This window comes from Lutibacter sp. HS1-25, assembly GCF_004121075.1.
Lineage (GTDB): Bacteria > Bacteroidota > Bacteroidia > Flavobacteriales > Flavobacteriaceae > Lutibacter.
Genome location: NZ_RHLN01000005.1, coordinates 1 through 57,671, shown reverse-complemented (window position 1 = coordinate 57,671; position 57,671 = coordinate 1). Strand labels below are relative to the sequence as shown.

General features: G+C 28.3%; 53 protein-coding genes (1 of these 53 running past the window's edge). 16 read left to right on the top strand and 37 right to left on the bottom strand.

Annotation, left to right across the window (positions count from 1 at the left end):
* On the top strand, positions 1-763 hold the final stretch of the coding sequence (locus tag EC396_RS03535; protein ID WP_129365327.1) for a SulP family inorganic anion transporter. Its footprint begins 830 nt before the window's first position; the window shows 763 of its 1,593 coding nt (coding positions 831-1,593); its start codon lies off the left edge, out of view; it ends in the stop codon at positions 761-763.
* Between the two features lie 12 nt (positions 764-775).
* Positions 776-1,411: a carbonic anhydrase family protein gene (locus tag EC396_RS03530; RefSeq protein ID WP_129365326.1), complete on the top strand. Its 636-nt coding sequence runs from the start codon at positions 776-778 to the stop codon at positions 1,409-1,411.
* A gap of 453 nt (positions 1,412-1,864) precedes the next feature.
* Here EC396_RS03530 and EC396_RS03525 read toward each other — a convergent pair whose 3' ends face one another.
* Together EC396_RS03525 and EC396_RS03520 are read right to left on the bottom strand one after the other, a co-directional pair.
* The gene (locus tag EC396_RS03525; protein ID WP_129365325.1) at positions 1,865-2,194 is read right to left on the bottom strand and encodes a Dabb family protein; all 330 of its coding nucleotides are present in this window, start codon (positions 2,192-2,194) and stop codon (positions 1,865-1,867) included.
* A gap of 12 nt (positions 2,195-2,206) precedes the next feature.
* The gene (locus EC396_RS03520) at positions 2,207-2,809 is read right to left on the bottom strand and encodes a bifunctional 2-polyprenyl-6-hydroxyphenol methylase/3-demethylubiquinol 3-O-methyltransferase UbiG (protein ID WP_129365324.1); all 603 of its coding nucleotides are present in this window, start codon (positions 2,807-2,809) and stop codon (positions 2,207-2,209) included.
* 191 nt (positions 2,810-3,000) lie between these two features.
* Between EC396_RS03520 and trxA the strand changes: the two genes are divergently transcribed.
* Together trxA and EC396_RS03510 are read left to right on the top strand one after the other, a co-directional pair.
* Positions 3,001-3,294 (top strand): thioredoxin, encoded by a 294-nt coding sequence (gene trxA / locus EC396_RS03515; RefSeq protein WP_129365323.1) that lies wholly within the window; start codon positions 3,001-3,003, stop codon positions 3,292-3,294.
* Positions 3,295-3,406: 112 nt separating this feature from the next.
* Positions 3,407-3,673, top strand: coding sequence for a hypothetical protein (locus tag EC396_RS03510; protein WP_129365322.1), 267 nt, complete (start codon positions 3,407-3,409; stop codon positions 3,671-3,673).
* 142 nt (positions 3,674-3,815) lie between these two features.
* On the opposite strand, the gene EC396_RS03505 is transcribed toward EC396_RS03510, so the two are convergent.
* The 4 genes from EC396_RS03505 to EC396_RS03490 form a co-directional block, all read right to left on the bottom strand.
* Entirely contained in the window at positions 3,816-3,995 is a 180-nt protein-coding gene (locus EC396_RS03505; RefSeq protein WP_129365321.1) for a CPXCG motif-containing cysteine-rich protein, read from the bottom strand.
* A 7-nt stretch (positions 3,996-4,002) separates the two neighbouring features.
* Positions 4,003-4,770, bottom strand: a complete 768-nt coding sequence (locus tag EC396_RS03500) for a sulfite exporter TauE/SafE family protein (RefSeq protein ID WP_240665625.1) — start codon at positions 4,768-4,770, stop codon at positions 4,003-4,005.
* Positions 4,771-4,856: 86 nt separating this feature from the next.
* The gene (locus EC396_RS03495; protein WP_129365319.1) at positions 4,857-5,567 is read right to left on the bottom strand and encodes an OmpA family protein; all 711 of its coding nucleotides are present in this window, start codon (positions 5,565-5,567) and stop codon (positions 4,857-4,859) included.
* A gap of 3 nt (positions 5,568-5,570) precedes the next feature.
* Positions 5,571-6,047: a lipocalin family protein gene (locus EC396_RS03490; RefSeq protein WP_129365318.1), complete on the bottom strand. Its 477-nt coding sequence runs from the start codon at positions 6,045-6,047 to the stop codon at positions 5,571-5,573.
* Between the two features lie 216 nt (positions 6,048-6,263).
* Here EC396_RS03490 and EC396_RS03485 point away from each other — a divergent pair, with 216 nt between their 5' ends.
* Entirely contained in the window at positions 6,264-6,956 is a 693-nt protein-coding gene (locus EC396_RS03485; RefSeq protein WP_129365317.1) for a pseudouridine synthase, read from the top strand.
* Positions 6,957-7,184: 228 nt separating this feature from the next.
* Here EC396_RS03485 and EC396_RS03480 read toward each other — a convergent pair whose 3' ends face one another.
* From EC396_RS03480 to EC396_RS03455, 6 genes are all read right to left on the bottom strand, one after another.
* Complete coding sequence (locus EC396_RS03480; RefSeq protein WP_129365316.1) at positions 7,185-7,631, bottom strand: hypothetical protein; 447 nt, start codon at positions 7,629-7,631, stop codon at positions 7,185-7,187.
* A gap of 250 nt (positions 7,632-7,881) precedes the next feature.
* On the bottom strand, positions 7,882-8,919 hold the full coding sequence (locus EC396_RS03475; RefSeq protein WP_129365315.1) for a response regulator: 1,038 nt from the start codon (positions 8,917-8,919) through the stop codon (positions 7,882-7,884).
* Positions 8,894-10,078, bottom strand: coding sequence for a PAS domain-containing sensor histidine kinase (locus EC396_RS03470; RefSeq protein WP_129365314.1), 1,185 nt, complete (start codon positions 10,076-10,078; stop codon positions 8,894-8,896). Before EC396_RS03470 ends, EC396_RS03475 begins: the two co-directional genes overlap by 26 nt.
* Before the next feature lie 73 nt (positions 10,079-10,151).
* A complete protein-coding gene (locus EC396_RS03465) occupies positions 10,152-12,155 on the bottom strand; it encodes a thiamine pyrophosphate-dependent enzyme (RefSeq protein ID WP_129365313.1) in 2,004 nt (667 codons plus the stop codon).
* 96 nt (positions 12,156-12,251) lie between these two features.
* Positions 12,252-12,731, bottom strand: coding sequence for an Lrp/AsnC family transcriptional regulator (locus tag EC396_RS03460; protein WP_129365312.1), 480 nt, complete (start codon positions 12,729-12,731; stop codon positions 12,252-12,254).
* Between the two features lie 64 nt (positions 12,732-12,795).
* The gene (locus EC396_RS03455) at positions 12,796-13,908 is read right to left on the bottom strand and encodes a M14 family zinc carboxypeptidase (protein WP_129365311.1); all 1,113 of its coding nucleotides are present in this window, start codon (positions 13,906-13,908) and stop codon (positions 12,796-12,798) included.
* Positions 13,909-14,305: 397 nt separating this feature from the next.
* Between EC396_RS03455 and EC396_RS03450 the strand changes: the two genes are divergently transcribed.
* Positions 14,306-14,698, top strand: a complete 393-nt coding sequence (locus EC396_RS03450; RefSeq protein ID WP_240665624.1) for a helix-turn-helix transcriptional regulator — start codon at positions 14,306-14,308, stop codon at positions 14,696-14,698.
* 216 nt (positions 14,699-14,914) lie between these two features.
* Here EC396_RS03450 and EC396_RS03445 read toward each other — a convergent pair whose 3' ends face one another.
* The 5 genes from EC396_RS03445 to EC396_RS03425 all read right to left on the bottom strand — a co-directional run bounded on the left by EC396_RS03445 (position 14,915) and on the right by EC396_RS03425 (position 19,499).
* On the bottom strand, positions 14,915-17,353 hold the full coding sequence (locus EC396_RS03445) for a M1 family aminopeptidase (RefSeq protein WP_129365309.1): 2,439 nt from the start codon (positions 17,351-17,353) through the stop codon (positions 14,915-14,917).
* 130 nt (positions 17,354-17,483) lie between these two features.
* Positions 17,484-18,029 (bottom strand): DUF4252 domain-containing protein, encoded by a 546-nt coding sequence (locus EC396_RS03440; protein ID WP_129365308.1) that lies wholly within the window; start codon positions 18,027-18,029, stop codon positions 17,484-17,486.
* Positions 18,030-18,039: 10 nt separating this feature from the next.
* A complete protein-coding gene (locus EC396_RS03435) occupies positions 18,040-18,573 on the bottom strand; it encodes a DUF4252 domain-containing protein (RefSeq protein ID WP_129365307.1) in 534 nt (177 codons plus the stop codon).
* 4 nt (positions 18,574-18,577) lie between these two features.
* Positions 18,578-19,003, bottom strand: coding sequence for a hypothetical protein (locus tag EC396_RS03430; RefSeq protein ID WP_129365306.1), 426 nt, complete (start codon positions 19,001-19,003; stop codon positions 18,578-18,580).
* Complete coding sequence (locus tag EC396_RS03425; RefSeq protein ID WP_129365305.1) at positions 18,990-19,499, bottom strand: RNA polymerase sigma factor; 510 nt, start codon at positions 19,497-19,499, stop codon at positions 18,990-18,992. Before EC396_RS03425 ends, EC396_RS03430 begins: the two co-directional genes overlap by 14 nt.
* Positions 19,500-19,637: 138 nt before the next feature.
* Here EC396_RS03425 and EC396_RS03420 point away from each other — a divergent pair, with 138 nt between their 5' ends.
* The 9 genes from EC396_RS03420 (at position 19,638) to thrC (ending at position 31,719) form a co-directional block, all read left to right on the top strand.
* Positions 19,638-21,116, top strand: a complete 1,479-nt coding sequence (locus tag EC396_RS03420) for a S41 family peptidase (protein ID WP_164975197.1) — start codon at positions 19,638-19,640, stop codon at positions 21,114-21,116.
* A 188-nt stretch (positions 21,117-21,304) separates the two neighbouring features.
* Positions 21,305-21,829 carry a hypothetical protein gene (locus tag EC396_RS03415; protein ID WP_129365303.1) on the top strand — a complete coding sequence of 175 codons (525 nt, stop codon included), beginning with the start codon at positions 21,305-21,307 and terminating at the stop codon, positions 21,827-21,829.
* Positions 21,830-22,034: 205 nt separating this feature from the next.
* Positions 22,035-22,592 (top strand): hypothetical protein, encoded by a 558-nt coding sequence (locus EC396_RS03410; protein ID WP_129365302.1) that lies wholly within the window; start codon positions 22,035-22,037, stop codon positions 22,590-22,592.
* A gap of 62 nt (positions 22,593-22,654) precedes the next feature.
* Positions 22,655-23,887, top strand: a complete 1,233-nt coding sequence (gene pepT, locus EC396_RS03405; protein WP_129365301.1) for a peptidase T — start codon at positions 22,655-22,657, stop codon at positions 23,885-23,887.
* A gap of 19 nt (positions 23,888-23,906) precedes the next feature.
* Positions 23,907-25,220 (top strand): voltage-gated chloride channel family protein, encoded by a 1,314-nt coding sequence (locus EC396_RS03400; RefSeq protein WP_129365300.1) that lies wholly within the window; start codon positions 23,907-23,909, stop codon positions 25,218-25,220.
* A 145-nt stretch (positions 25,221-25,365) separates the two neighbouring features.
* Positions 25,366-26,571: a diaminopimelate decarboxylase gene (lysA, locus tag EC396_RS03395; RefSeq protein ID WP_129365299.1), complete on the top strand. Its 1,206-nt coding sequence runs from the start codon at positions 25,366-25,368 to the stop codon at positions 26,569-26,571.
* Between the two features lie 398 nt (positions 26,572-26,969).
* Positions 26,970-29,414, top strand: a complete 2,445-nt coding sequence (thrA, locus tag EC396_RS03390; RefSeq protein ID WP_129365298.1) for a bifunctional aspartate kinase/homoserine dehydrogenase I — start codon at positions 26,970-26,972, stop codon at positions 29,412-29,414.
* 3 nt (positions 29,415-29,417) lie between these two features.
* Complete coding sequence (locus EC396_RS03385) at positions 29,418-30,341, top strand: homoserine kinase (protein WP_129365297.1); 924 nt, start codon at positions 29,418-29,420, stop codon at positions 30,339-30,341.
* An 82-nt stretch (positions 30,342-30,423) separates the two neighbouring features.
* On the top strand, positions 30,424-31,719 hold the full coding sequence (gene thrC, locus EC396_RS03380) for a threonine synthase (protein WP_129365296.1): 1,296 nt from the start codon (positions 30,424-30,426) through the stop codon (positions 31,717-31,719).
* 96 nt (positions 31,720-31,815) lie between these two features.
* Here the strand turns inward: thrC and EC396_RS03375 are convergent, their stop codons facing one another.
* From EC396_RS03375 to rfbA, 20 genes are all read right to left on the bottom strand, one after another.
* Positions 31,816-34,164, bottom strand: coding sequence for a polysaccharide biosynthesis tyrosine autokinase (locus tag EC396_RS03375; protein WP_129365295.1), 2,349 nt, complete (start codon positions 34,162-34,164; stop codon positions 31,816-31,818).
* A gap of 10 nt (positions 34,165-34,174) precedes the next feature.
* The gene (locus EC396_RS03370) at positions 34,175-34,930 is read right to left on the bottom strand and encodes a polysaccharide biosynthesis/export family protein (RefSeq protein ID WP_129365294.1); all 756 of its coding nucleotides are present in this window, start codon (positions 34,928-34,930) and stop codon (positions 34,175-34,177) included.
* Between the two features lie 64 nt (positions 34,931-34,994).
* Positions 34,995-36,092 (bottom strand): glycosyltransferase family 4 protein, encoded by a 1,098-nt coding sequence (locus EC396_RS03365; protein WP_129365293.1) that lies wholly within the window; start codon positions 36,090-36,092, stop codon positions 34,995-34,997.
* A 19-nt stretch (positions 36,093-36,111) separates the two neighbouring features.
* Positions 36,112-36,960, bottom strand: a complete 849-nt coding sequence (locus EC396_RS03360; RefSeq protein ID WP_129365292.1) for a polysaccharide deacetylase family protein — start codon at positions 36,958-36,960, stop codon at positions 36,112-36,114.
* Positions 36,957-38,123 carry an ATP-grasp domain-containing protein gene (locus tag EC396_RS03355; protein WP_129365291.1) on the bottom strand — a complete coding sequence of 389 codons (1,167 nt, stop codon included), beginning with the start codon at positions 38,121-38,123 and terminating at the stop codon, positions 36,957-36,959. The genes EC396_RS03360 and EC396_RS03355 overlap by 4 nt, the downstream gene beginning before the upstream one ends.
* Positions 38,124-38,132: 9 nt before the next feature.
* On the bottom strand, positions 38,133-39,218 hold the full coding sequence (locus EC396_RS03350) for a DUF1972 domain-containing protein (RefSeq protein WP_129365290.1): 1,086 nt from the start codon (positions 39,216-39,218) through the stop codon (positions 38,133-38,135).
* A 63-nt stretch (positions 39,219-39,281) separates the two neighbouring features.
* Positions 39,282-40,364 (bottom strand): DUF1972 domain-containing protein, encoded by a 1,083-nt coding sequence (locus EC396_RS03345; RefSeq protein WP_129365289.1) that lies wholly within the window; start codon positions 40,362-40,364, stop codon positions 39,282-39,284.
* The gene (locus EC396_RS03340; RefSeq protein ID WP_129365288.1) at positions 40,364-41,263 is read right to left on the bottom strand and encodes an NAD(P)-dependent oxidoreductase; all 900 of its coding nucleotides are present in this window, start codon (positions 41,261-41,263) and stop codon (positions 40,364-40,366) included. The genes EC396_RS03345 and EC396_RS03340 overlap by 1 nt, the downstream gene beginning before the upstream one ends.
* Before the next feature lies 1 nt (position 41,264).
* Positions 41,265-42,209: a glycosyltransferase family 4 protein gene (locus EC396_RS03335; RefSeq protein WP_129365287.1), complete on the bottom strand. Its 945-nt coding sequence runs from the start codon at positions 42,207-42,209 to the stop codon at positions 41,265-41,267.
* A 29-nt stretch (positions 42,210-42,238) separates the two neighbouring features.
* Entirely contained in the window at positions 42,239-43,561 is a 1,323-nt protein-coding gene (locus tag EC396_RS03330; protein WP_129365286.1) for a phenylacetate--CoA ligase family protein, read from the bottom strand.
* Positions 43,562-43,647: 86 nt separating this feature from the next.
* Complete coding sequence (locus EC396_RS03325) at positions 43,648-44,574, bottom strand: NAD(P)-dependent oxidoreductase (RefSeq protein ID WP_129365285.1); 927 nt, start codon at positions 44,572-44,574, stop codon at positions 43,648-43,650.
* 94 nt (positions 44,575-44,668) lie between these two features.
* The gene (locus EC396_RS03320) at positions 44,669-45,979 is read right to left on the bottom strand and encodes a DUF4910 domain-containing protein (protein ID WP_129365284.1); all 1,311 of its coding nucleotides are present in this window, start codon (positions 45,977-45,979) and stop codon (positions 44,669-44,671) included.
* 16 nt (positions 45,980-45,995) lie between these two features.
* The gene (locus EC396_RS03315; RefSeq protein ID WP_129365283.1) at positions 45,996-47,162 is read right to left on the bottom strand and encodes a glycosyltransferase; all 1,167 of its coding nucleotides are present in this window, start codon (positions 47,160-47,162) and stop codon (positions 45,996-45,998) included.
* A 79-nt stretch (positions 47,163-47,241) separates the two neighbouring features.
* A complete protein-coding gene (locus EC396_RS03310) occupies positions 47,242-48,099 on the bottom strand; it encodes a glycosyltransferase family 2 protein (RefSeq protein WP_129365282.1) in 858 nt (285 codons plus the stop codon).
* 46 nt (positions 48,100-48,145) lie between these two features.
* Entirely contained in the window at positions 48,146-49,213 is a 1,068-nt protein-coding gene (locus EC396_RS03305; RefSeq protein WP_129365281.1) for a hypothetical protein, read from the bottom strand.
* Between the two features lie 245 nt (positions 49,214-49,458).
* Positions 49,459-50,145: a CatB-related O-acetyltransferase gene (locus tag EC396_RS03300; protein ID WP_129365280.1), complete on the bottom strand. Its 687-nt coding sequence runs from the start codon at positions 50,143-50,145 to the stop codon at positions 49,459-49,461.
* Positions 50,126-51,490 carry a lipopolysaccharide biosynthesis protein gene (locus EC396_RS03295; RefSeq protein ID WP_129365279.1) on the bottom strand — a complete coding sequence of 455 codons (1,365 nt, stop codon included), beginning with the start codon at positions 51,488-51,490 and terminating at the stop codon, positions 50,126-50,128. The genes EC396_RS03300 and EC396_RS03295 overlap by 20 nt, the downstream gene beginning before the upstream one ends.
* A 2-nt stretch (positions 51,491-51,492) precedes the next feature.
* Positions 51,493-52,350, bottom strand: a complete 858-nt coding sequence (gene rfbD / locus EC396_RS03290) for a dTDP-4-dehydrorhamnose reductase (RefSeq protein ID WP_129365278.1) — start codon at positions 52,348-52,350, stop codon at positions 51,493-51,495.
* Positions 52,343-52,915 (bottom strand): dTDP-4-dehydrorhamnose 3,5-epimerase, encoded by a 573-nt coding sequence (gene rfbC / locus EC396_RS03285; RefSeq protein WP_129365277.1) that lies wholly within the window; start codon positions 52,913-52,915, stop codon positions 52,343-52,345. Before rfbC ends, rfbD begins: the two co-directional genes overlap by 8 nt.
* The gene (gene rfbA, locus EC396_RS03280; protein ID WP_129365276.1) at positions 52,905-53,798 is read right to left on the bottom strand and encodes a glucose-1-phosphate thymidylyltransferase RfbA; all 894 of its coding nucleotides are present in this window, start codon (positions 53,796-53,798) and stop codon (positions 52,905-52,907) included. Before rfbA ends, rfbC begins: the two co-directional genes overlap by 11 nt.
* A gap of 1,345 nt (positions 53,799-55,143) precedes the next feature.
* Between rfbA and EC396_RS03275 the strand changes: the two genes are divergently transcribed.
* Positions 55,144-57,671 (top strand): Ig-like domain-containing protein (locus tag EC396_RS03275; RefSeq protein WP_164975196.1); only part of this gene is annotated, 2,528 nt, incomplete at its 3' end.

Genomic DNA, 57,671 nt, shown 5'->3' with positions numbered 1-57,671 from the left:
AGATAAAATTGATCCAGAAAAAAATGTAACACCAACAAATAGAGAGTTAATAGCACAAGGAACAGGTAATGTTGTTTCTGGTTTAATTGGTGGTTTGCCAATAACGCAAGTTATTGTTAGAAGTTCGGCCAATATACAATCTGGAGGTAAATCAAAAATGAGCGCAATTTTACACGGTTTATTGTTGTTAGTTTCAGTGATATTAATACCAGACTTTTTAAATAAAATTCCACTTTCTGTATTGGCATCAATCCTAATAATTGTTGGATATAAATTGGCCAAACCAACCTTATTTAAACAAATGTATAAATTAGGATGGAAACAGTTTGTACCTTTTATTGTTACAGTAGTTGGTATTGTTTTTACCGATTTATTGGTTGGTATTAGTTTAGGTTTATTGGTTGGAATTGTAGTTATTTTATTAAAAAGTTATCAAAATTCGCACTTTTTACATATAGAAGATAATAGCAATGGCAAACATAAAATTAAAATGACCTTAGCTGAAGAAGTGACATTTTTTAACAAAGGTGCTATTTTAAAAGAATTAGATCGTTTACCAAATGAAACATATTTAGAAATTAACCTGCTTAAAACAAGGTATTTAGATAACGATATTATAGAGATTCTTGAAGATTTTATTTACAAAGCTAAAGAAAGAAATATAGAAATTAAGTTAGTGTCTAAGAGGGGAATTGTTGAAAACCCTCCAAGTTTTGTTGAGTTTTTTAGTAAAAATCCAAAATCGAGTTTAAGTTTAAGTTAAAATTGAAAAATTATGAAACATATTAATAACGCCATAGACCAATACACACAAACTAATTTAACAGCAAAATGTGTGTTAGATGATTTAATAAAAGGAAATACACGCTTTGCAGAAAATAAAGTAAATACAGTAGAAACAAATGCTTTGGTTAAACAAACCATTGAAGGTCAATATCCAAAAGCAATCGTTTTATCGTGTATAGATTCAAGAGTCCCGGTAGAAACAATATTTGATCAAACAATTGGAGATATATTTGTAGCAAGAGTTGCCGGAAATTTTGAAAATACAGATATTATTGGAAGTATGGAGTATGCCTGTAAAGTTGCAGGAAGTAAGTTGATTTTTGTATTAGGACACGAAAGTTGTGGCGCAATAAAAGCCGCATGTGATGGTGTAGAATTGGGTAATATAACATCACTGGTAGAAAAAATTAAACCAGCTGTAAATGTTTCTGAATCTGAAGTTTGTGGTCCACATGATTCGTCAAATACTGAGTTTGTTAACAAAACAATAGAAAACAATGTGATGTTAACTATTGATAGAATTTTAACAAAAAGTCCAATTCTTAGAGAAATGAAAGAAAATGGAGAAATTGAAATTACGGGTGGAATTTATAAGTTATCCGACGGAAAAGTAGCTATTTGCTAAATAAACTAGCTTAAATATTATGAGCGTACTAAAACTGAATTTATTCTTTATTAGTACGCTTTTTTTATTAATTAAAGTTGTTATGTAGTTATTGAGTTAGAATGTTACTATCCTTAGAATCGCATATTTAAAATTTTCTAGACCCAAGTACTGAATATCGTATAGAAATAAAATGCTTCTGGGATATTTAGCATAATATACAATTATAACTACAAAAGAAACTTACGTGTCGCAAATTGGTTTTAACATAATTATTCACGTGAATTTTATTTGCTATATAGGAGTTCATGAATCTCCTAAAGTCGATTTGTATGACAATATAGACCTAAAGGCACTATATCTGATATTATGTATAAATAGCCTGAAAAACGGCTATACAGCAATTACTGTATATTTGTATTATAATTTATATTATGTTAAATAGTAAATTATAAATACTTGTATATCTGTTATTTACATTTCAGAATCGTAAATTAGCACACGCTCCCATAATGGTTTTGCTTCTTCAATAAATAATTTATGTGCTGGTTCTATTTGATAATTATTATGTTCATCAATATCTTTAAACGTAACTTTTAAACAATAGGTATAACTATCGTCAACAACAGGTCGTTTTGTTGCTGCAGGTTTTCCAAAATGTTTGTTGTGAGCAAACTTAGTTGTATTTAAAAATTTTTGCATAGCTTGTTCAAAAGCTTTTCTGTCGTTTGTGTTTTCAGGATGCTTTAACCAAAAATAAACCAGGTGAATAAATTTTTCTTCTATGTTATTTGTTTTCTCCATATAAATATTGTGTTATTTCGATTTTTTTATAATTAATGTAGTCATACTTCTTTTTTGATGAACTATTGTTGTTTTTAAATCCTCTATAAATTCTAAATTGTAATTATTTTGTATGTCATTAATAATTTTAGTTGTTAATAAAAAACGTGATGAATTATCAGGTAGTTTATAAATACCATCTTCAATAAATTCAATTTGAGATGCTATTCCAAAATTTGAAGCCATACGAATAAATAATATTCCTTCTGGCTTTAAAACTCTTAATAATTGTTCAAACATTGTATAAAAATGATTTAAATTTAGCGCAAAATGTAAAACAGCATTACAAATTACAGCATCAAAATAATTATCTTTATAAGGCATTTTTTCAGTACTAACCATCCTAAAATTTTGTTCTTGTAACTTAAATAATTCTTTACAATAAACAATTTTAGCGGCATCTACATCTATTCCATGTATTTCAAAATCAGTATTATAAAACCATTTTAAGTTTCTTCCATTACCACAGCCAGCATCTAATACCTTCCCTCCTGTTTTAAAGTTACCTTTTAAAATTTGATCTAAAATATAAATATCTGTTCCGTCTATGGCGTCTTTTAACAATTTTAAATTCATATAATATTTTTAAAATATACCAAATTACAAATTAAATTCTTTTACAGTTTACTTTCAATAATTATACTTTAATATTTAAAGTTTTAAAAGTTAAATCAATGCAATAATTGGTAATTAAGTATTTATTTTTAAAATATTTAACATACTAATTATTGTAGTTTTTGTAATTTTAAAAGTAAAAATATATTATTATGAAAAAATCTTTTAGCGAAATTATCAATCAAGAAACACCTGTATTAATAGATTTTTATGCTGATTGGTGCGGACCTTGTAAATCTATGGCTCCGATTTTAAAACAATTAAAATCTGAATTACAAGATAAAATTAGTATTATAAAAATTAATGTAGATAACAATCAAAGTTTGGCTTCAAAATATCAAGTTCAGGGTGTTCCTACTTTTATAATTTTTAAAAACGGAAAGCAAACTTGGAGACAATCTGGTATGCAAACAGTTTCTCAGTTAAAACAAGCTATATCAATATAATAACTTCTTTTTAAATTTTAACAATAATATTTATTTATCATTTTATAAATTATAAACAAAAAAAAATATAATTTTTACTAAAAATATTTTAGTTTTTTTTTAAATTAGACTTATGAAAAAAATGTTAATTATAATGATGTTGCTTATAGGAGCTGTAAGCTATTCACAGGAAAAAACTAAAGAAGCTGTAATTGTTACATCTGAGAACAAAATTACTTTTAATAATGTTACTAATAATCACATTGTTGCAGAAGCTTATAAAAAAGCAAAACCTGAACAATTAAAGGATTTAGATAAGTATATTTTTACTGTATACAATCCTTTATCGTTATTTTCAGATGATAAAATATCAGCTAAATCAGAGTTATTGAATAAATAATTACTTTAATTTTCCTTAATCTTAAAATGTTCTACAGTAAATTTAGCAAAAACAAAATGCTTCATTTCTGTGGAATATTTTATTTTTTTGCTGATTTTTATAAGTTTTAAAGTTAAAATACTTTAAAATAGTAATATTTATATTAATCTATTAGGTTAATATTTATAGAACTTAATTCTAAATTTTCAAATTTAACCTGTATTTCTATAGGATTACAACACACTTCACAATCTTCAATATACGTTTGATTATTTACTGAAGTGTCTAACAATATTGAAATTTCATCCCAACAATATGGGCATTGAAAAAAATGTTCAAGCATTACTTTATTATTTAAATAAAATTAAGAGCGCACCAAATGCTGTAGCTATAAAAATAAATTTTCTGTAGGTGCTATTGTTAATTTGCTTTACAATTTTTACACCTGTAAAAAAACCCAAAACAATTCCTGGTATTAAAATTAGGTTTAAACCAAGACTTTCAAAAGTTACTGTTTTCCATATAAATATGTGAAATGGCAATTTAAAAACATTGATAATAAAAAACAACCACGCAGCTGTACCAATAAATTCGTTTTTAGGTAAACGCATTGCTAAAAAATAAATATCTGTAAACGAACCTGCTAAATTTCCTATCATTGATGTAATTCCAGATATCAAACCCATACTACTTGAAAATGCCCAATGAGTTGGTATTTCAGTTGATTTTTTTCGTTCCATTACAATCATAATTACCAATGTAACTAAAATTAACACAGCCATTAATTCTTTAAAAACAACTTCAGAAATATCGTTACCTAACCACACACCTATCAAAACACCTAAAACCATTGTTGGCAATAACTTTAATAAAAATGCCCATTGTGTATGTCTGTGATAATATATTACTGCAAAAATATCTGCCACTACCATTAAAGGAATTAAGACACCTGTAGATGTTTTGCCGCCAAATACAATTGCCATAAGAAGCACTATTAAAACACCCAAACCCTTCACTCCTGCTTTGCCAACACCCAATAAAAATGCTCCTGAAAATGCAATTAAAAAGCTAAAAAATGTTAAATGATATGTTTCTATTAAATTTAAAAAATAACTCAAGTCAATATTATTAATCCGATAAAAGTACATATAAAAAAAGCTGCTCGAAATAAATCGAGCAGCTTTTTTTTAGATAAATATGTTGATTAGTTTTCGCCACTTTCAATTTTAGCATCATTCTTCATTTTGTCATTAGGAATAATTGCTAAGTTAACTCTTCTGTTTTTTGCTCTACCTTCAGGTGTTGTGTTGTCTGCTACAGGTTGTTCTTCACCAAACCACTTGGTTGTAAAACGATTAGAAGCTATACCTTTGGAAACAAAAAAGTTTGTTACAGATTCTGCTCTGTTTTTAGAAAGTGTCATGTTATATGCGTCATCACCAGAACTATCAGTATGTCCAACAACTAATACATTGGTATCAGGATATTCTTTTAAAATACTAGACAGTTTTGTTAATAATGTATTAGATGCAGTATTGATATTGTATTTATTGGTTTCAAAATACACACCGCTATTTTCATCAAAAGTAATTACAATTCCGTCATCAATTCTTTCTACAACGGCTCCTGGTATTTCTTCCTCTATTTTTTGAGCCTGTTTGTCCATTTTTTGACCAATTAATACACCTGCAGTTCCTCCAACTACCCCACCAATTACGGCTCCTAATCCGCCTCCGTTACCTTTTTTACCCGAGTTATTTCCAATAATTGCACCTAATATTGCACCACCTGCAGCACCAATTACAGCACCTTTTTGCTGATTGTTTGCATTTTGTGTGGCACTACAATTGGTTAAACTAACAACCACCATTAATGACAATGTAATTAACGCTATATTTTTAAAAATTGATTTCATATTTTAGTTTGTTTTTGTAAAGTTCATGTTAATTTTAATATTTTTTCCATCTATAGAAGCTGTTTGCTCCCAAACCATTGTATTTTCTGTTAATTGAGCTAAATGAATTTTATAACCTTTATTGTCTTCAGATTTATTTTTTTCATTTGTTGGTTTTAACATAAAATCATACAATCCTGTTTCAGAATCTACTTCTTTTATAGTAAAAATAAAATTTCTTTCACCTTGTAAACACCCTTCATTTGTTACGGTATATTTCCCTGTATTATTATTTGGTATAAATTTCCAATTGCTCCCTTCTAAACAATTTTTAGAGGCATCATTAAAAAATATTACTTTAAAAGTTCCATATTCACTAAATGTGATGTTATTTAAAAGCCATTCGCCTTTAATTACTTTTTTTGATTCTTTTACAACTTTTGACGTTCCACATGATATAAATATGGAAGCCAAAAACACAAATATTACAACTTTTTTCATTTCTGTTATTTTTTTTAATTTTTGAAGTTATTGAATACAAATCTATGAAATCATATCAATTAAAAATTAAATATTTTTTGTTAAAATTTACACAATTTAAATTCGAAAATTTGCTAAAAAAATCTCTTAAATTGTCGAACATTGCGTGCTGTATTTTTAATGATAAAGGAAAAAGTTAGATGATCAAAATACTTCATTTACTCGTATATTTGCAGGATGAAAATTGAAATTTTATTTGAAGACGATTATATTATAATTGTAAACAAACCTAATAATAGCTTGATTCATAACTCTTATTATGCCAGAAACATCAAAGAACCTACTTTATTAGATCTTTTGAATGAACAGTTTGGGTATGATTTTTATCCTGTACACAGATTGGATAGAAAAACTTCTGGAGTTTTGGTATTGGCAAAACAAAAGGAAAATGTAGCTATTTTTCAGGAATTGTTTAATACTAATGAAATTGAAAAAATTTACCTTGGAATTGTAAGAGGGTTTGTTCAAGAAACTAAATTAATTACATCTCCAGTTAAAAATCCAGACACCCAAGTTTATAAAGATGCTGAAACAAATTGCGAACCTTTAAATACAAAGCTGTTAGATATTGCTGTACATCCTTACGAAAATTCGCGTTATAGCTTGGTGAAATTAACACCTAAAACAGGAAGAATGCATCAATTACGAATTCATATGAACAAAATAAGTCACCCTATTGTTGGTGATTATAAATATGGAGATCGTTTTCACAATCGTATGTTTGAGCAGGAATTTAATTGTTGTAATTTATTTTTACATGCGCACCAACTAAATTTTACGCACCCAATTTCAACAATAAAAATTAATGTAAAGGCAAGTTTACCAGTAGATTGGATTAAAATAATGGACTTGTTTAAATGGGAAACATAAAAAAACCGTTTTCAAATTCTTTTTCTTTTTATTTCATTGCAATAATGGATTTGTAAATAAGAATCTTTTTAAACTCAATTAATTTCACCCCAAAAAAATTAATTCAATTATTGTGATTCTTAGCTATATTTTTAAATAAAATAACGATATCATTCATTTTATTTAAAATATCCATACAATTTATTTCAAGATTTTAAATCTAAAAACGGTATTAAACAATAACAATTTTTAAGAAGCTAGCAATTTTTGATTTTTATCCTTTTTCATAATGTATAAAACCAGTTCAAAAATTTGAGATTTTATATATTTAAAATTTTCAATATAATTTTCGACTTCAGTTTCTAAATATTCTTGGTTATCTTTTAAATTACCTACTTTATTTACATAAATATGTTCGCGTAGTAAAACAAGATTTGCTGTATGCTCTTTTATATTTTTTATCAATTCATCGCTTAATTTACTTTCATGCTCAATTCCATTAATTAACAGCTTCGCATTTTTAAAATTATCGGTTTCACACAAACCTATAATATGCTGAGAAAGTAGTTCTTTTAAAAAGTGTTGTTCAACTTTAATAAAATCCATTTCAGACAACCATGTTTTGGTTTTTTCTAATAGACATTCAATGCAACTACCAAATAAGGGTTCTTTACTTGTTAAGATTGATTTTTTCATAATATCTTTTTGTTTAAAAATCCGAGAAGTTAAGAAGACTTAATTTCTCGGACCTAATAGAAGATTTGGTTTATAAAACTTTATTGTGTTTAACGCTTAAATAATCTTAAATCTTCTTTTTAAAAACTTTATACAATTAAAACTTAACCAAACATTCAAATGTTTACACCAACTAAATTACAGGTATATTACAATATAAGCAATGATGCGCGTCACTCTAATTAATGATTGTTATCATTCTATTAAACAGTTATTTTACTTCTAACAACTTTTCTTTATTTAAAATTTTAACACCTTTCTTGGTTATCTCAATAAAACTTTCTTTTTTAAAATCGTTTAAAGTTCTGGTTAAGGTTTCTTTGGCAACACCTATAGAATTGGATAAATTATTACGATCTATAAAAATTTCATATCCTGATTTAGAAGGGTAATTTTCTAATAAATAAAGTAACATTCTAGCCGTTTTTTCTCTTACTGATCCATAAGCAAGTAACAAACATTGCTCTTTAGAGTGGGATAAATTATTTGCTAAAAGATGAATAAATGATAAGAGAATTTGATGATTGTTATTAAAAATTTCTGAAATTTCTTCTTTACTAATTTTATACAACCGGGTTGTTGATATGGCTTTTGCATTGTCAAAATGCATTGTGTTATTTAAAAAAGAAACATACCCAAAATATTCTTTATCGCCATAGTAACCTGTATTGTATTCTTTTCCTAACTCGTTGTATTTGTATGTTTTAACAATGCCTGATTTAACTAAAAATAGAACATCGCTTTTACTCCCATTACAATAAATAGTTTCTCCTTTTTGATATGTAAATGCTTTCTTTTTTTGTAAAAATTGCTCAAGATTATCAATGCTTTTTGGACTTGTTGCCGTTAATTTATTGGCTGACTTTTGCTCAAATACTTCTGCCCTTTTCAATCTAATTTCAATAGCTCTTAACAATTCCGACTCTTCAAAAGGTTTTGTTATATAATCATCAGCACCTAACTCCATACCTTTTCGCAAGTCAGTGTGATGTGTTTTAGCTGTTAAAAAAATAAATGGAATATGCTCTAAATCAGGTAATTTAGATGTGATTTGCAACACTCCATACCCATCTAAAATAGGCATTAAAATATCACAAATAATAATGTCGGGTAAAAATGCTTTAGCCAGCTCAATACCTTTCTTGCCATTTTCAGCAGTTTTAACATCGTAATTTGCCAATTCTAAAATTTCAGAAGTATTTTCTCTTACTATTTTATCATCTTCAATTAGTAATATCTTTTTTTTCATTGCAAATTATTTTAGGTAATTCTATTTTGAAGGTAGTTCCTTTATTTTCAGTACTTTCGAATGAAATAACACCATTTAAATTGGCTATATATCCTTGTATAATATTTAATCCAATGCCTGTTCCTGGGTAATACATAGCGTTTTTTGCTCTAAAAAAACGATTCAGAATTAAGTTTTGTTCACTTTTAGGAATTCCAATTCCATAATCTTCAACTGTAATAATAATCGCAGATTTTTTACTGCTGATTTTAACATTAATAACACCGTTTTTATTAGAATACTTGATCGAATTGGATAGTAAATTATTTAAAATAATAGTTATAATTTTAATATCATGATAAACTTCTTCATCATTTAAAATTTTTACATTTAAAACTTGATGATCTTTTAAAAAAGGAATTGTATTTTTTGAAATTTGATTTGATAAATAACTCAACTTAAACCAATTATATGCTGGCTGAATAATTCCTTTTTCAATATTTTCAAGGGTTAAGAAATCATCAAGCATACCATTTAGACGTTGAATCATGAGTTTAATCTTACTTAAATGCTCTTTTCTTTTTTCAAGATTGCCATTATCAGCATATTTACTCATTAATTCAGTTGAAGACAAAATAGCGCTTAAAGGTGTTTTAAATTCATGAGATGCTAAAGCTAAAAATGTTGATTTTAAATTATTTAGCTCCTTTTCTTTGTCAAGTGATTTTTGAAGTTGATCAATTAGTTTTTGCAATTCTATATTTCTAATTTCTAATTCACTTTCTAAATGTGCGTTTAAATGAGATATTTGCTTTTCTTTTTCTTTTCTTAAAGAAATATCACTTAACAAAATTTTGAAATATAATTCTCCTTCATATTCCATCTTACCAAAGGTTAATTCAACAAAAATGGGATCTCCATTTTTTTTACATCCAGTAAGTTCAATAGCGGATTTGTATTTTTTTAATTGTGGATTTTTTATAAAATCACTTATAACATTCGTATTTTTAAATAAATCGTCAATTTTTATATTTAAAATAATATCTGGCTTAAATCCAAAAATTTTTGCTGAAGGATTGTTTGCTAATACAATGTTTTTGTTACGGTCAAAAACCAAGATACCAAGTTGCATGGAATCAAAGCAAACCTTATAAAACGAAGTTTTTGTGTTTAAAATCATATAAAATAAATATGCAATTGATAAATTTAGAACTTACGCAATCGCTTTCATATGATATTAATCAGTAATGTATTTAAAAACTAAGTAGTTTCATTATTTCATCATACAATCTATCTACTGGTAAATACAATTTTTCTAAATTTTTAGCAAAAGGAATGGGTGTTTCTAAGCTTCCAACCCTAGCAACCGGAGCATCTAAATAGGTAAAACAATTTTCATGAATCAAAGCAGAAATTTCAGAAGCCAAACTTCCAAATAGTGTGTCTTCTTGTAAAACTAAGACTTTTCCTGTTTTTTTAACCGATCTATAGATGGTTTCCAAATCTAAAGGTTGTAATGTTCTTAAATCAATTAAATCGGCTGAGATATAATGTTTTTCAATAACATTTAAAGCCCAGTGAACCCCTGCTCCATATGAAATAATTGTAATATCAAACCCTTCTGTAATTAGTGAAGCTTTGCCAAAAGGAATGGTGTAATAATCATTTGGAACATCTTGATATACGGATCTATACAATGCTTTGTGTTCAAAAAATAACACTGGGTTTTCATCTTCAATAGCAGTTGCCAATAAACCTTTTGCATCAAAAGGAAATGCAGGGTAAACTACTTTTAAGCCTGGCGTTTTGGTAAACCAAGCCTCATTGGTTTGACTGTGAAATGGTCCCGCTCCTACGCCTGCTCCACAAGGCATTCGCAATACAACAGATGCTTGTTGTCCCCATCTATAATAAGATTTTGCCAATAAATTAACTACAGGATTAAAACCGGAGCTTATAAAATCTGAAAACTGCAATTCAACTACAGATTTAAAATTGTTGATGGAAAGTCCGTAAGCAGCTTCAATAATTCCCGATTCACAAATCGGTGTATTTCTAATTCTATCTTTCCCAAATTTGTCTAAAAATCCTTCTGTAATTTTAAAAACACCACCATACGATGCAATATCTTGCCCCATTATTATTAGGTTTTTATATTTGTCGAGAGATTGTTCAAGTGACTGAGAGATAGCGTCTACAAACCTAATATTTGATTTGTTTGTTGAAGGTTTAGTTTCAATAAAATTTACATGTTTATAAACATCCGCTAATTCAATATTTTTTGTTGAAGAAATTTCGTTTTCATTAAAAGCAATGGTTAAATTATCATTAATTTCAATGTTAATTTCTTCTTTTATTAACAGATCCATTTCTTCAGAAAGTATATTTTCCTTTTTCAAAAATGCTTGAAAATTATCAATAGGATCTTTAGAAGCCCATTGTTCTAATAAATTAGCAGGTACATATTTTGTACCACTAGCCTCTTCATGACCACGCATTCTAAATGTTTTAAATTCAATTAAAACTGGTCTGGGATTTTCTCTAACACTATTTGCAATTTCAGTTATTTTTGAATGTACTTCTAAAATATTATTACCATCAATAATGTAATTTTCCATACCATATCCAATCCCTTTATCAGCTATATTTTTACATTTATATTGCTGATTTTCAGGTGTAGAAAGTCCGTATCCATTATTTTCAACACAAAACAAAACAGGCAAATTCCAAACCGAGGCAATATTTAAGGCTTCGTGAAAATCACCTTCACTTGTGGCTCCTTCACCAGTAAACACAGCCGTTACATTTTGTTCATTTTTTAATAAATGACCCAATGCAATACCATTTGCTACACCCAATTGAGGTCCTAAATGAGAAATCATTCCAATTATCTTGTATTGCTGTGTGCCAAAATGAAAAGACCGATCTCTTCCCTTTGTAAAACCACCCATTTTACCTTGCCATTGAGAAAAAAGACGATGTAAAGGGATTTCTCTTGAAGTAAAAACGCCCAAATTACGATGCATTGGTAAAATATATTCATCAAAATTCAACGCTTTTGTAACTCCTACTGCAATTGCTTCTTGCCCATATCCAGAAAACCATTTAGAAATTTTACCCTGACGCAGAAGAACCAACATTTTTTCTTCAATAAGCCTTGGTTTTATAAGTGATTTATACAAATTTACAAGTTGTATATCTGTATAATTTGTACGGTTATATACAAGTGGTTCAATATTGAAATTTTGTGATTCCATCTTTTATTTGAAAAAATTTTACGTAAAGAGCCAAAAAAACACCTTATTTAATTATTAGATAAGGTGTTTTGTATATATCGAAACTTTTAGAAAGATTTATATTTCTCTAAAAATTGAATGCATTAAGCGAGTTTTATCATTGATACTTTCTTCTAAAGAAATCATTGTTTCTGTTCTAGAAACACCATCTATATCGTCTATTTCAAAAATAATTTCTTTTGCGTGCGTTGTATCACGAGCTCTAATTTTACAAAAAATGTTAAATTTTCCTGCAGTAATAAAAGCTACAGTGATATTTGGAATCTTTTTTAGATCGTTTATAACTTGCTTTGTTTTTGAAGTTTTATCCAAATAAATCCCTACATGTGAAATAAATGAGTAACCCATTTTTTCATAATCTAAAGTAAGGGTTGAACCTTTAATAATACCTTCATCTTCCATTTTTTTTACGCGAACATGAATGGTTCCCGCAGAAACAACAAGTTGTTTAGCTATATCAGTAAAAGGAGTTCTTGCGTTCTCGATTAAAATATCTAATATTTGATGATCAACTTCATCAAGTACAAATTTTTTCATGTATGTGTTTTTAGTAAAATACCGTACAAATTTATAAAAAAAAACTGAAAACCAAACAAATAATTTACGAATTTGATAATTTTAAATCAAAAAATTTTAGATTATCTTTTTTTATGCGATTATAAGTGTAAAAATTTGATAAATCTCCTTTTTGCTCAATATCTTCATAACTAATAAGTTTTCCATTTTCAACTTTAAATTTCACCTGAATACCTATATCTTCAAGTTTATTTTCAGCCTCAGTACCCGTAGATACATCTTCATAAATAATATCTAAAAATTTATTATCGTTATTAGGTATATCAAAATACGGAAGATAATTGCTAAAGGTTGAGTTATTGGCTATAAAAAGTAAACCTTGTAGTAATGCGTAAAAGTTATATTTTCTAGTAATATCTCTATCATAGTCATCTTTAAAATGTCCCGCTTCAATTAAAATGGTATTGTGACCTAACTTTTGAAAATTATCGCCTGTTGCTGTTGGGTAAAATTCATCAGTATAACGCCCTATTTGGTTAGGTATTAGTTGCTGCAATAACTCATTCATTGCAACAATAACACTCATTGTTTCTTTTCTACCATTGGTTAATGTTCTATCAATATCTTCTGAAGGAGCTAAAAACGAAATTGTAGCAGGATTTGGAGTTCCTTCAACATTAAAAATACTTCGTTGGTCATGTAAATTAAAGCAAAATTGCGGATTAAAGCTATCTAAAGTATCTCTTAATAAATTACTTTCAACAGCTGCTCTATTAACCGCATCTCTATTTAAATCGATGTTGTTGGCATTTTCACGCGTAAATTTTATGGCTCCGTCAGGGTTTAATAATACAATAAACTCAAGCGTACAATTAGACAGAATTTGAGTAGTTATTTCTTTATTATCAATATTATTTGATGCTATAAATTTAAATAGGTCAAATACAGCTTTTGTACCCGTACTTTCATTTCCGTGCATTTGAGACCATATCAACACTTTTTTATGACCAGATCCTATACTTATTTTGTAAATAGGAATACCAGATTCTGAATAACCAAGAATATTTTTTTCAAACTTAGCGGTAAGTTTTTCAATTATCGGTTGAATATCGTCAAATAATATTCGTCTTCCTTTTAAACTTTTTTCAAAATTTGAAGCGTACCAGCTCTCTAAATTATTTGTATCTAATGCTTTCATTTCACAAATGTAAGTCAATAAAATTCATACCAAAAAAGTGTATTAAAAATTAACAAAACTATTGTAATTGTTAAGTGTTTACTTTTGTAATTTACAATTGTAAACAATGGAAATGCGTCCAAATGTTACAAATGTAAACAACATTTGTAAACACCTAGCTCCTGGTTACTACTTATGCAAAAATACAAATAGCAATAATCTATCTTAATTCACTAATAAACTGTTATTAAATTATTTATATAGTATTATGTAAATAATTTGTTTAATATTTATGAATGTAAATAACAAAAATACAAAGCAGTGTTGCATATTGTAAAATTATAAGTTACATTTGTAAAACATAAATTTGTTTACAATGGTAAATGTTGAAGAATTCTCTAAACGACTCACAATCTTAATGGATTATTACGAAATTTCAGCAGCACAATTAGCTGAAAAAGTTGATGTGCAACGTTCAAGTATTTCTCATTTACTATCTGGAAGAAACAAGCCTAGCTTAGACTTTGTGCTTAAAATTTTAAAGGCTTTTCCTGATGTTGAATTGTATTGGTTGTTAAATGGCGTTGGAAGTTTTCCTAAAAATTTAAGTAACATTACAAATATTTCAACCCCTACTATAAAAGAAATTGTAAAAGAAAATACTTCAACTACAGATCAAGTTAAATCTGTAACTAAAGCAACTGAAGCTACCGTTAAAACCGATTTAGGAAATTCTTCAGAGAATTTATCTGAAATAGATAGGATTGTTATTTTTTTTAAAGATGGCACATTTAAAAATTACATTCCTTAATAAACGTGAAATTTCCTCTAAAGCAATGCATCGTTTAAAATTCGATTACCATCAAATATTTTTTTTAGTAAGAAGTGAAATGTTTTAATATTAACAAGTAAATTAACTTATTTGTGATGCTAGAAATATTTTCAAATTAAAAAATAATTTATTTGATTAAAAAAAAAGAGGTTTAAGACCAAAATCTTAAACCTCTTTTTTATTGTGCTTTAAACACTATTCTATCAACGCTGCAATTCCTGTTTTTAATATAATAATCAACTCATCTTTATTAGCATTACTTGTTTGCTGTTGTGTATAAACCATTTTATTTAACATATTAACAGCCATTTTATCGAAATTGTATTTTTTATACTGCTTTCCTAAGGTTACAAAATCATCTGTTAAGTTAGAAATAGCTTCTTTATTATCAGACCCTGCAATCCAATCAAATGCTTGTGCGTATAATTGCTGTGTACGAGCGTCTTGAGATAAAAACATTCCTTTTAAAAGATTTTTTGCAATAAATGGCAAATTCGATTTGTCATTTTCTGTAATATAAATTGTTGTTACTGCTTCAGATATTTCATTTTTAACATCGTCATCAATTTCATTTAAAGCTTTTAAAGCCGCAGGCTTGTCTATTTGATACATTGCTACCAATGAGTTACCAGTAATAGCATTGGATTCGCTATTCAATCCTCTGGTAAAAATTGGCTTATAAATAGGATCTATTAATTTACCTAAAACACTTATTGCAGCAGCTTTAACCAAGGTATTTGAATCATTTTGAGACAAGTATTCAATTTTTTCAATAATGTCTTTTTTTGTATACTTTTGAAATAAATCTACATTTTCTAAAGCAAAAACTCTGATTTCAAAATAAGGATCTTTAAATGCTTTCACCACTGCATTTTGAGCTTCTTTATTTGTTTGCTGATGTTTTACAATTTCTTCTAAAGCTAATTTTCTATCTAAGTAATGTGTTGCATTGTTAAATTGAAAAATATAATTGTCTAACGATTTAGTATCGTTAATTTCGGCCAATAAAATATGTTTTGCATCAACATTTATCAAGCTAGGCTGAGTTTCATATGAAAATTTGAATGAGTTTTGAGTTTTATCTACCCAAACATCATGTCTTTTTTTGGTTTTTCCTTCGTAAATATCGATTGAAATAGGGAAACTAAACACTTTACCTTGTTGATTTAAATTTACAGTAACTGTTTTATTTATAGTGTTATAGTCGTACGAAACATTTAATTTAATATGCCCATTTCCAAAATACCACTGATTAAAAAACCAGTTTAAATCTTTTCCGCTTACTTTTTCAAAAGCCAAACGTACATCATGAGCTTCTGCAGTTCCATATTTATGTGTTGTTAAATAAGTATTTAATCCTTCAAAAAAAGCTTCATCACCCAAATAATCTCTTAACATATTTAAAATGGCGCTTCCTTTGTGGTAACTTACAGGATCAAACATATGCTCTTTGTCTTCATAATAAAAACGAACCAAATCCTTATCTTCACTTGAACTTTGTAAATACACCTGTATATCGTCGTACATATGCGCATTTGCCCTATCTTGACCATATTTATATTGAAACCATAAGTAAACACTGTAAGTTGCAAAAGATTCGTTAACAGTTAAATTAGACCAACTTTCGGTAGTTACCAGATCCCCAAACCAATGATGAAATAATTCATGTGCAATTGTTTCCTCCCAGTCATTACTATCAATAAGCTGTCCTTTTTTTTGCTGCGCACCTTCACCATGAACAACCGCTGTTGTGTTTTCCATAGCGCCACTAATATAATCTCTAACCACTATCTGACTGTATTTGTCCCAAGGATACGGAATGCCAGTTAAATTAGAGAAAAAGGTCATCATTTCAGGAGTATTTCCAAAAATATCCATAGCAACATCCTTATAATCAGGTTCTACAAAATATTCTACTGCTAAATTTTTCCAAGTATCTTTAACAACACTAAACTCACCTACCCCCATAAACACTAGATATGGCGCGTGTTTTTTGTCCATTTTCCAATAATCAGTTCTACTTCCATCAGCATTTTTTGTTTGACTAATTAGCAATCCGTTAGATAAAGTCACAAACTTATCTGGAACAGTCATGTATATTTCCTGAGTTGTTTTTTGATTTGGACTATCAATGGTTGGAAACCAACAACTATTAGATTCTGTTTCGCCCTGTGTCCATATTTGTGTTGGCTTGTCTGGATCTGTTTCCAGCGGATCAATAAAATACAATCCTTTTGCGTCTTGTATTGCAGCACTACCCTTTTGTTTTATTTCTTCAGGCTTTGCAGTGTATTTTATATAAACCGTATACGCTTCTGTTTTTTTATAAGTTTTACCCAATTCAACAGTTAATTTATTGTCTTTATAAGTATAACCTACATTTTTAGAATTCATTTTAACTTCATGAATATCAAAAGATTTTGCATCTAAAACCACGGTATTTGTGTCGTAAAAATAGGGTGTTAATGTAATCCAGGCTTCACCATTTAATTGACTTTTATTAAAATCAAAAGCTACTTTTAATTTTGTATGTACCAGGCTGTTTATTTTTTCATTTTCACCTCGGTATGCTGTGTTTTGCGATTGTGTTATTATTGAAAATAACAACAAATATATTAGCAATAAATTCTTCATGTATTCAATTTAAATTTTAAAGATTCAAAAATAGCATATTAATTGCTTTTACTAGTTAATGCTTAGTTAAAAAAAAGCTTGTTTAAAAGGTTTAATTTTTAAACAAGCTTATTAAATATGGAAGTTTTTTTTATTGAAGTAAACTCATTAAACCTTCTAACTGTTTCATTTCATTAGAATCATCATTCATTTTAATTTCCTGAATAAGTTCCATAATTTTATGAGGATTCATATTATCTCCAACCAACCTTGCAATTGCAAAACCTTTTTCATTTTCAGAGCCAAAAACAATTATCTCATCAATAGCATCTTCTTCACCCAAATAATTGACACTTACACTGGCTTTTCCAAGGTTCATCCTCATCAATTCTTTATAAGTTGAATTTTTTAAAATTTGCTTCACTTTCTCTTTTTCTGAAGTGTAAAAATCCGCATTTGAATCTGTTAATTGCAAAGCTAAAAAGTTTACATTTTTAATGGTTTCAAAAGTGTTTTTAATTTCTTCTGATGCATTTTCATTTTTTAACTGAAGAATACTTGCAGGAAGATCTACACTAATAAATTGCTCATTCTCTTTACTGTCTATAAAATATTTTTGTAATGATGCTGAATTGTCGCAGCTTACTAAAACAATAAATGACAATACAAATCCGGCTATTTTTAAAATTGATTTCATAATTGATGTTTTATTTTTTTGGAAGTCCGCTATTTGGAATATGAGATTCTGTAAGTTTTGAAATTTTATTCAAATCTATGTCGCCTGTTAACGATAAAATCACTGTTTCAGCTTGCACTGGGCTTCCTGCGTTTTTTGTGTATTTTCCAACACCATTTACAAACATTAACAATTCACTTACGTGGTCTGCATCTTTACCTTGGCGTACATAAATTTTAGCATTGGTACTTGCATCTTTTACACGCATTAACTCTGTTAATTTGGCAACTTGCAAATATTGCGTAAATACTGTTGCCATTTGTGAGGCAATTTTAGCATCTTCAGTAGTAAAAACTTTAAATGAATTTAAGTTTTGCACCATTTCTAAATATTCTTGCCCTTCTTCTCCACCACCTTTAAATTTGGCAAGCATTTTAAAAGCTTCTTTGTTTACTATTACAGATGAAACCCCATCCATATCTTCAAATTTGTCAAAAATGGAACTTTGAGCGTAACCGCTAAATGTTACTACTACGACTGCTATTATTAGAATTATTTTTTTCATTTTTTTAATTTTTAGGTTGTTTAAAAACTTTGTTTTTTGTGTATTCAAAATACTGCAATTGCGCAATTGCATCATTTCCTTTGTTTAAATTTTTAGAAAGCATTGCCAACGCCAAACGAGTTTCGTTGTAAATTTTCTCTGCTTTTTGCTGTTCATTTTTTTGATATCCAGTGTAAACACTTACAACTAGCACAATAGAGGCTGCAATATATAACCATTTCCAACCCTGCTTTTTAGTTTTTAATCGGATTGGTTTTTGAAGCTCTTCTTTTTTACTTATTGAAAAATAACTGAATAATACTTTGTATTCCTCTAAATGCGGCGCCACGTTGTTGCCTAAAAAATAAGTTTTTAACTCATTTTCTTCAGCAATTGTAGTTTCTGCATCTAAATATTTTTGCAACAACTTTTCAATGTTATTTAATTCCATAACTGTGTTGTTTTATTAATTGTTCTCTAATTGTTTTTCGTGCTCTTGATAATGAAACTCTAATGGCGGTTGGTTGTAAATCTAGCATTTCTGCAATTTCATCAAACTCATATTGTTCTATATCTCTAAGCTGTATTATTATTTTTTGTTGTTCAGGTAAATTTTCTATCAATTGATGTACCAAATCTACGCTGTCATTCGTTTCAACAATATGATCTAACGATGCTCCTTTTTCTTTATAATTACTATGAATCAAAGTTAAATTACTTGCTTGTTTGGATTTTAACCTATCAAAACAGTAATTTTTAGTCATTGTCATTGCAAAAGCTTCAACATTGTTATAATCTTTTAACTTTTCTTTATTGTTCCATAATTTATAATATAATTCTTGTGTTGCATCTTCAGCTTCATCATTTGACACCAGTAATCTTTTCGCAAATCGAAACACTTTATCTTTAAATGGCATTACTGTTTTTAAAAACTCAGACTGATTCATTTTTAAACCTTTTGCGGCACTATTTTTGTTGCCGTTTGTATTATGACGAGCAAGTTACTTTTTTGTAACAATAGTTTTTATAAATTTCTATTTAAAATTCATAACTTGCCAAAAATCCTAAAAAAATAAATGTTTTATATGAAAAAATTAAGCTATTTAATTGCAGCTTTTTTAATAATAGGTATAACTGTTGTTAGTTGCAATAAAGATGATAATGATGATAAAAGAGGTGATGACGTAGATTTTTCTGAAGTTGAAGTTCAAAATTTTATATGGAAAGGTTTAAATACCTATTATTTATGGAAAGATAATGTTCCAAATTTAAACAATTCTAAAGATAATAACGATGCTAGCTATCTTAACTTGTTGAGTTCCAAAACAAATCCTGATGATTTTTTTGAAAGCCTTATATATGACAGAAACAATGTAGATAAGTGGTCCTGGATTGTTGACGATTATGTTGCCTTAGAAAATTCTTTTGCAGGTATAAGCACAAGCAATGGTGTTGATTACCGATTAACTTATGAAAGCAGCAATAATGTTGATGTTATTGGGTATGTTAGGTTTATTGAAAACAATTCTGATGCTTCTAATAAAGATGTAAAACGCGGGTATTTTTTTGATGCTATTGACGGACAACAACTTACTGTTTCCAATTATCGCTCATTATTAGCGCAAGAAACTTACACAATGAGTTTTGCTGACATTGTTAACGGCGATTTTGTTTCAAATGGAAAATCTGTCGAGTTAACAAAAAGTGAATACCATGAAAACCCTGTTTATATTACAAAGACTTTTGATATAGATTCAAAAAAAATAGGTTATTTAATGTACAATAGTTTTACCAGTAATTACGACAAAGAATTAAATGCTGCATTTGCGCAGTTAAAATCTGAAGGAGTTACAGATTTAGTACTTGATTTACGTTATAATGGCGGCGGATCTGTTACAACTGCAACTTATTTAGCAGGTATGATAACAGGTCAGTTTAATGGCGAATTATTTACAAAAGAAAAATGGAACAATGAGTTGCAAGATTGGTTTGAAAAAAATCATCCAGATTGGTTGGTTAATAATTTTGTAAATGAAATAAATAACGGAACAACTAAAGAGCCTATAAATAGTCTAAACTTAACAAGATTATATGTAATTACAACAAGTAGTTCAGCATCAGCCAGTGAATTGATTATAAATGGTTTAAGACCTTATATTGATGTGGTAACTATTGGAACAAAAACAGCAGGAAAATACACTGCATCAATTACTTTATACGATACTGAAACTTTTAACAGTCCAGACAAACCAACAGACGCTTTCAGTCTTTGGGCTATGCAACCTATTGTTTTACAAGAAACAAATAAAATTGGAGAAAATGATAAGGACGGTTTTGATCCAAATTATGAAGTTATTGAATATATAGATGAAATGAAGCCACTAGGCGATCAAAACGAACCTTTGTTAGCACAAGCATTGGCTTTAATTACGGGAGTTTCGGCTAAAAAAACCATTTCTAAAGACGGAATAAGACCAATTGAAGTACGAGGATTTAAAGAAGAATCATTGTTTCAAAATCAGATGTATATCGATAAAAAACTCCCTTCAGGTTTAAGAAATTAATTGAAATATTTTAAATTTTATTAAAAGACGGGTATATTCCGTCTTTTTTTGTTTATACGATTTTTTAAATTTATGGTAAAAATATTGTTATTTTCAATAGATATAACGTTTCTTTGCTAAAGTATTGGTTGAAAAACTAATATTTATTTACTAACTTTATTAACTAAAAAATTTAAAAAACAAAAATTATGAAAAAAACAATCCAATTATTATCAATCTTTATTTTGGTATTTAGTTTCTCATCTTGTGAAGAAATAAAAGATGCTACAAATATTGATATTGATACTGTACAAAAGCAAACTATCAATGCTCAAGTTTCTGCAGGAACTAACTTACCTTTCAACCAAACTGCAACTATAAACATTGATAATGATGATACACATGACTATTTAAAATTAATTAAAAAAGTCACTATCAATAGTTTTACATACAAAATCATTAATTTTTCAGGAGATGCAAATGGAAGTATTGATGTTGATTTTAAAGCAGACGGTGTAACACTTGCTAGTCATTCAGTTGTTGTAAAAACTACTGCAGATAACCAAGTTGTTTTTGACATAGCAGACACAACAACTTTAAATTCAATTGCTTCAAAACTTAAAAACGGTTCTACAGTTGTATTGAGTATGGTTGGAACATCTACAAGTGATAGTGCTATGAGTTTTAAAGTAGAAATTACAGTAGATCTTACAGTAACTGCTGGCGTATTGTAGATTTTAAATCTATTTAAATTTTAATCAATATTGGTTATTCTATATATTTGTATGGAATAACCAATATTTTTTTGCACACTTTTCAACAAACAAAAGTTGGTGTAATTTAATTTTTCACTGATTAAAATCTAAGCATAAATACATTTAAATTTTTAAATTGAATTTATTTTAAATAATAAAAATACCGTTAAAAATCTTCAAATTAATGAAAAAAACAGGCCTACTTATTATTGTTATTTTTAGCATAATTGGATGCTCAAAACAGTCTGAATTAAGTAAAATATTCAATTGTAGTTCAACTTCAATAAAAAACACAAAAGCCGTTTCCGATTTTAATAAAAACTTTAAGTTATCTATTCCAAATAATTGGAAAACTGACTTGTACTTTGATCAATATCAATCTGAATTATTTACAGCAGATACTACAAAACAGTTATTATCAACCTATATTTTAGATGCTTCTTTTAATTTTGGAATTTTAAATTTTGATGAAGCTTATTATATTAAAATTGATTCTGTTTTAGAAGTATCCAAACTTCAAAAGATAAATTCTGGCAATTTAGATTTTAATAACAAACCTGCTTATTGGTATGTTGCTAAAGGCAAAAAAAACAACTACAATTATCATCAATTTAATATTACGCTAAAACTATCAGAAAACACTTATTTTAATAGTTATTCTGAAATTTATGGAGATAAAAATATAGATGAACGTATTTGTGAATCAATTGCAATTTTAGAAAGTTTAGAGTTTGTAAAATAAATTACACTACTTAATTGTACATCCTTGTTTGAATACTTACTTTTGTTAAAATTTTAGAAATTATGCAAAATATCATAGACCGTTTCGTTAAATATATCAAAATAGACACACAATCTGATCCAGAAAATCCAGCTTTTCCTAGTACAAAAAAACAATGGGACTTAGCACATTTACTTGTTGAAGAATTGAAAGAAATTGGAATGAGTGATGTAACCTTAGACGATAATTGCTATATCATGGCTACTTTACCTTCAAATGTAGATTTTGATGTTCCAACAATTGGGTTTATTGCACACATAGATACTAGTCCAGATTATACAGGAACCAATGTAAATCCACAATTTCATCCAAATTATAACGGAAAAGACATTGTTTTAAACGCAGATCAAAATATTGTTTTGTCTCCTAGTTATTTTGACGATTTGTTATTATACAAAGGTCAAACATTAATTACTACCGACGGTACTACCCTATTGGGCGCCGATGACAAAGCTGGTGTTACTGAAATAGTTTCGGCAATGGAGTATTTAATTAAGCATCCTGAAATTAAACACGGTAAAATTAGAATAGGTTTTACGCCAGACGAAGAAGTTGGTAAAGGTGCTCACATGTTTGATGTTGAAAAATTTGGAGCAGAATGGGCCTATACAATGGATGGTAGCCAAGTTGGCGAATTGGAATATGAAAATTTTAATGCAGCTGGCGCAAAAGTAACCATCAACGGAAAAATTGTGCATCCAGGTTATGCAAAAGGAAAAATGATCAACTCTATGTTAATTGCCAGTGATTTTATTGCTGCATTACCTAAAAATGAGGTTCCTGAAAAAACGGAAGGATATGAAGGGTTTTACCATTTACACGGAATGTCTGGTGAAGTTGAAAAAACCACATTAGAATATATTATTCGTGATCACGATTTAAAATTATTTGAAGAGCGCAAAGCTACTTTTCAAAAAACTGCAGACGCTATAAATAAAAAATTAGGTTCAACCTTGATTGAAGTTGAAATTAAAGACCAATATTTTAACATGCGTGAAAAAATTGAACCTGTAATGCATATTGTTGATATTGCTGAAGAAGCTATGAAACAACTAAATATCAAACCTATAATTAAAGCTATTAGAGGTGGTACAGATGGTTCTCAATTATCTTACAAAGGTTTACCTTGTCCTAATATTTTTGCTGGTGGTCACAATTTTCATGGACGTTATGAGTATGTAGCTGCAGAATCTTTACAATTAGCAACAGATGTAATTGTAAAAATAGCGCAAATTACTACAGAACGAGCTAAATAATTTTGTGTAGTTTTAGCAAATGAATTTCGAAACCATAAAAAAATCAATTTCTTCCTTTGAACAAATACCTGCATTGGTATATCTGGTTAAATGGCTATTAATTTGTATTTTAATAGGTTCGCTTGTTGGTAGTATTTCTGCATTTTTCTTATTAAGTTTAAATTGGGCTACTAATTTTAGAGAAAGTCATTTATGGATTATTGCCTTATTACCTGTTGGCGGTTTTATAATAGGTTTGTCTTATTATTTATATGGAGACAGCGTAGTTAAGGGCAATAATTTATTGCTTGAAGAATTTCATTCACCAAAAAAAATAATTCCGTTTAGAATGGTTCCTTTGGTACTATTTGGAACAATTTTAACACATTTATTTGGTGGTTCTGCAGGTCGAGAAGGTACTGCAGTACAAATGGGTGGCGCTATTGCCGATAGATTTACAAAATTATTAAAACTCTCAAACAGAGATCGTCAAATTGTATTGATTGTTGGAATTAGCGCTGGTTTTGCAGCAGTTTTTGGAACTCCTTTAGCAGGTGGAATATTTGCGCTTGAAGTTTTGATTTTAGGCCGAATTAGATTAGACGCCATTGTACCAAGTTTTATAGGAGCCGTTTTTGCCAATTATTTTTGTGAAATCTGGGGTGTTTCGCATACTCACTATAGCATTTCTACTGTTGCAGAAATGAACCCTATCAATTTATTATGGGCATTGTTAGCAGGAATTATTTTTGGACTTACAGCCAATTTCTTTTCAAAATCAACTCATTTTTGGGCTAATTTGTTCAATTCTAAAATTAAATATCCACCATTGCGACCTGTTATTGGTGGTGTTATTTTGGCTATTGCTATTTATGCCTTAGGAACTACCAAATACATAGGTTTAGGAATTCCAACAATTGTTGAGTCGTTTAATAACAATTTAAATTCTTACGATTTTTTATTAAAAATAGTATTTACTTCTTTCACCTTAGGCGCTGGTTTTAAAGGTGGTGAAGTAACTCCCCTATTTTATATTGGCGCTGCATTGGGCAACGTTTTAATATGGTTTATTCCATTACCTATGGGTTTACTAGCCGGAATGGGATTTGTAGCTGTTTTTGCAGGTGCTACCAACACACCTATTGCTTGTACAGTTATGGGTATTGAACTGTTTGGAATAGAATCTGGTGTTTTTATAGCCATAGCCTGTAGTGCTGCCTATTTATTTTCTGGACATTCAGGTGTTTATAGTTCTCAAATTATTGGCAGTCCTAAACTTCCTTTTTTCACAAAAGAGAAAGGACTTTCATTATCTCAAATTAAAAATAGCAGAGCTAAAAATAAAGGTTTATAGCCTACTTTTTAATACATAATATCTTAACAAAATACAATCTTATCTTATCCATATTTAACATTCTGTAAGATGTTGTTATTTTCCAAAATTATATTTCAAAAACCAACATTGATTTTATACATTTGGGACTTCTAAAAAATAAAGAATGAACAATCAATCACTTCTAAGGCTTGCAGAAAAATACGGAAGCCCTTTATATGTATACGATGCGCAAAAAATTGAAGCGCAATACAATCGTATGAAAAATGCATTTTCAACAGTAAAACAACTAAAAATCAACTATGCTGTAAAGGCAAATTCAAATATTTCGATTTTAAAGTTGTTAAATAACTTAAATGCAGGTGTAGATTGTGTTTCTATTCAAGAAGTAAAATTGGCTATTGAATCCGGTTTTAACGTTAAAGACATTTTCTTCACGCCTAGTGGTATTTCTTTTGAAGAAATGGAAGATGCCAATGCTTTGGGAGTTCAAATTACACTAGACAGTCTTTCTGTTTTAAAAAAATTCGGAAATAAATATCCAAATACTCCAGCTTGTTTGCGTATCAATCCTCACGTAATGGCTGGTGGAAATCATAAAATTTCTGTAGGTCATATCGATTCTAAATTTGGTATTTCTATCCATCAAATTGAGAGTGTAAAAAACATTGTGAATGAAACTGGTTTAAAAATCAACGGTATTCACATGCATACGGGTTCTGATATTTATAACATTGAAGCATTTTTAAATGCAACAGAAATTTTATTAAACACTGTTAAAGAGTTTGATTCTATTGAGTTTGTTGACTTTGGAAGTGGTTTTAAAGTACCTTATAAAGAAGGTGATATTGAAACCAATATCGAAGAAATGGGAGAAACTTTAAGCAAACGTTTTAATGATTTTTGTGTTGAATATGGTAGAGATTTAACTCTTATTTTTGAACCAGGAAAGTTTTTAGTAAGTGCATCTGGAAGTTTAATTGTTAAAGTAAATGTTGTAAAACCAACTCCAAATATTCTTTTTATAGGTGTTGATAGTGGTTTAAACCATTTAATTCGTCCTATGATGTACGATGCTTACCATCATATTACAAATATTTCAAATCCAGATGGAGATGAAAAAATATACGATATTGTAGGTTATATTTGTGAAAATGACACTTTTGGATCTAACAGAAGTATCAGTAAAATTTCAGAAAATGATTTGCTTTGTATCCACAATGCAGGAGCATATAGTTTCTCTATGGCTTCAAATTACAACTCTAGATATAGACCTGCTGAAGTTTTGGTTTATAAAGGTGAAGATTATTTAATTAGAAAACGTGAGACTTTTGATGATTTATTAAAAAATCAAATAATCATAGATTTATAGTAGTGTTAAAAAAGACTCCGACCTCATATTCGGAGTCTTTTTGATTTCATAAAAGTTCTTTAAAATATTGATTAGAATGTAGTTTTTGTAGAAAAACATGTAACTTTTAATAAATTTCATTAAAATTATACAGTTTTTAAAAAAAATAGCTATTTTTGAATTGTGAAAAAAACAAGCGTATATAAGTTATTACAAAATGCAATATTATTGCATAACTTAACTATTGTTACTACTACAACTACCACAACAACCCTTTAGGGGTTATATTCTATCATATTATCCGTATATCTATATTCGTTTTCATAAATTTGAAACCAAAGAATATTGCACAATATTTAAAAATTAAATTGATAAAATAGGTTTTAAATAACCGATTTTTTGAAAATAAACAACATAAAATGAAAGTATTAAAATTTGGAGGTTCATCCGTTGCGTCATCAGAAAGTATTGATAACGTAATAAGTATTGTAAAAGACAGCGCATTAAAAAACAATGTAGCTGTTGTGGTTTCTGCTTTAGGAGGTGTTACAGATTTGTTATTAGATGCAGGAAATTTAGCTTGTAAAGGTGATGAAAGCTATAAAAACTGTTTCAAAGCTATTGAAGAAAGACACTTGCAAATTGTTAGAGAGTTAATTCCTATCAACAATCAAAGTGGTGTATTGGGGCAGGTTAAAAAAATGTTGAATAAGTTAGAAACAACGCTAGAAGGTGTTTTTTTAATCAACGAATTGTCATCAAAAACTTCAGATAAAATTGTAAGTTATGGTGAATTGCTATCGTCTTACATTATTTCTGAGGCATTTAAAAACAACAACTTAGATGCTCAATTAAAAAATACACAAGAACTAATTGTTACCAATGATCATTTTTCTAATGCTGCTGTAAAATTTGATAAAACAAACATTGCAATAGAATCTTTTTTCAAACAAAATGAGCATAAAATCATTATTTTACCTGGTTTTGTTGCGAAAACTGAAAGTGGTGAAGTCTCTACTTTAGGTCGTGGTGGTTCAGATTACACTGCTGCAATTATTGCCGCTGCAGTAAATGCAACAGTTTTAGAAATTTGGACAGACGTAAGCGGTATGTTTACAGCAAATCCAAAAGTTGTAAAAGAAGCATTTCCAATCAAAAATATTTCGTACCAAGAGGCTATGGAACTTTCTCACTTTGGAGCAAAAGTACTTTATCCTCCTACTATTCAACCGGTATTAAAAAAAGAAATTCCAATTTGTATTAAAAATACATTTGATGCCAATGCTGAAGGTACTTTAATTACAAAGGTTTCTTCAAATAAAAATCCTATAAAAGGTATTAGTCATATTGAAAATATGACATTAATTACTTTAGAAGGTAGCGGAATGGTTGGTATTCCTGGTTTTTCCAGACGATTATTTGGGGCACTTTCTGAACAAAAAATAAATATTTCATTAATAACACAAGCATCTTCAGAACATTCAATTTGTATTGCAATTAGCACTACAGATGTTGAAAAAGCTAAAGAAGCCATAGAAAATGAGTTTAATTATGAAATGGAACAGCACAAAATTGATCCATTAAAAATTGAAAAAGACAACGCAATTATTGCCTTGGTTGGCGATAATATGAAAAGTCACCAAGGTATTAGCGGTAAAATGTTTAGCACTTTAGGACGTAATAACGTAAACATAAGAGCAATTGCGCAAGGTGCATCAGAAAAAAATATTTCAGCAGTTATTTTACATAAAGACATTAAAAAAGCATTAAACGCATTACACGCTACTTTTTTTGAAAATCAAACCAAACAATTGAATTTATTTGTTGTTGGTGTTGGTAATGTTGGTGGTAAATTAATTGAGCAAATTAAAAAACAACAACAATATTTATTAGAGAATTTAAAACTTCAGGTACGTGTTATAGCTTTAACAAATTCTAGAAAAATGGCTTTTAATGAAGATGGCATTGATTTAGATAATTGGAAAGCTGCATTAGATAAAGGTGAAACTTTGGATATGGATTTATTTCATAATAAGGTTACCGAATTAAACTTTAGAAACAGTGTTTTTGTAGACAATACTGCAAATGAAAGTGTTGCTAGTTTATATGCGACTTATTTAAAAGAAAGTGTTGCTGTTGTAACGTGTAATAAAATTGCTTGTTCATCAGAATATACAAACTATCAACATTTAAAACAATTGGCTAGAGAATATGATGCTCCTTTCTTATTTGAAACAAATGTAGGTGCAGGTTTACCAATAATTGACACACTTAAAAACTTAGTTGCATCTGGAGATAAAGTAACTAAAATACAGGCAGTTCTGTCGGGTAGCTTAAACTTTATATTTAATAATTTTGATGAAAAAAATTCTTTTTCTGAAGTTGTAAAACAAGCTGGTATTGAAGGTTATACTGAACCAGATCCACGAATTGATTTAAGTGGAATTGATGTAATGAGAAAGATTTTAATTTTAGCACGTGAAAGCGGAACAAAATTAGAATTGAGCGATATTAAAAATAATTCGTTTTTACCTCAAGCTTCATTAGATGCTGTTTCTGTTCCTGATTTTTTAGAAACTTTAGTATCTGAAGCAGATCATTTCAATAAAATTCAACAAAAAGCTGCAGCAAATAATTGCAGATTAAAAGTAGTTGCTGAATTTGACAATGGAACTGCAAATGTTAGTTTAAAAGAAATTCCGTCAGATCATCCATTTTACAATTTAGATGGAAGCGATAATATTGTACTGTTTTTTACTGAAAGGTATAGCAAACAACCTTTAATTATAAAAGGTGCCGGAGCAGGTGCAGATGTAACTGCCTCTGGTTTATTTGCAGATATTATTAGAATTGGAAACAATTAAATTATGAATGAACTAAAAATATTTTGCCCTGCAACTATAGCGAATGTTTCGTGTGGTTTTGATGTTTTGGGTTTGGCTTTAGATACAGTTGGTGATGAAATGACCATTCGTAAAGTCTCAAAAAAAGGTGTTGTAATTACCAAAATTATTGGTCAAAAATTACCTTTAGAAACTTTAAATAACGTAGCTGGAGTAGCAGCTTTGGCACTACTAGCTGAAACTGAAACCGATTTTGGTTTTGAAATTGAAATAGACAAACGTATAAAACCTGGAAGTGGTATTGGTAGTAGCGCTGCAAGTTCTGCAGGCGCTGTTTGGGCTATTAATGAATTACTTGGAAAACCTTTTGGTAACACAGATTTGGTTCGTTTTGCTATGGAAGGTGAACGTTTAGCTACAGGTGTTGCTCACGCAGATAACGTAGCTCCTGCCCTTTTTGGCGGTTTTACTTTGGTTAGAAGTTCTCAACCTTTAGATATTATAAGCATAAATACACCAAGTGAATTGTATGCAACTGTAATTCACCCTCAAATTGAAGTTAAAACTTCTGATGCTCGTGAAATTTTAAAAACCAATATTCCTTTAAAAGATGCAATTAAACAATGGGGAAATGTTGGAGGATTGATAAGTGGCTTATATACTGAAGATTACGATTTAATTGGAAGATCGTTAGAAGATTATATTATTGAACCAATTCGCTCAATATTAATTCCTGCTTACGACGCTGTTAAACAAAATTCTTTAAAAGCTGGCGCATTGGGTTGTGGTATTTCTGGTTCGGGACCTTCAATTTTTGCATTGAGCAAAGGCGAAGAAACAGCTATTAAAGTAGCAGAATCTATGAAATCTGTCTATGAAAAAGTTGGAATTGATTACGATATTCATATTTCAAAAATAAATAAACAAGGAATTAAAGTTCTTAGTTAAAATAATTAATATATTGATTTAGTGGAGTCTAAATCTGTTGAGTAAAAAAACTAGACTCTAAACAACGATTAAAAAATAAGTTATGAACTATTATAGTTTAAATAAAAAAGCACCTAATGTATCTTTTAAAGATGCCGTAATTAAAGGATTAGCTCCTGATAAAGGCTTGTATTTTCCTGAAAGTATTACACCTTTATCAAAAGATTTTTTCAACCATATTGAATATTTTTCAAATGAAGAAATTGCTTATGAAGTAATTAAACAGTTTGTGGGTGATGAAATTCCTGAAAAAGAATTAAAAGAAATAATTAATGAAACATTGTGTTTTGATTTTCCTGTTGTTGAAATTGAAAAAAATATTTCTAGTTTAGAATTATTCCACGGCCCAACAATGGCTTTTAAAGATGTTGGGGCTAGATTTATGGCTCGTTGTTTTGGCTATTTTAATAAAGAAGCCAAAGATGCTACAAAAGTTACTGTTTTAGTTGCTACTTCAGGAGATACTGGAGGTGCAGTTGCTAGTGGTTTTTTAGGTGTTGATGGTGTTGATGTGGTTATTTTATATCCAAGCGGAAAAGTTAGTGATGTACAAGAAAAACAGTTAACAACTTTAGGTCAAAATATCAAAGCTTTAGAGGTTAATGGCACATTTGACAACTGTCAGGCTATGGTTAAAACAGCCTTTTTAGATCCTGAATTAATCAATTCTAAAAATTTAACTTCAGCAAACTCAATTAACGTTGCTCGTTGGTTACCACAAATGTTTTATTTCTTTTTTGCGTACAAGCAACTTAAAAATAAAAAGAAAAAATTAGTTTTTTCTATACCAAGCGGAAACTTTGGTAATATTTGTGCAGGTATGATGGCTCAACAACTAGGATTGCCTATTGAACATTTTGTAGCTTCAACAAATATCAACGACATTGTTCCAAATTACTTAGAAACAGGCATATACACTCCAAAACCATCTAAACAAACTATTTCAAATGCGATGGATGTTGGTGATCCAAGTAATTTTATTCGTATTCAAGAAATTTATGGAAACAATGATGAATTGTTGAAAAAACACCTTTCTTCTTATGCTTTTACTGATGATGAAACACGTGATGCAATGAAAGAAATTAAGAAAATTTCAGGTTATATTGCAGATCCACATGGTGCAGTTGGTTATTTAGGATTGAAAAAATATTTACACGCTAACAGTGCGCAAGGTATATTTTTAGAAACAGCGCATCCTGTAAAATTTTTAGATGTTGTTGAACCTGTTTTAAATGAAACAATTGAATTTCCTCCACAAATTTTAGAAGTTATTGAAAAGGATAAAATAGCGATAGAAATTTCTACTTACAATGAATTAAAAGATTTTTTATTGAAATAATTGACTATACTTTGTTAAATATTTTTATCAAAAAATCTAAAAAAAAACTCTCAAATTATTGAGAGTTTTTTTTAGGTTAAAATTTAATTCAAGTTTTTATTTTGAAAAAATACGTTTATACCAAGGTTCTTTGTTAAAATGTTCACCATAACCGTAGCCATATCCATATCCCTTTTTTAATTCAGCATAGTTTAAAACTGTAGTCATATGTGGCAACCTTTTTTCTTGATATAACTTTTCAGGTAATTCTAACAATTGTCTTTCCAAATAATTAGCACGAATTACATAAATAAATAAATCGGCATTTTCACTTATTAAAAAAGTATCCGTAACTACTTTTACAGGAGCCGTATCAACAATTACAAAGTCATAATTTGCTTTACCAAAAGCTATCAACTGATCAAATCTTTCGTTTAATAATAAAACTTCTGAAGGATTTGGAGCAATAACAGTTGTGTCAATAACATCAATATTCAATTCTTTTGAACGAAATATAATATCAGATTCATTTAAATCCTCATCCATTAAGTAATGAGTAAGACCTTTTTCAATTTTAATTTCTAAATATTCCTTCAATTTTGGTTTTCGAATGTCTGCACCAATAAGCAACACCTTTTTATTAGACAATGCTAAAACTGCAGCCAAATTGGCGCTTATAAAAGATTTACCTTCTCCACTAATTGTTGAAGTTACAAATACTGCTTTTCCTCTATCTTTAATTTTAGAAAGCATGAATAAGATATTTGATCTTAACATTCTAAAACTTTCAGAAATATTTTCAACATTTTGCTTTGTAAGAACTATACTTTTATTTTTAATTTCAGGAATATCACCTATATATGGAGCTCTAATAGCAGCTTCAATTTCCTTTGCTGTATGTACTTTATCGTCGAGCATAAATATAACAAACAACACTAAAAACGGAATAACTAGCCCCATTACACCCGCAATTAAAAGAATTAAAATTGGTTTAGGAGATACACGTGTATCACTACCTCCAGCAGTATCTATAATTTTAGAATTTGGAACTGTTACAGAAAGTGCAATTGAATTTTCTTCTCTTTTTTGTAATAAATATAAATACACAGTTTCAACAATAGTTTGCTGACGTTGAATATCTTTAAATTGAGTTTCGTGTTTTGGAACATCTCCAATTCTAGATGAAGCTGCATATTTTTGATTGTAAGCTTCTTGTAAAGATATATTTAAAGATGATTTTAAATTTACCAAACCTTGCAAAATACTAGCTCTTAGCTGATTTAATTGATCATCTAAATTAAGTACAACAGGGTTTTTAAGTCCCGAACCTTTCAAAATTCTGTTACGTTCAAGCAATAATCTGTTGTAATTTTCAGTATTTAAACTTACAGCACCATCATTTAAGCCTAAATTTGAAGGAATTAACTGGTCGTTATTGGTTTTTAAATAATCTGCAACATAATCGGCTAAACGCAATTGTGTTTTAATTTGTAAAATATCTTTCTCAATTTTATCATTATTACCAACTACCAATGAAGCTTCTGATGTAATATCAGTCAATTGATTTGTAGTTTTAAACAACTCAATATCCTTATCTGTATTTGATAAATCTTTTTCAATTAAAGCCAGTCTTTCATTTAAAAAAGCACTTGTATTTTCACCAATTTTTCTTTTATCATCAACAGCATTTTGATTGTATATTTTTACCAGAGTATTTAATATATCTATTGATTTTTGTTTTAAAGGCCCCGTTAAACTAATTTCAATTAAATTTGAATTGTCTAATAACTCCATTTTAACATTTTTTCGAATACCTTCGGCAACTTCGCTAACGGGTGATATTACAACAATTAAATCATCTTTTAATTCAACATTGTTAAGTAAATTAGGTGTAATATTTATTTCTCCAAATTTAGTTTTAATAGTTTCCCCAAATAAGTACTCTTTTTCTTGTTCTGTTGTTGTGTTTATTAACAAAAACTTTGACTCAGAAATAGCACTAATAGCAAAAGAAGTATCGATTTTAAATAATAAAGAATCTTGTATAAAAAAGTTAATTTTAAATGGTACATTATTTTTATAATGTTCTATTGTATTCACCTTACCTTTTGTATAATAAGTAACATTTATACCTAAATCCTCTACGACACTTTCCATTAAGTTTCGAGAATTTAAAATACCTAATTCATTATCAATGGATTTTTTAGAACTTGTAACCAATCCTAAATCTTCAAAGGCAGCAAGTTCTGCTGGTGTTCCACCTTTTTCTGAATCATCAATTAAAATAGTAGTTGAAACTAAATATTGATTTTGAGAATATCTTAAAACAATAAATGCAATTGTTATAGTTACAAATAAACCTAATGCAAACCACTTCCAATTTTGCAGGTATTTTTGTATGATTGCTCTATAATTAACAGGCTTATCTTCACTTAACAAAAAATCAATAGGATTTTCATTTCTCATATGGTAAATATTATCTTAAAAGTATTGCTACTAATGAAATTAAAATTGAAATAGATGAAATAATTACACCTGTATTTGCACCAACACTTGATGAGTTTACTTTAGTTTTGTTTGGTTCAACATAAAGAACATCATTTTGAGCTAAATAAAAATAAGGTGAGTTAAAAAAATTGTGCTTGGTCAAATCTAATTTTATATATGTCCTTTTTTTATCTTTTTCTCTAATTAATAAAACATTTTCTCTTTTACCATGAATTGTTAAATCACCAGCCATACCAAGTGCATCTAAAATTGAAACGCGTTCATTTGTTACAGGATATGTACCTGGATTCTCTACTTCACCCAAAACAGCTATTTTAAAATTAACCAGTCTTACGGTTACAATAGGATCTTTAATATAAGACACCAATAATTCTGTAAGTTTGTCTGAAATTTCTTTAGTCGTACTATTTTTCACCAATATTTCACCAAGAACAGGAAAATTAACTTTACCTTCTTCACTTACTATATATGTTACTGGTTGTGCATTGGTACTATTAGAAACTTCATATAAATTAAATGGCAAAGCAGCTTCCATATTTAAACCAGAAATATTTATTTTAAGTTCATCTCCTGGCTGTATACGAGGTTGGTAATCAATTAAATCGGCACTTTTTACTTCACCCTCTTGATCCCAAAAATAAACTATTTTTTTTGGCGATGCACAAGATGATAAGAGTAAAATTACCCCAATTAATGCTAAATAATGTATTCTTGACTTTTTCATTTGTTGATTGTGTTAAATTTATATTATTTGATAATTTATTGATTGTACGGTATTTATTTCATAATTAGCTATTCTGTTTATTTTTCATCAAAACTACTTGTTTTAATTTATAAAACATCAATATAAATAAAGTATATATCAATATTAAAACACCAAGCATAATAAAACTATTAAATAATGACGATCCATAAATTAGTATAAGTACAATTATGTAATTTGAGCCTGCAAGAAAAAAACTTGCATTAAAATGTGAAAAACCATTGTCTATTAATACATGGTGCATATGGTTTCTATCTGGGTAAAATGGACTTTTCTTTTGAAGTAGTCTAATAACAATAACTCTAAATGTATCAAATAAAGGTATACACAATATAGCTACAACAATAATTATTTTATTTTCAGGTAAAAATGTAAAATGATTAAATTCTAAAGGATTCATTGACAAGAACTTAAGCGTTAAAAAACCAATACTAAAACCTACAATTAATGAGCCTGTATCTCCCATAAAAATTTTATCAGAATTGGATATATTATACCTCAAAAATGCAATTAACATACCTATTAAACTTAAACTTAATAGAAAATAAAAATACAAACCTATTACATAAAAAATTAGTGCATAAATACTAAAAATAGTAACTCCTATGGAGGCTGCTAAACCATCTATACCATCAATTAAATTGTATGCATTTATAACTGTTAAAATAGTTAAGACAATTAAAATATTGGCAAGAAATTTTGGTATTTCATAAATATTTAAAAAGCCTTCTAATGATGAAATATGCATATTTGTATTAAAAAGAATAAAAAATATAGCAATTACTTCTCCTGCAATTTTTGCACTAGGTGTAGATCTGGCCAAATCATCTTTTAACCCAATAGCAAACATAATAGTAATACTTGCCAAGTAGTTTACACCTATTAAATCCTGATCCCAATTTGATATAAAAAATAAAACAATAGGAAGAGATATAAAAAAAGAAAAACCAGCCATTGTAGGTGTTGATCTTTTATGCGAACTCCTATAGTCAGGATCATCCATTAAATTACGATACTGATTGATCCAAATTACCTTTGGAATTATAAAATATACTAAAAAGAAGGAAATTAGTATAATTACACCTCCCATCATTTCGGTATTTAATACTATTTGATCAAACATCTTTATTTATTTTAAAACATTAAATTATCACTTTCTTAGCAATATTCCAATCAATTTTAGAATTTGCTTCACAAATATCAATAAATTCAAAATCTGACAACCAATTTTCAAATTTTCTTTGAGCCGATTTTAAACCTACATAAGACTTTACTTTTCTTGGAATAGACAGTTCTTTAATCATTGGTTGATCCGGATCTAAATCTCTTGGGTGCATATATGACATTACATAATTGCTTTGTTTTGTCCATTTTTTTAACAACATATAAGGCATAATTCTAAAATAACCACCTCCAGAAAATATAATATTTTTACCAAAACAATTATAAATATTGATAGGAAACTCTTTTAATGAAATTCCGTTATACGTTAAAATTGAAGGTTCTGAAACACCATACGAAGGCATACCTCCGTGTGATCTTTTAGCTGGAAAAACCGACGAGTCAATTTCAATTCCTAATTCATATAAAACTTCAAATGCCCATTTATTTTTTTCGGTTATAGAAAATCCTGGGGCTCTAAACATTTTAACTTTTTTACCAGTGCAATCTTCAATGGTTTTAATTGATTTTTCTACATCGTTAAAAAAAGAAATCCTACTTTGTTCATAAACTAGTTGGTGTAAATGCGTATGACTACCAATATCGTATCCTCTATCTGAAATTTCTTTTACAACATCAGGATATTTTTTTGCCATCCATCCAACTACAAAAAAGGAAGCTCTGGTATTCTTTTTTTCTAAAACGTTGTATATTTTATCCATATTTTGGTATATACGAGTTTCATACCTCTCCCATTCTACTTCTGTTTTGGTAGAGTCATTATCCAATAAATGAAACCAATCTTCAATATCAAATGTTAAAATATTCATATATTCATTCCTTTTTTTTGTTCCCTAAATTTAGGATTTAACTGCTTTACCAAACCTGCATAAGATCCAATTACAAATGGCAATGGATCCAATAAATCGCCATCTTGCAAATAATGTTTTGCTGAAAATAGTTTTTTAGCCCAGTTTTTAAATGCTGGTAATTTATTTTTATTTGAAAACAACCAAAGTAAATCCATACTAAAATACCTCAAATACTTATCTGGTTTATAGGTGTATTTTGTTGTATTTTTATTTAAAGATAAAGCTACAATTGCATTTGGAAAATCGATTCCTGAAACTACCGAAGCTTTTATACAAGCAGGTACTCTAGGGTTTATTTCCATAATACTAATATCGCCATTTCTAGGGTCTTCAATCAAATCAAAATCAGCAAAACCTTCCCAATTAATTACTTTCAAAACATTTGTACAAATAGTTACCAAATTGTGGTTTATAATAGTTTTATTAAAACAACTACTACCACCCTGAATTGGGTAAAATCGTATTTTTTCTATTACTGTGCTATCTATAACTAATTGATCTTTTATTAAAATTTGAACTTTATATTGCTTTCCACCTGGCGGAATAAATTCTTGCAAATGGCAATGACCAAATTCATTAAAAATAGCATCGTAATTTAACCACAATTCGTCAAAAGAATTTACTTTCATAAATCCACGAGCACCTGTAGTTTCATTGGGTTTTATTAAAGCTGGAAATGTAAAATTTGAGACTACTTCACCTTTATTTAAAGCTGAAAGATCTATTGTTTTTGGATGTGGAAAATGATTTTGATTACAAATTTTCATCAATTTATTTTTATCATAACCTTTCATAAATACATCTTTATCAGGTATTAAAAAACGAACTAATTTTTGTAATTCTTCTTTATTTTCGCTTAAATATTTTGCTGAATAATCGTTCATTGGAACAATTACATCCAATTTATTATTATTCAAAAAGTTTAAAAGAAATTTATGAAACTCTAAAGTTTCATGTTGTGTTGAAGGCGCTAAAACTTTATGAGCCGCATATCTTGTATGGTATCCATAAGACAATTTAGTGTCACAAAATAACGTAACACTATATCCAGCTTTTTTAAGCTGTTTGGCAAATATCAATGCCTGAATTGTTTGTCCGTCAAGTAAACCTACTTTAATCATCTTATAATTTTAAAAAATTTCAGCATATAATTGTGCTATTTTTTTCCAAGTATATCTTTCATTAGAAAGTTTGCGCATTTCAAATTTATTTTCACCTAATATTTGATCATTTAAAGTGTCAATAATATTTTTTAAATCTTCTTCAGTTTTAAAATACAAGGCTTTGTTATTGGTGGTATATCTATTTGTTGGCACATCAAAACTAACAATTGGCAAACCCAAAGCCATAGCTTCTACAAGAGAAGGTGCTGTGCCACAAAATGAATGACTATGGATGTAAACCAACGATTTACTTCGCAAATAATGCAATTCTTTTTTATCGTAAACAGCGTCTAATAAAATTATATTATCAATTTTATCTTTAAAATTTTCTCTAATATTTTTACCGTATTCAGAAACATGCCAATTAGAAATTATCACTAATTTTTTATTTGGAAGTGACTTAAATGCGTTTATTAACAAATGAATATTGTTATCTGGCTGCGCTCTTGAAACGCTTACAAAATAATCATCTTTTGAAAACGGATATTTAGCAAGTAGCAAATCATTTGTTTCAACATCAAACACATGGTCTCCACCATAAGCTATTAATTTTGCATTTACACCAAAAGACTTATTTAAACTCTCAATAATCAAAGGGTTATCTCCTATATCATTAGTTGTAAATTTTGTTGCAATTTTACGAGAATAATAAGCCCATAACTTACCTATTTTACCATATTTTTCTCTTTCCCATTCATTTAATCCACCGTGATTTAAAATAATATTTTTTTTAAATATTGAATTTAAAAAAAATGTAAAACTCCCTGAGGCTCCTAAAACTAAAAGAGTGTTGTATTTAAATAATGAAATTACAATAGAAAATGCATCATAAAAAACACTTTGATATCCGTTTGCGTTAAAAGGCAAATAGATCAATGTTGCACCTTTATAATTTTTCAATCCTTTTTCATTAATTTTTTGATTTTTACTGCAAAAAACAATAAAATCAAATTGATCATTTAAATTCTCAACCAAAAACTCGCTCAATGTTTCAAAGCCCCCATAGCGAGCAGGAATACCATTGGTGCCAATAATTGCAATTTTCTTTTTCATAAAACAGCTTTAATAAATTTATTTTTTCTAGAGATTATGCAATTACTCTAATTGTTACAATATTTAAAATACTTCAACATACTTTGAACTAATTCTTTCCCATGTATATCTTCTACTTGCAATTTCTTTCATGCTTATTGCCAATTCCTTTTCTTTTTCTGAAGTAAGACCTTCTATAATTTTTTTCAATTCTGTTGAATCTGAAAAAAAGAGTGCTTTTTCTTCAGTTGTTTTAAGATTTGTTTCCACTTTAAATGAAATAATAGGTAACGATAAATTCATTGCTTCTACTAATGATGGTGCTGTACCACAAAAAGTATGACTATGAATATAAACAATTGAATTACTTCTAATTACATCTAACTCGTGTAAATTATAAACCGCATCTTGTAAAAAAATATTCGGATAATTGGCATATTTAACTTTCAAATCTCTACCGTATTCAAACTTGTCGTAATTTGAGATTAAAACCAAATTACGATTTGGTAGCTTAACATAAGCATCTAAAACCATGTGTAAATTATTATCTACTTGAGCTCTTGAAACACTTACGTCATATGGTTTATTTAAATATGGATATTTCTCTATAAGGTCTTTAGTTATCTCCTTTTTAGTTGTATGATCACCTCCATATTCAATTAAAACACTTTTTTTACCATATTGTTCAAATATATAATCACAAAAATGCTGATTATCAGCTACAATAACTGTTGCATTTTTAATGGCTACTTTTTCGGTCAATTTTAAAAACCACTGTCCAAATTTGCTCCATTTATCTCTTTTCCATTCTAAACCTCCAAAATTTATAATGGTTTTAGTTTTCTTAAAAATTTTTAAGAATGGTAAAACCAAAGAACCTCCTGTTCCTAAAATTAAAATAGAATCATACTTAAACCAACTTAGCATTATTGAAACTACATCGTAAATAATACTTTGAGCTCCATTTGCCTTAAGTGGTAAATAAATTAATTTAGAACCATTGTATTCTTTTAAACGTTGTTCTTTTGGAATAGACTGGCAATAAACTGTAAAATCTACTTCAGCGTTTTTGTGCTTTGTTAAATAATAAACCATAGTTTCAAAGCCGCCATAATTGGCAGGTAAACCCACTGAGCCTACTATAGCAACTTTCTTTTTATTCACCATTATAAATAATTCTGATAATAATTATCAATATATTCTTTTAAAGATATTTTCCAATCACGCATTTTATTAACACCTCTCAGCTCTAATTTTTTAGTAAGCAATCTTTCAGAAGGTGGTCTTTCAGCATAATATACATCTTTAAAATAATCAGAACTTACCGATGTTATTTTGATTTCGTTTTCTTTACCAACTAATTTCACCAATTCTTGCGCTACCTCAAGTCTGCTTGTTTGTCCTCCACAAACACAATTATACAATCCCCAATATTCTTTTTCAATTAATTCTTTCACTGTTTTTGCAAAATCGTGCGTGTAAGTTGGCGTACCATCTTTATCATTTACAATAAACAATTCTTTATTACCATTTTTCAATTGTTTCATTAATTTTTGAATAAATTTCTTATCCTTTTTAGGACCAGCACCCATCATCCAACCAGCACGACAAACAACAAATCTATTGGCATTTTCACAAACAAAACGCTCGCCCATATATTTTGCACGAGCATATGCTCCTAGCGGATTTGGCAAATCCCAATCATCGTATAAATCTTGCTTACCATCAAAAATACCAGCAGTACTTATGTATAATAATGGAATATTTAAATTATTTGCAATATAAACAGCATTCTCTACAGACATGGTGTTTGTAGCATAAGTATCATCTTTATTTTCTTCACAAAATTCTAAATCGGTATAAGCACCTAAATGAAATAAATAATCGGGTTTAAAAGCTTCTACATCTTTTTTGTAAGCCTCAAAATCTCTAAAATCTAAAAAGGTCAACCAATCTTCATTAACATCTTTATCAGTACATTTAATTTCATAATCATCTTTAAACTGTTTGTAAAAAGCTTCTCCTAGCATTCCGCCACATCCGGCAATGTAAATTCGTTTTTTCATGTTATTTAATTTTAGTGTAAATATTTTTTAATTTATTGGCTACAGAATTGATATCTAATTCTTGTTGAAGTAATTTCTCCAAGCCATTATTTTTTTCTTTCAAAGCACAATCAACCAATTTAGCTAATTCTTTAGGGTCATTTGTTTTAGACACATAGCTTCCGTTTACATTTTTAAGTAATTCTGCAACATTACCAACATTTGTTGAAACTACTGGCGTATTGCAAGCCATACTTTCTTTTACTGAATTGGGTGAACCTTCAAAATCTGAACTTAATAGGTGTAAATTTGCTGCGTTAAAATACAAAGGAACTTTTTCTCTACTTGTATTTATTAATTTAATTTCTTGAATGTTTTGATAATTATACGCTTCTTTGAGTATTTTCAACGTTTCAGAAAACAAATCATATCTTTTTTGTTGTCTAATAAAATTTGAACTTACAAATAATATATAAATTGGTTCATTGTTTAAATTTAATGATTCTCTTGCTGAATTTCTTTCAATAGGTTTGAAAAAATCAGTATTTACGCCATTTGGGAGGTAAAATGAATATTCATCGGTTATCAAGTCCGAATTATTTTTAAATATCCAAGCATTTGTATTTCTTTTTATAAAGTTAAATACTTTTGTTCCCAACTCATATATTGGATCATTTTGAAATGAAACCAATACTTTATTTTTTTTTGCCTTACCACTTAAAATTAAACATATTGCACTAAGTGCGTGATGACAATGAATCACATCGTAATTATTTTTATTTAATTTTTTTCTAATATTGGCTATAGATTTTAGGTAGGCTATTTTTCCTTTTTCTCTACCATTTATAAACAAAACATCATTTTGAAGCCCCACTTTATTAAGTGATTCTATTTGTTCTTTTACAAATATTCCAAAAATTGGTAAATTATCTGTTGGATAATTATTAGTAATATGGAGTATTTTCATAATATGTTTTATCTTAAATAAATTTTAAATTAAATTTCTAGGTTAAATGTTCGTTTAAACATCAATTGTTTCCCGCTTTTTTCAAGAGGTAAACGATTAACATTGTAACATTTAATATTTAAATTATTTCCAAAATACTCTTCTAAACAATCTGAAACTTTTTTACAATAAGTCTCAACATTTGTTGTGTCCTCTGGAATAAAATAAATATCAAAATCTTTATAATTGGTTTGAATAACTTTATGTTCTTTTATCCCTAAATCAAATTTTGCCATATAGCTTCCTAAAGATGAAGTTGATATTTTTCGATTGTTTTCAGTTAAAAATTTATCTGTTGTTCTACCAATTTTTAAATTCATAATAGGAAATGGATATGTTTTGCTAATATCATGAATATCTGCACTATCTCCTGTATCTCCAAGTTTATAATTAATCAATGGAAAGCCAAACGAAAATAAAGGTGTAAATAAAAATTCTTGGCTTTCATTTATATTTAAAACAACCACATCATCTGTAAACAGCATTTCATTTTCATTTATTTCAATACCAATTGCAACAATTTCACTACTTCCGTATTGATCAAATACTTTACATTTAAAAGCCTTTTCAATAAGTTCTCTATTTCTCAATTGCTCTGTAGTACAAACTACTTTTTTTATTGTTGGCAAACTTAGGTTAGTTTTAATTAAAAAATTAGCAAATTCACCTATAATACTTGAATTTCCATACAATACTTTTGGTTTGAATCTTAAAATATTTTCATACCAAATCGGAAAATCTGATTCAGAATAATTAAAAGAATTCAATATAATTTTGCGATTTAAAAACATTTTAAATCGCACTAAAAGTCCTTTTTTATATGTTTTATTTTGCAATGGAGAAGCCCAAATCCAAGCAGTTTTATCAAGAGGCATCCAACCTATCATAGAGTTGTTTCTTAACCATGAAGCCCTTGAAATATCTTCAGACATACGAGATCGGTATATTACGCCTTGCTCTCCTGTTGATCCACTTGAAGTTATTTTTATTAAATGTTTACTATACTCATCATTAGACGTTAATTTAGAAATATTATTTTTAACTAACTGTTTTGTTAAAACAGGAAGTTTCATTAAATCTGCGCTGGTTTTAATATCTTCTGGTTTTAGATTATTAAAATCCATTAACGCTCTATAATATTCTGTATGGTAGTATGCATGGTTAATTAACTTACAAATACTCTCGTTTTGTTTTACAACAAGCTCTTCTCTGCTTAATTTTAAATTTAAGCGAAGTTTTTTGTAAAATTTATACCGATTATCGCCCTTAACTAGGGAATAAAAAGTAGAGATTAATGATTCGTAGATTTTCATAACTGTGTGGGGTGAAGTTGTAATTTTAAGCTAATATAATTATTTTTAAATAATTCAAATTATTAACCTTTACAAATTACGCGATTTTAATAAATTACTAAAAACAAACTATAAGCAAAATTACTGTAATATTTAACTGTATTTAACAACCCCTCTTTTAATGAAGTTGTAGGTTTCCATCCAATTTTTTTATAAGTTTCAACTACATTTGCAATTTTTTCTTGTTCCATTTTTCTGTCATCGAGTGCTCCAAAGTGAGGCTCAATACTTGGATTAATACTATTAACCAAATTAGTTACTATGTTTTTTGTTTTAATTGACGCTCCTGATCCAATATCTATAGAATGCCCATCAATATTAGGTGCATTGTGCATTTTTATTAATGCCGATACAACATCATCCACATATACCCAATCAACATTTCTATTTCCACTTGTTAATTTTGGCGTTTTTTTCTTTAATGTTGAAAGTGTAACATATGGAATTAATTTGGTTAAATCTTTTTGCCCAGGTCCATAAACCATATAAAGTGACGCAATACAAACTGGTGTTTTATATAATTTATGAAACAACAGTGCGTAATTTAATGCTGCAAATTTAGCCGCTGCATAAGGCGAACTTGGAATAGATAAATCTTTATGTGAATTTATCTCTTCAAATGAACCCGCAAGAATTAATCTTTTAACTGGGTATTTATGTACTGTTAATAGCAGGTTAAATGCCGTAACAAAATTATCATTAAATGTAGGAATCATGTTTTTATATTCTCTTGATCCACATACATGACTCGCTAAATGATAAATATAATCTGGTTGAATTTCTTTTATTAAGGAGGTCACAAAATCTAAACTAGATAAATCTCCCTTATACCATATAATTTCATCATCTGTATTTATATCTCTACGAGAAACTGCATAAACAGTTGCTCCTAATTTTAATAATTTTCTAGATAAAGCGCTTCCTATAAAGCCACTTGCTCCTGTCACCAAAATTTTCTTTTCACAAACTTCCATATCAATAACTTTAGTTTTTAATTATAAATTAATTTATAAACTATTTACTTAATGCTGGGGTTTGGGGTTACTTGTTAGGGGTTGCTTATTGGGGTCAATTTACGTTAATATCTTGAATTAATTGTACATTTTCTAAGGCATCAGCTGCAAATTTAATTTCATCAAAATCAATACCTGATTTGTTTGAAATATCTAATAATGAATGATTTCCATCCGATTGATTTAGAATCCAAAGTAAAGCCATTTGATAATTTTTCATATTACTTTGACCACTTATACTTCTAAATAAACCTCTTTTACCTAATTGGGGTTCTCCTTTTGGTTTTAAATTTATGTAATTTTTATTGTTTTCTATAATTGAAACGATGTTTAATAATTTTTCAAGAGATTCAACCATCTTGTCTTCTTTAATAAAATCTAGATTATCAGCTGAAGTATGATATTCTGGATACTCAGCAAAAGGGGTTCTAGACAATCTTCCTACTGGTAAATTATAGCCAGGAGAACAAAATTGACGTTCATCATATCCATAGGGTGAAAACTCAAGAATTTTATATTCTTTAGTTGTAAGTTTTAAAACATTTTGAACTATTTCATCTATTTGTGTATTTCCTTCACGTGATTTTTTATAATTAAACTTTCCTTCATCACCAAGTAATGTTAGTACCAGTCCGTGCTTGATATTTTTTATAGTTTCCTCGTTTTGACTTAACCAAGTTATAGAACCAATAGTAGCAGGTGTAAATAAAAAACGATAAGAATATTTTAATTTTTGATCTTTTAAACAGTTGTACAAAGCAGTTGCAACAGCAATTCCTGATAAATTATCATTACCTAAAGAAGGGTGACAAATATGACAAATAAGTATAACTTCTTGATTTATATCTCCTTTTAATAAATATTCTCCATAGGTTAAACTACCAGGTTCAATAGTTGAATCAATAAAAACGGTATATTCCTCATCATCTTTTAATTTTATTAATTGATTATGAGCCATACAAAATCCCCAATTTTTATTGTAATATGAAGTTCTATATGGAATTAAATCTGGTTGATCAGGCAATGTAAAAACGTGTTCTTTTAATTCTGAAAGTGTTACTTTTTTATTTATAGGCGCACTATAATTTAACACATGTAAATTCGAATTACTAAAACAAATAATCTTATTTCCTTTACTATCTTTTATCCAAGCTTCGTTAATGTTCCATTCGTCTGGCACTTCCCAATCATTTACTACAGTTCCACTTGGAGTTTCTGTTATATTTAAAGGAATTTTTTCTGATAAAATAGCCAATGTTTCTCGCACGCCATTTCCTGTAATACTTCTACATATTGGAAAAAGACGTTTAATTAAACTTGTAATATCGCTTCCAATTTTATTTTTATCTAAATCTTTTGATTTCATAGCCAAATCTTTTAATCTATTCTTTTTTATTAGTTGCGCATTTCTTCATAAAATTAACAAATAAGCTTCCATTTTTAGTAACATCAAAATATTCTTCAACAACTTTTAATCCATTTCTACCTATTTCAATCGCTTCTTTTTCATTTGAAACCAAAAAATTTAAAGCTTCTTCAACATCATCAATATTTTCAGGTTCAATTAAATATGCATTTTTTTTATGATCCAAATAAGATTCAACATCGCCTACTTTAGTGGCCAATACAGTATTTCCACTTGCTAAATATTCTGATAATTTAAATGGAAAACCAAAATTAGCAAATTGAGAATTACAACGTGTCATTGTTAAAATATCGCTTTTCAAAATAATTTCTTCCAACTCTTCATCAGAAAGAAAACCTTGATATTTTATATTTGGACAATTTTCAATTAATTTAAAAATTGTATCCATATCACCTTTATAACCTTTACCTGTTAAAATAAGTTCCGTGTTTACAGAAGCGTTTTTAAGAAATTGTATATACCCTTTTACAAAAAACTCAACTCCGTCTTTAGCGGCAAATGTACCTGCATATAAAATTCTAATAGGATTGCTAAAATTTGTCTTTTCACTTTTAGCAGTTATTGGTGCCGAGTTTGGTAAAATACAAACGGGTGTATTTGGTGCTATTTCGTTAATTAATTCTTTTAATTTTGTTGAAATTACAAATATCCCAAAAGCACTTTTATAAAATTTCCTGCTTAAACGTGTAGACGCTTTACCGTACATTGATATGCGAGTACCTTTAGCCATGTTGTTTTCTACAATTTCAAAAACAATTTTATATCCTTTTAATTTTGCATAATAGTAAAATGGCAAATCTTCTAAATTTACAGTCGTAAAAATTAGAATGTTAAGTTTGTTTTTATCGAAAAACAAATTTAAATATCGAAATAACTCAATTACAAATTTTATTTTCCCAAAAAAACTTTCATAAAATAAATAGCTATGATTTACATATTTTGCAAGTCCATATGTTCCAGATTTTGGATTGTCGAAAATATCAATTTCAGAGCGCGTTTGAATAAAGGCACTTGTTATATTCTTATTATTTAGATGGTCTACAATATACTTTCTTCGTTTTGTCATTGCATAACCTTTAGGAAACGCAATTCCATTCCAAAAAACAAAATTAAATTCTTTCATCAAATTATATTAAATAGTTCAACTGTGTAAAAATAAGCATATTCATATTAACAAAGCTTTAAATATTGTTAATTACAAATTACTTTAATTCAAATTTTTGAGATTTTCTGTTGAAAAATAACCTTTTAGGCCCTAAAAAGAAAGTTTTCTTTATAAAAACATCTAATTTTATACATTTTAAAAAATAAAAAAGTTGAGATTTTAATAAAAAAGCATACAAAAATAGTTTAACTTTCTGTTTGAATAAATGTTTATTTTCAATATATATTCTTTTCTTTTCATCATAATAAGCCTCTTTGTGTGTATATGATTTTTGATTAGAAGCTCTCATTCTAAAACATCCCAAAGCTGCCGATATTATGTGTAAATCTGCATATAAAAATAAAGACAGCCACAAACCATAATCTCCTGCTAATTGTGAATTTCTATCTAAAGGTTTACCCGATTGTTTCCAAAGTGATGCTCTTATAAAAGTAGACTCTTGCTGAATGGTAATTTGGCTTCCAGCAAACATATCAAATTTGGTCCAGTATGAACTAGGAAAAACAGAAACAATTCGACCTTTTTCATCTATATGCGAATTTGCACCTTGTAACCATTGAACTTCATTAAACTCTGAAAACACTTCTGCTACTGTAAATAGCGCATATGGTAAATATACATCATCTGAATTAAGCCATGCTAAAATATCACCTGTTGCCATTTCAAAACCCTTATAAACAGCGTCATATAAGCCATTGTCTTTTTCGCTTATCCAATAAGATAATTTATCCTCATATTTTTTTATAATATCAATAGTTCCATCAGTACTTCCTGCATCTAAAATAATATATTCAAGATTTGGGTAATTTTGGTTTAAAACAGACAAAATAGTTTGTTCAATATAATCTACCTGATTATAGGCTGGTGTTATTATTGATATTTTTGGATATAACATTTATTTTTTTGTTTTAAATGATAAATGATTTTTAACAATCAAAAAATCAAATTTTTGCTAAACTTAAACGCTTATTTTCCAAGTAGCGATTGTATAATTTTATTCTTTTATATTGTTTCCATCTGACTAAATAATTTTCCAACGGGAACTGCGAAAAAATTATGGCCCAGTACATTGGTTGATCTCCTTGGGTTTCAGAAAACAATACAACTACCAAAATAATAAATAGCGCATAACCTTTCTTTTTTTCGCCTAATAATTCCATAATGGTTAAGCAACACCTATACAATAAAAAATAATAAAAAAACCCAACAAAAACACCATACTTTGTAAACATTGCTGTGATTCCGTTAGGTGAAATATTATTGGCATATTTACTATAAAATTTGGACATCAATTCTTCACCCGATGGCATACCTGTGTATGGAAAATCTTGCACAATATTCCAATGTACAATAGCAGCTCCAAATCTAGAATAACTTAAATTGGATTTGCTATAGTTTTCTTCAATTTTGTCGTGCATAAAAGGTAAAGAAAATATAATAGGTACACTTACAATTAAAAAAGTTATCATAAAAATTCTTTTAGGTAAGCTAACTGCTTTATTTAAAAGAGCTACGAATGTTAAATTTAATATTAATGTTACAAATCCCATTGTTGAAAAACTTGTAACAATACATATTATAAAAAGCAGATTTGTTTTATCGAAAATCTTTTTATTGATAAATAAATTTATAAATAAAACAATATTTAAGTACAATGCAAATAAACCTGGCTCCCAAAAAGGGCCAGAATTTCGCACAAATAACTGTCCTTTATCTAATGTTTGAATTGTATAAATAATAAAAGAAGGACGATTTAAAACCAAAACATCATTTGCTTCAACACCTAAATTATTAAATTTACTTGCAATAGTCATTAACACTCCATATCCTCCAAAAGTTTGAAATAACCATATTGCCAAAGATACTATTGAAATTATTTTAATTGATTGAATAAATATTTTTACAAAATCTTGCCCTATTAATTTAACAGTAAAGTATATGGTAATTAGCCGAATACCTAATGTTAATGCAAAATAAAAAGGACTTCCAAATAAAAATGTTTGCAGCATATATACCAACATAAAAGGCAGTATAACTAAAAACACCGTGTAGTCAATTTTTTTTTGATAATAGAAAAAACCAAATGTGACCAATGGAAATAATAAATATATAGCTAGCTGATTTACTCTATAAAAGAATTCAAAACTTGAAATAGCAAGTAAATATAAAAACAAAAAATATTTTATGTATATATTAATTTTCATTGAAAAACCTAGATATTAAAAAGCAATAATTTTATTCGTAATTTAAAATATTATTTATGATTAGAAAAATGTTTAATAAACTCTTGAGTATCCTGAAAAATTTTAAACTTTTCTAAAAAAATACTTTCATCCCAATTCCACCATTCTAAATTATTAATTTTATCGATCGTTTCTTTATCAAAACGGTATTTAATATGTTTTGCTGGCACACCACCAACAATAGAAAATGGTTCTACATCTTTTGTTACAACTGATCTAGCCGCAACAATAGCTCCGTTACCAATTGTAACCCCTCCCATAATTACAGCACCATCTGCAACCCAAACATCATTACCTAAAGTTACACCTTTAAACTCTTCAATATATGTTTTGTCTGAAAAAGTCTTAAATTGCTTATTATTAGAGTAAAATGCAGGATGTGTTGAAACAAAATTTATAGGATGAGTACCTAATACCATTCTAACATTTTCTCCAATTGAGCAAAATTTACCAATAGTAGTATCTTGTATAACTGTATTGTTATTGATATAAGTATAATCTCCAATTTTTGAATTTGAAATCATAACACTTTCACCAATACAATTATTTTTTCCAAAAACAGTATTGCTTATTCCGTATTTAAGTGGAAGTCTTAAATTAAGATTTTTATATTTTCTTAAATCCAAGCTACGCTTAATATTGCGCGCAATTCCTAACGGACCATAGTTACTTAATATTTTATTTATTCCAAATCCCATAAGCACGATGATTTATTATTTTTAAATATTGTAACGGTGATAAAATAACATGTGGTATTAAACAAATAATAGTTGCCAAAATAACACCTGTTACCCCTAAATTTAAATTTTTTGCCAAAAATATTGACAATGGTATATTTATTATAGCAGTTGCTAATAATGAGTATAACTGAATTGTTACTTTTCCTGTTCCATTAATAAAATAAGTATAAGGTCCATAAAAAATAGTAACAGCAAAATACAACGCCATAAAAATAGACAATGTAAACGAAATTATTACACTATCACCAATCCAAATTTTATACACTATTGGTGAAACAATTAGCATCACAAACAACAATCCGATTAGACCAAATGTTATTTTAATCAAGCTGTTCATAGATTTTTTTATCCAATCGTACTCTCCTTTTGTAAATGCTTCAGAAATAGAAGACCAATAAGGCATTAAAATAATAGAAGCAACCATATTTGCAACACTAAAATACTTAAATGCTATATTATACGGAACTACTTTTTCTGGATTAAAAATATTTGAAATAATTAAGTTATCTGTTGAAAACAATATAATTCCACACATTTGAATGATGAAAAATTTAAACCCTAAACCAAAAATATCTTTAAGGTAGATTTTTTTCCATAAAGAAAATTTAGGCTTAAAATCTTTATATGTTTTAGAAAATGCGAAAAAATTCAAAAACAATAATATAATAACTGGTAAAGCCGAAAAAATAGTTCCAAATATTAGTAATGAACTTTCATTTGTTTGTGTTAATAAGTAAATAAATATTAATGAACTTACTTGGGTAAAAAAACCAACCTTACCTTGTACAGATGGTTTTTGATCTGCAATATAAATAGTGGTTATTAAGGTTACAACCATTTGTAAACAGAAAAAAGAAAAAACCACAGGCATTAAAATACTTAACTGTGTTTGTAATGATCTGTCGGTATTAAAAACTACTGTCCAATCTACAAAAGAATTGAGTCCTAAAAAGAGAAAAATTAAACCTAAACAAATGCTGCCAATAGTAAAATAAGCTGTACTAACATAAGCTTGAGCTAGTTCTAATTTATCTTGTGCTTTAGATTCGGAAAACTTGTTTCTTAAACCATGTCCAAGACCAATATCAAAAAATGCAAACCAACCTATAAAAGAACTTAGCGTTAACCAAATTCCGTAATTTTCGGTATCTAAATAATTAATTGTTAACGGAACTAATAAAAAACTTGAAGCTATGCTTCCTCCCCTATAAATAAAAGAGAGTAACACATGTTTTGTTATACCTTGGGTACGTTGACTTTTTATCCCAAGTTTGCTATAAATTTTTGAAATTAGTTCTTTCAATTTTAAATTTTATTTAAACATTCAATCAAACTATCTTTCCAATACGGAATCTCTATTTGATATTTTTCTTTAATTTTATTTTTACTTAACACACTATAATATGGTCTTTTAGCTGGTGTTGGATATTGAGTTGACTCAATAGGATTTAATTTAATAGAGATTTCTTTTAATTCAAAAATAGCTTTCGCAAAATCGAACCAACTACAAACACCTTCATTTGAAAAATGAAATATCTCCACCGTTTCATTTTTTATTTTTGGTAAAATTTCAAGCATTACAGTAGCTAAATCTTTTGCATAAGTTGTAGTACCAATTTGATCTGCTACAATATTTAGTTCATCTCTTTCATTTCCTAAACGCAACATTGTTTTTACAAAATTATTACCAAAACTAGAATAAACCCAAGATGTTCTGATTATGATGGAATTCTCTGGATTTATTTTTAACATCGCATTTTCACCATCTAGCTTTGTTTTTCCATAAACACTTTGCGGATTTGGAATCACATTTTCTTTATATGGTATATTAGAAATACCATCAAAAACATAATCTGTTGATATGTGAATCAACTTTATTTTTTTTTCTTTCGCAATTCTTGCAAAATTTTCAGTTGCTAAATTATTTATTTTATCAGCTATCTCAGTATCACTTTCAGCTTTATCAACAGCTGTATAAGCTGCACAATTAAAAATTGTATTTATGTTATTGACCTTGATAAAATCTTCAACAATTTTATGATTTGTAATGTCTAATTCAGCAACATCTGTAAACAAAAACGTATAATTTTTATAATTAGATGCAAGCTCTCTTATTTCTGAACCCAATTGCCCATTTGCTCCTGTAACCAATATATTATACATATAAATTTATTTTATTATCAAAATACTCCACATCTTTAAATAAAGGTTGTTGCGCATCTTTTTGAGACAGTTGTAAATCTTTTGTAATCAATTGCCAATCAATGCCTATTGTTTTATCATCAAAAGCAAATCCCCTATCATGATTTGGACTGTAATAATTATCTACTTTATACGCTAAAATAGCTTCATCACTTAAAACTATAAAACCGTGAGCAAACCCTCTTGGAATCAATAATTGTTTTTTATTTTCTTCAGATAATTCTATAGCAACATATTTACCAAATGTTGAAGATCCTTTTCTAATATCTACAGCAACATCTAACACTTTACCTTTTATAACCCTAACTAATTTAGTTTGTGCAAATGGAGGTAATTGATAATGCATTCCTCTCAAAACTCCAAAAGAAGATTTTGATTCATTATCCTGACAAAAATTGATTTTATACCCTAAAAAATCTTCCAATTTATCTTGTCTAAATGTTTCTACAAAATACCCCCTATCATCGCCTCTAACATTAGGCTCACAAATTACAACATCTTTAATATTGGTTCTTTTAAACTTCATAAATTGATTTCTCTTTTGCTAATTCTATTAAATACTGTCCATAACCATTCTTTTTTAAAGGTTCGGCAAGTACTAACAATTGTTCTTTATTAATGTACCCTTTTTCGTATGCAATTTCTTCAATACAGGCAATTTTTAATCCTTGTCTATGCTCAATGGCTTGTACATAGTTTGATGCTTCTAACAAACTTTCGTGCGTACCTGTATCCAACCAAGCAAATCCTCTTCCCATAATTTCAACCTTCAAGTTAGCATCTAAAAGATATTTTTGATTAACTGAAGTAATTTCCAATTCTCCTCGCTTACTTGGCTTTACATTTTTAGCTATTTCAACAACACTATTTGGGTAGAAATAGAGACCAACTACTGCAAAATGACTTTTAGGATTCTCAGGTTTTTCTTCAATACTCAAAGCATTTCCTTTAGCATCAAATTGTACAACACCATATCGTTCTGGGTCTTTCACATAATATCCAAATACAGTTGCATTACCATTATTTTCCACACCTTTTACAGCATTTTCCAATATTTTTGAAAAACCATAACCATAAAAAATATTATCACCCAATATCAAGCAAACATTATCATCTCCAATGAATTCTTCTCCAATGATAAAGGCTTGAGCTAAACCATCAGGAGATGGCTGCTCTTTATAACTAAATTTCATTCCCAAATCTGCTCCATCTCCTAATAATTGTTCAAATCGTGGTAAATCTATTGGTGTTGAGATTATTAAAACTTCTCTAATTCCGGCAAGCATTAGTACAGACAGTGGATAATAAATCATTGGCTTATCACTAATTGGCAATAACTGTTTAGAAGTTCCTTTGGTTAGTGGATACAACCTTGTACCTGATCCGCCTGCTAATATAATTCCTTTCATAATTGTTTAGTTTGTAAGTACTTTATTAAATATCAATATTATTAATAAATATTTGATTTTAACAAAAATATATTAAAATGAAAACAACACACTGTAATATGTAATTATTTTTATGTTATATTTAAAAAAAAATCTTTAAAAAAAAATGTAGCTTAAAAAAACTACATTTTTTTTTAAAAATTAAGTATCATGTGCAAATTTCTTAAATAATTGAATTTGCAAATATATAATCGGTTTCTAATTACAGTTAAGTCAATAAAAATTAATAAATCATTATTCTAGCTAAAAAGCCCAAAAATATTAATACAGACGCAACAAATAATACTATTGATAAAGTTACTCTTAAAGTTTCCATAACATTCTAATTTTAAATATTTTATACATTTAAGCATTTAATTCTTTCTATTCAAATTCTACAATTGAATTTATTTTTATTTAATAAAAGTAAAAACAATGAAAATGAAATTTTAATAAATAAACTTGGGGTGTACAGATATTACATCTCAAAAAAAACAGAGCTGTAATTGTTTAGTAAATATGGGGATAAATACTAAAATCGTGGGGTAATAAATTTTTTAAAAATTAATGTGGGGTGATGTTAACTTCAAAATTTTCATTCAAATTAAAACATCTTATTTTTGTGGGGTAACAAACTCAATAAAAAATTTTAATTTCAATGAGTTAAATTGTTATAGCAAATATAGATATATATTTCTAATTAAAAAAAAATAACTGAAATTATTAATTAATTAAGTTGTTATTTATGAAAAATACATTTTTTCAATAAATTCAAATTGAAAAATAAAAATTTTGAATCTTCTTTTTAACAATCCTACAATCTTATATCTATATTGTTATTTCACAGAACCTATGTATTTTCAGTATTTAAAGTGTGATTAAAAAAAATAACTACATAAATTCAAGATTTATACTAAAATATAAATATTAAAGTTATTACGTAATAGTACAGTCAAACTACCATTAATTGTTAAGTAACGACTTAGAGTAAGATAGTTAACTGACACATACAAAAGGAGTTAAAACATAAATAAATGGTAATTTTTTTAAAATAAATGGTAAAATATTTTGCGTATTAAACATGTCTATTTATATTTGCAGTATAAAACATATTGTTTTGATTATTAAACCCCTAACCCCTAAAATATATTATTATGAAAAGCCAAATACCACCTAATTAAACTTCTCTTACTTCCTGAAGTTAAAATCGACTCAACTTTAATCATTTAAAAGTTACAATTAAGTTATTTTATAATTGTTTCAAACTTAAATATCAAAAAAATAAATTATGTAGATTCCCCACAGTCCCCTCCTAACCCCAACCAAAATGAAAAAAGGCTTTTTAAGCATAGCATTTCTATTATGCTTCGTAAACATATATGCAACTGATTATTATATTTCATCTTCTACTGGAAATGACAGTAACGATGGGAAGTCAGCTTCTACAGCGTGGAAAACTATTTCAAAATTAAATTCAATTATAAAAACATTACGTCCAGGTGATGCTGTGTTATTTAAAAGTGGTGATACATTTTATGGTAGTTTAGAAATTACTACTGCAGGAACTAGTGGTTCTCCAATTAATTTTACTAGTTATGGATCTGGATCAAAACCAATAATCTCTGGTTTTATTCCTGTATCTGGATGGGTAAATAAAGGGAATAATATTTGGTCTAAAACAATTTCAGGAACACATCAAGTTGCTGCTTTACAAATTAAAGGAGTTCCGCAAATAGTAGGAAGATATCCAAAAGTAAATGCCCCTAATAAAGGTTATTATTTAGTAAATAGTTCAACTTCAAATTCTATTACAAGTAGTAGCTTACCTTCATCTCCTAATTGGACTGGTGCTGAAGCAGTTATTAGAACTGTTCCTTGGGTTTTTGAAATGAGAGAAATATCAAGCCACTCAGGTAGTAGTGTAACATTGAAAACTGCAACATCTTATCAATCAAGAGTAAATGGTGGTTTTTTCTTTCAACACGACCCAAAAGCATGTACCGTTCAAGGTGAATGGAGTTTTAACAAAACCACAAGATTGTTAAGTATTTATTCAACAATAGATCCAAATACTTTGGATATAAAAATTACAGGACACGACAACCTCATTAGCTTAAATTATTACAGTCATTATATTTCAATTATCAATTTAAGTTTAAAAGGTGCAGGTGTAAATCTTATTTCAGAAAAAGCTTGTAATTATATTGAAGTTAAAAATTGTGAACTGGCCTATTCTGGAGGAAGAGGTATACATTTAGAAACAGGAACAAATGCTACAATAACTGGAAATCACATTCACGACCTTTACGCAAATGGTGTTGCATCTAGAAACAACTATCAAAGTGCTAATATTTCTAATAATCTTGTAGAAAAAATTTCTTTAGTCGCTGGAATGGGAATTTCTGGAGTTTCTGCAACTGCAGCTTTTAGTATCGACGGATCTAATGCTATTTTTGAAAATAATATATTAAAAAACCTTGGCTATATTGGAATTTCTTGGAAAGGAGATAATGCTTCAGTACAACATAATACAGTTGATAATTATTGTTCTGTTTTAGATGACGGTTCTGGGATTTACACTTATGATGGTATTGATAAATACCCAAATACCAGACCTTCAAAAGTACTTTACAATATAGTTTCTAATGGTGTAGGTGCCGCAGAAGGAAGTTCAGATAAAAAAGCTTCTGCAAATGGTATTTATATGGATGATGGAACAAATAACGTTGAAATTAAATACAATACAGTAAGTAATGTAGCTACAACTGGGATATATCTTCACAACGCTAACAATATAGATGCTCAATTCAATACCATATTTAACGCGGGGATGTATCAAATGTTTTTATACAATGATTCTTTACATCCAAATACTATCACAGGCTGTACAATTAAAAATAACACTTTAGTTACAACCAACACTTCTCAATTAATATTGTTTGCTCATTCACAAAATGGTGATTTTTTGAAAAACACTTTTGAAAACAATTATTACTGTACTCCTTACACAACGGGTAATATTATAAAATTATGGTATAATAATGGTAGTGGTTACGCTGCATACCAGTACACACTAACTCAGTGGAGATCTAACCACAAACTTGATTTACTTACAAAAACTGCTCCAATTGCTTTAGATTCTAAAACACAATCAAATTATAAAGATTGGATGTCACTTCCTCTTAACGGCACAGGAAATTCCAAAGTAATTAACCTTTCTGAGAGTTATGTCGACGTAAATGGTACATATAGCCCTTCTAGTTTTTCACTTGAACCATTTACCTCAAAAATGCTGTTCAAAAAAAAAAATGACAATATATCAAATGCGCCGCTAGCTGTTAACGATTCTATATCTGCAATTAAAAATACGGTATTCAATGCAACGGTAAGTTTATTAGCAAATGATTCAGATGTAGATGGTGATGCTTTAACTGTGATTGCTGGAACTTTCTCTACTACTAAAGGTGGAACAATTGTTTTAAAAGCGGATGGTTTGTTCTCTTACACTCCTAAAGCTGATTTTACTGGTGAAGATACTTTTACTTACACTGTTTCTGATGGCTTTTTAACTTCAACAGCAATTTTAACTATCACAGTAAGCAATGTAAATGTGGCTCCTGTGGCTACTAATGATCAAATTTCAACTCCTGAAAATACGGTATTCAATGCAACGGTAAGTTTATTGAAAAATGATTCTGATGTAGATGGTGATGCTTTAACCGTTACTGCTGGAACTTTCTCTACTACTAAAGGTGGAACAATTGTTTTAAAATCGGATGGTTTGTTCTCTTACACTCCTAAAGCTGATTTTACTGGTGAAGATACTTTTACTTACACTGTTTCTGATGGCTTTTT

Coding starts and splice junctions, on each gene's coding strand:
- EC396_RS03530 (WP_129365326.1), top strand. CDS start 776: ATGAAACATATTAATAACGCCATAGACCAATACACACAAACTAATTTA.
- EC396_RS03525 (WP_129365325.1), bottom strand. CDS start 2,194: ATGGAGAAAACAAATAACATAGAAGAAAAATTTATTCACCTGGTTTAT.
- EC396_RS03520 (WP_129365324.1), bottom strand. CDS start 2,809: ATGAATTTAAAATTGTTAAAAGACGCCATAGACGGAACAGATATTTAT.
- trxA (WP_129365323.1), top strand. CDS start 3,001: ATGAAAAAATCTTTTAGCGAAATTATCAATCAAGAAACACCTGTATTA.
- EC396_RS03510 (WP_129365322.1), top strand. CDS start 3,407: ATGAAAAAAATGTTAATTATAATGATGTTGCTTATAGGAGCTGTAAGC.
- EC396_RS03505 (WP_129365321.1), bottom strand. CDS start 3,995: ATGCTTGAACATTTTTTTCAATGCCCATATTGTTGGGATGAAATTTCA.
- EC396_RS03495 (WP_129365319.1), bottom strand. CDS start 5,567: ATGAAATCAATTTTTAAAAATATAGCGTTAATTACATTGTCATTAATG.
- EC396_RS03490 (WP_129365318.1), bottom strand. CDS start 6,047: ATGAAAAAAGTTGTAATATTTGTGTTTTTGGCTTCCATATTTATATCA.
- EC396_RS03485 (WP_129365317.1), top strand. CDS start 6,264: ATGAAAATTGAAATTTTATTTGAAGACGATTATATTATAATTGTAAAC.
- EC396_RS03480 (WP_129365316.1), bottom strand. CDS start 7,631: ATGAAAAAATCAATCTTAACAAGTAAAGAACCCTTATTTGGTAGTTGC.
- EC396_RS03475 (WP_129365315.1), bottom strand. CDS start 8,919: ATGAAAAAAAAGATATTACTAATTGAAGATGATAAAATAGTAAGAGAA.
- EC396_RS03470 (WP_129365314.1), bottom strand. CDS start 10,078: ATGATTTTAAACACAAAAACTTCGTTTTATAAGGTTTGCTTTGATTCC.
- EC396_RS03465 (WP_129365313.1), bottom strand. CDS start 12,155: ATGGAATCACAAAATTTCAATATTGAACCACTTGTATATAACCGTACA.
- EC396_RS03460 (WP_129365312.1), bottom strand. CDS start 12,731: ATGAAAAAATTTGTACTTGATGAAGTTGATCATCAAATATTAGATATT.
- EC396_RS03455 (WP_129365311.1), bottom strand. CDS start 13,908: ATGAAAGCATTAGATACAAATAATTTAGAGAGCTGGTACGCTTCAAAT.
- EC396_RS03450 (WP_240665624.1), top strand. CDS start 14,306: ATGGATTATTACGAAATTTCAGCAGCACAATTAGCTGAAAAAGTTGAT.
- EC396_RS03445 (WP_129365309.1), bottom strand. CDS start 17,353: ATGAAGAATTTATTGCTAATATATTTGTTGTTATTTTCAATAATAACA.
- EC396_RS03440 (WP_129365308.1), bottom strand. CDS start 18,029: ATGAAATCAATTTTAAAAATAGCCGGATTTGTATTGTCATTTATTGTT.
- EC396_RS03435 (WP_129365307.1), bottom strand. CDS start 18,573: ATGAAAAAAATAATTCTAATAATAGCAGTCGTAGTAGTAACATTTAGC.
- EC396_RS03430 (WP_129365306.1), bottom strand. CDS start 19,003: ATGGAATTAAATAACATTGAAAAGTTGTTGCAAAAATATTTAGATGCA.
- EC396_RS03425 (WP_129365305.1), bottom strand. CDS start 19,499: ATGAATCAGTCTGAGTTTTTAAAAACAGTAATGCCATTTAAAGATAAA.
- EC396_RS03420 (WP_164975197.1), top strand. CDS start 19,638: ATGAAAAAATTAAGCTATTTAATTGCAGCTTTTTTAATAATAGGTATA.
- EC396_RS03415 (WP_129365303.1), top strand. CDS start 21,305: ATGAAAAAAACAATCCAATTATTATCAATCTTTATTTTGGTATTTAGT.
- EC396_RS03410 (WP_129365302.1), top strand. CDS start 22,035: ATGAAAAAAACAGGCCTACTTATTATTGTTATTTTTAGCATAATTGGA.
- pepT (WP_129365301.1), top strand. CDS start 22,655: ATGCAAAATATCATAGACCGTTTCGTTAAATATATCAAAATAGACACA.
- EC396_RS03400 (WP_129365300.1), top strand. CDS start 23,907: ATGAATTTCGAAACCATAAAAAAATCAATTTCTTCCTTTGAACAAATA.
- lysA (WP_129365299.1), top strand. CDS start 25,366: ATGAACAATCAATCACTTCTAAGGCTTGCAGAAAAATACGGAAGCCCT.
- thrA (WP_129365298.1), top strand. CDS start 26,970: ATGAAAGTATTAAAATTTGGAGGTTCATCCGTTGCGTCATCAGAAAGT.
- EC396_RS03385 (WP_129365297.1), top strand. CDS start 29,418: ATGAATGAACTAAAAATATTTTGCCCTGCAACTATAGCGAATGTTTCG.
- thrC (WP_129365296.1), top strand. CDS start 30,424: ATGAACTATTATAGTTTAAATAAAAAAGCACCTAATGTATCTTTTAAA.
- EC396_RS03375 (WP_129365295.1), bottom strand. CDS start 34,164: ATGAGAAATGAAAATCCTATTGATTTTTTGTTAAGTGAAGATAAGCCT.
- EC396_RS03370 (WP_129365294.1), bottom strand. CDS start 34,930: ATGAAAAAGTCAAGAATACATTATTTAGCATTAATTGGGGTAATTTTA.
- EC396_RS03365 (WP_129365293.1), bottom strand. CDS start 36,092: ATGTTTGATCAAATAGTATTAAATACCGAAATGATGGGAGGTGTAATT.
- EC396_RS03360 (WP_129365292.1), bottom strand. CDS start 36,960: ATGAATATTTTAACATTTGATATTGAAGATTGGTTTCATTTATTGGAT.
- EC396_RS03355 (WP_129365291.1), bottom strand. CDS start 38,123: ATGATTAAAGTAGGTTTACTTGACGGACAAACAATTCAGGCATTGATA.
- EC396_RS03350 (WP_129365290.1), bottom strand. CDS start 39,218: ATGAAAAAGAAAATTGCAATTATTGGCACCAATGGTATTCCTGCTCGC.
- EC396_RS03345 (WP_129365289.1), bottom strand. CDS start 40,364: ATGGTGAATAAAAAGAAAGTTGCTATAGTAGGCTCAGTGGGTTTACCT.
- EC396_RS03340 (WP_129365288.1), bottom strand. CDS start 41,263: ATGAAAAAACGAATTTACATTGCCGGATGTGGCGGAATGCTAGGAGAA.
- EC396_RS03335 (WP_129365287.1), bottom strand. CDS start 42,209: ATGAAAATACTCCATATTACTAATAATTATCCAACAGATAATTTACCA.
- EC396_RS03330 (WP_129365286.1), bottom strand. CDS start 43,561: ATGAAAATCTACGAATCATTAATCTCTACTTTTTATTCCCTAGTTAAG.
- EC396_RS03325 (WP_129365285.1), bottom strand. CDS start 44,574: ATGGAAGTTTGTGAAAAGAAAATTTTGGTGACAGGAGCAAGTGGCTTT.
- EC396_RS03320 (WP_129365284.1), bottom strand. CDS start 45,979: ATGAAATCAAAAGATTTAGATAAAAATAAAATTGGAAGCGATATTACA.
- EC396_RS03315 (WP_129365283.1), bottom strand. CDS start 47,162: ATGAAAGAATTTAATTTTGTTTTTTGGAATGGAATTGCGTTTCCTAAA.
- EC396_RS03310 (WP_129365282.1), bottom strand. CDS start 48,099: ATGTTATATCCAAAAATATCAATAATAACACCAGCCTATAATCAGGTA.
- EC396_RS03305 (WP_129365281.1), bottom strand. CDS start 49,213: ATGCTGCAAACATTTTTATTTGGAAGTCCTTTTTATTTTGCATTAACA.
- EC396_RS03300 (WP_129365280.1), bottom strand. CDS start 50,145: ATGGGATTTGGAATAAATAAAATATTAAGTAACTATGGTCCGTTAGGA.
- rfbD (WP_129365278.1), bottom strand. CDS start 52,350: ATGTATAATATATTGGTTACAGGAGCAAATGGGCAATTGGGTTCAGAA.
- rfbC (WP_129365277.1), bottom strand. CDS start 52,915: ATGAAGTTTAAAAGAACCAATATTAAAGATGTTGTAATTTGTGAGCCT.
- rfbA (WP_129365276.1), bottom strand. CDS start 53,798: ATGAAAGGAATTATATTAGCAGGCGGATCAGGTACAAGGTTGTATCCA.